The sequence below is a fragment of the Stieleria maiorica genome, from assembly GCF_008035925.1.
Taxonomy (GTDB): Bacteria; Planctomycetota; Planctomycetia; order Pirellulales; family Pirellulaceae; genus Stieleria; species Stieleria maiorica.
This window is the reverse complement of sequence record NZ_CP036264.1, coordinates 5,266,875-5,324,545: the sequence shown is the minus strand read 5'-3', so window position 1 is coordinate 5,324,545 and position 57,671 is coordinate 5,266,875. Positions and strand designations below refer to the sequence as shown.

Annotated in this window: 31 protein-coding genes; 12 read left to right on the top strand and 19 right to left on the bottom strand. The window is 57.3% G+C overall.

Features of this window, described 5'->3' with window-relative positions; all coding sequences use genetic code 11:
• Positions 1–182 precede the first annotated feature (182 nt).
• Complete coding sequence (locus Mal15_RS18030) at positions 183–3,332, top strand: serine/threonine-protein kinase (protein ID WP_147869046.1); 3,150 nt, start codon at positions 183–185, stop codon at positions 3,330–3,332.
• A gap of 146 nt (positions 3,333–3,478) precedes the next feature.
• On the opposite strand, the gene Mal15_RS18025 is transcribed toward Mal15_RS18030, so the two are convergent.
• The 5 genes from Mal15_RS18025 to Mal15_RS18005 form a co-directional block, all read right to left on the bottom strand.
• Complete coding sequence (locus Mal15_RS18025; RefSeq protein WP_147869045.1) at positions 3,479–4,510, bottom strand: HlyD family secretion protein; 1,032 nt, start codon at positions 4,508–4,510, stop codon at positions 3,479–3,481.
• Entirely contained in the window at positions 4,507–5,283 is a 777-nt protein-coding gene (locus Mal15_RS18020) for an ABC transporter ATP-binding protein (RefSeq protein WP_147869044.1), read from the bottom strand. Before Mal15_RS18020 ends, Mal15_RS18025 begins: the two co-directional genes overlap by 4 nt.
• Positions 5,280–6,407 carry an ABC transporter permease gene (locus Mal15_RS18015; RefSeq protein WP_147869043.1) on the bottom strand — a complete coding sequence of 376 codons (1,128 nt, stop codon included), beginning with the start codon at positions 6,405–6,407 and terminating at the stop codon, positions 5,280–5,282. Before Mal15_RS18015 ends, Mal15_RS18020 begins: the two co-directional genes overlap by 4 nt.
• Before the next feature lie 117 nt (positions 6,408–6,524).
• Positions 6,525–8,957, bottom strand: coding sequence for a prolyl oligopeptidase family serine peptidase (locus Mal15_RS18010; protein WP_147869042.1), 2,433 nt, complete (start codon positions 8,955–8,957; stop codon positions 6,525–6,527).
• Between the two features lie 324 nt (positions 8,958–9,281).
• Positions 9,282–9,845: a hypothetical protein gene (locus Mal15_RS18005; RefSeq protein ID WP_147869041.1), complete on the bottom strand. Its 564-nt coding sequence runs from the start codon at positions 9,843–9,845 to the stop codon at positions 9,282–9,284.
• A gap of 370 nt (positions 9,846–10,215) precedes the next feature.
• Here Mal15_RS18005 and Mal15_RS18000 point away from each other — a divergent pair, with 370 nt between their 5' ends.
• Positions 10,216–10,974 carry an N-acyl amino acid synthase FeeM domain-containing protein gene (locus tag Mal15_RS18000; protein WP_147869040.1) on the top strand — a complete coding sequence of 253 codons (759 nt, stop codon included), beginning with the start codon at positions 10,216–10,218 and terminating at the stop codon, positions 10,972–10,974.
• Here the strand turns inward: Mal15_RS18000 and Mal15_RS17995 are convergent.
• The 4 genes from Mal15_RS17995 to Mal15_RS17980 all read right to left on the bottom strand — a co-directional run bounded on the left by Mal15_RS17995 (position 10,971) and on the right by Mal15_RS17980 (position 19,905).
• The gene (locus Mal15_RS17995; RefSeq protein WP_147869039.1) at positions 10,971–14,012 is read right to left on the bottom strand and encodes an efflux RND transporter permease subunit; all 3,042 of its coding nucleotides are present in this window, start codon (positions 14,010–14,012) and stop codon (positions 10,971–10,973) included. The two genes, Mal15_RS18000 and Mal15_RS17995, sit on opposite strands and share 4 nt — an antisense overlap.
• Positions 14,009–15,286 (bottom strand): efflux RND transporter periplasmic adaptor subunit, encoded by a 1,278-nt coding sequence (locus Mal15_RS17990; RefSeq protein WP_147869038.1) that lies wholly within the window; start codon positions 15,284–15,286, stop codon positions 14,009–14,011. Before Mal15_RS17990 ends, Mal15_RS17995 begins: the two co-directional genes overlap by 4 nt.
• A gap of 297 nt (positions 15,287–15,583) precedes the next feature.
• Entirely contained in the window at positions 15,584–18,652 is a 3,069-nt protein-coding gene (locus Mal15_RS17985; protein WP_147869037.1) for an efflux RND transporter permease subunit, read from the bottom strand.
• The gene (locus tag Mal15_RS17980; RefSeq protein WP_147869036.1) at positions 18,649–19,905 is read right to left on the bottom strand and encodes an efflux RND transporter periplasmic adaptor subunit; all 1,257 of its coding nucleotides are present in this window, start codon (positions 19,903–19,905) and stop codon (positions 18,649–18,651) included. The genes Mal15_RS17985 and Mal15_RS17980 overlap by 4 nt, the downstream gene beginning before the upstream one ends.
• A gap of 501 nt (positions 19,906–20,406) precedes the next feature.
• Between Mal15_RS17980 and Mal15_RS17975 the strand changes: the two genes are divergently transcribed.
• The 8 genes from Mal15_RS17975 to Mal15_RS17940 all read left to right on the top strand — a co-directional run bounded on the left by Mal15_RS17975 (position 20,407) and on the right by Mal15_RS17940 (position 28,119).
• Complete coding sequence (locus Mal15_RS17975; RefSeq protein ID WP_147869035.1) at positions 20,407–21,198, top strand: N-acyl amino acid synthase FeeM domain-containing protein; 792 nt, start codon at positions 20,407–20,409, stop codon at positions 21,196–21,198.
• 337 nt (positions 21,199–21,535) lie between these two features.
• Positions 21,536–22,324 carry an N-acyl amino acid synthase FeeM domain-containing protein gene (locus Mal15_RS17970; RefSeq protein WP_147869034.1) on the top strand — a complete coding sequence of 263 codons (789 nt, stop codon included), beginning with the start codon at positions 21,536–21,538 and terminating at the stop codon, positions 22,322–22,324.
• A 336-nt stretch (positions 22,325–22,660) separates the two neighbouring features.
• Positions 22,661–23,344 carry a LuxR C-terminal-related transcriptional regulator gene (locus tag Mal15_RS17965; protein WP_167546896.1) on the top strand — a complete coding sequence of 228 codons (684 nt, stop codon included), beginning with the start codon at positions 22,661–22,663 and terminating at the stop codon, positions 23,342–23,344.
• A 437-nt stretch (positions 23,345–23,781) separates the two neighbouring features.
• Positions 23,782–24,129 (top strand): helix-turn-helix domain-containing protein, encoded by a 348-nt coding sequence (locus tag Mal15_RS17960; protein ID WP_147869032.1) that lies wholly within the window; start codon positions 23,782–23,784, stop codon positions 24,127–24,129.
• A gap of 198 nt (positions 24,130–24,327) precedes the next feature.
• Positions 24,328–25,008, top strand: a complete 681-nt coding sequence (locus Mal15_RS17955) for an N-acyl amino acid synthase FeeM domain-containing protein (RefSeq protein ID WP_147869031.1) — start codon at positions 24,328–24,330, stop codon at positions 25,006–25,008.
• 161 nt (positions 25,009–25,169) lie between these two features.
• On the top strand, positions 25,170–26,402 hold the full coding sequence (gene fabF, locus Mal15_RS17950; protein ID WP_167546895.1) for a beta-ketoacyl-ACP synthase II: 1,233 nt from the start codon (positions 25,170–25,172) through the stop codon (positions 26,400–26,402).
• Between the two features lie 42 nt (positions 26,403–26,444).
• Positions 26,445–26,810: a hypothetical protein gene (locus tag Mal15_RS17945; RefSeq protein WP_147869029.1), complete on the top strand. Its 366-nt coding sequence runs from the start codon at positions 26,445–26,447 to the stop codon at positions 26,808–26,810.
• Between the two features lie 205 nt (positions 26,811–27,015).
• Positions 27,016–28,119, top strand: coding sequence for a hypothetical protein (locus tag Mal15_RS17940; protein ID WP_147869028.1), 1,104 nt, complete (start codon positions 27,016–27,018; stop codon positions 28,117–28,119).
• 152 nt (positions 28,120–28,271) lie between these two features.
• Here the strand turns inward: Mal15_RS17940 and Mal15_RS17935 are convergent, their stop codons facing one another.
• Positions 28,272–29,327, bottom strand: a complete 1,056-nt coding sequence (locus tag Mal15_RS17935; protein ID WP_147869027.1) for a PEP-CTERM sorting domain-containing protein — start codon at positions 29,325–29,327, stop codon at positions 28,272–28,274.
• Between the two features lie 640 nt (positions 29,328–29,967).
• Positions 29,968–31,074 carry a M14 family metallopeptidase gene (locus Mal15_RS17930; protein WP_147869026.1) on the bottom strand — a complete coding sequence of 369 codons (1,107 nt, stop codon included), beginning with the start codon at positions 31,072–31,074 and terminating at the stop codon, positions 29,968–29,970.
• A gap of 818 nt (positions 31,075–31,892) precedes the next feature.
• Between Mal15_RS17930 and Mal15_RS17925 the strand changes: the two genes are divergently transcribed.
• Complete coding sequence (locus Mal15_RS17925; protein ID WP_167546894.1) at positions 31,893–37,826, top strand: DUF7467 domain-containing protein; 5,934 nt, start codon at positions 31,893–31,895, stop codon at positions 37,824–37,826.
• Between the two features lie 824 nt (positions 37,827–38,650).
• Complete coding sequence (locus Mal15_RS17920; protein WP_167546893.1) at positions 38,651–46,000, top strand: SdrD B-like domain-containing protein; 7,350 nt, start codon at positions 38,651–38,653, stop codon at positions 45,998–46,000.
• Between the two features lie 241 nt (positions 46,001–46,241).
• Here the strand turns inward: Mal15_RS17920 and Mal15_RS17915 are convergent, their stop codons facing one another.
• From Mal15_RS17915 to Mal15_RS17880, 8 genes are all read right to left on the bottom strand, one after another.
• Complete coding sequence (locus Mal15_RS17915; RefSeq protein WP_167546892.1) at positions 46,242–47,165, bottom strand: ThiF family adenylyltransferase; 924 nt, start codon at positions 47,163–47,165, stop codon at positions 46,242–46,244.
• A 113-nt stretch (positions 47,166–47,278) separates the two neighbouring features.
• Positions 47,279–48,319, bottom strand: a complete 1,041-nt coding sequence (locus Mal15_RS17910) for a methyltransferase (protein ID WP_167546891.1) — start codon at positions 48,317–48,319, stop codon at positions 47,279–47,281.
• 403 nt (positions 48,320–48,722) lie between these two features.
• A complete protein-coding gene (locus Mal15_RS17905) occupies positions 48,723–49,691 on the bottom strand; it encodes a fatty acid desaturase family protein (RefSeq protein ID WP_147869021.1) in 969 nt (322 codons plus the stop codon).
• 195 nt (positions 49,692–49,886) lie between these two features.
• On the bottom strand, positions 49,887–52,361 hold the full coding sequence (locus Mal15_RS17900) for an acyltransferase family protein (RefSeq protein ID WP_261344639.1): 2,475 nt from the start codon (positions 52,359–52,361) through the stop codon (positions 49,887–49,889).
• A gap of 55 nt (positions 52,362–52,416) precedes the next feature.
• Positions 52,417–53,796: an O-antigen ligase family protein gene (locus Mal15_RS17895; RefSeq protein WP_147869019.1), complete on the bottom strand. Its 1,380-nt coding sequence runs from the start codon at positions 53,794–53,796 to the stop codon at positions 52,417–52,419.
• A gap of 16 nt (positions 53,797–53,812) precedes the next feature.
• Entirely contained in the window at positions 53,813–54,805 is a 993-nt protein-coding gene (locus Mal15_RS17890; RefSeq protein WP_147869018.1) for a polysaccharide deacetylase family protein, read from the bottom strand.
• A 3-nt stretch (positions 54,806–54,808) separates the two neighbouring features.
• Complete coding sequence (locus Mal15_RS17885) at positions 54,809–56,005, bottom strand: glycosyltransferase family 2 protein (RefSeq protein ID WP_147869017.1); 1,197 nt, start codon at positions 56,003–56,005, stop codon at positions 54,809–54,811.
• 52 nt (positions 56,006–56,057) lie between these two features.
• On the bottom strand, positions 56,058–57,218 hold the full coding sequence (locus Mal15_RS17880) for a glycosyltransferase family 2 protein (RefSeq protein ID WP_147869016.1): 1,161 nt from the start codon (positions 57,216–57,218) through the stop codon (positions 56,058–56,060).
• Positions 57,219–57,671: the final 453 nt, after the last annotated feature.

Sequence of the window (57,671 nt, the reverse complement as noted above, 5' to 3'; positions counted from 1 at the left end):
TTAAATCAACGGGCCGTGACGCGGCGTGCTGGCATCGCGGGGCGGGTGCGCGCCGCAATCGGCCCCGATCGACCGGATCATCCGGTACAGGCCCCATCGCCCGGCCGGGCGAAAGCACCGATTTCGTTGACCGATTCCGGGTCCACGAGTAGGATTCAGCCTAGGCCGGTGCGAGCAGAACGATGGATTTCCTTGGGTGCGGGTTTCCTTGGGTGCGGGTTTCCTTGGGTGCGGGCCAGTTACGCGTCAACTTGATGGGCGTGCTCTTCAAATGTCTGGCGATGGAAAACCAAGAACCAACGGCTAGCGATTCAACCGTCCACCGAACGCCCGAGCAGTCGGTCGATGGTGGCCGCGACCCCCTGGAGATGGAGCGCACGACCGACGAAGTGTTTGCGGTGCGGCAGTCTCCCAAAGGCCGATCGGCCAGACTCGCGGACGAAGTGGCATCTGAGGGAGACTTCGCGCCGGGGCTGGAAGAAGCCAAAACCGTGATCCGCCAGGTCGCCGCGGCAGGCGAAAGAAAAAATACCGGCAGCGGGCGCACCCCGGCCGACATCGCCAAGGTGCTGGTCGGTGAGCAGCTGAACCAATACTTTCTCGAAGCCCTGATCGGCGGGGGCGGCATGGGCGCCGTCTTTCGCGCCCACGATCAACAGCTCGACCGCATCGTCGCGCTCAAAGTGATCCCTTTCGTCGGGAACGATCCCGAGTTGCAGCGCCGATTTCGCAACGAAGCACAGAACGCTGCGAAGTTGGATCACCCCCGGATCGCGCGCGTGTTCGACGCCGGCAACTACGACGATTGGCATTACATCGTCTTTGAGTACATCAATGGAACGAACGTCCGCGACTTGGTCGACCACCACGGTGCGCTGTCGCTCGACGACGCCGTTGTATTCACGTCACAAGTCGCCGAAGCGCTTGATCACGCGTCCCAGCGCGGGATCGTCCACCGCGACATCAAACCGTCCAACGTCCTGGTGTCCGATGACGGTTCGGTCAAGTTGGTCGACATGGGGTTGGCTCGCAGCGACAACTTGGAACTCAGTGAAGACATGACCGCCAGCGGTGTCACGCTGGGAACGTTTGACTATATCTCGCCCGAGCAAGCGTTCGATCCACGCGATGCCGACATCCGCAGTGATCTTTATTCACTCGGGTGCACGTTCTATTTCATGGTCACCGGTGAAGCGCCCTATACCGGTGGCACCATGCTTCAAAAGCTGATCAGCCACGGCAATGCACCGTTGCCCAACCCCAAAGTGCTACGTCCGGATCTGCCCGACGAAGCGATCGCGGTGATGCACCGGATGATGGCCAAAGATCCACAATCCAGGTACCAGAACGCGCGGGACTTGCTGGCCGATCTCAGCGAATTGGCGTATCGATTCCAATTAAAGCGTGCGCAGTCCAATGCGGTGGTGACGCTTCCGTCGGGCAACGAAGGCCTACAGCGACTGCAATTGCATCTGCCATGGATGATCGTGGCACTGTTGATCTTGATGATCGGTGGCTACTTGGAGCTTCAATCGACCGCGACGCGGGATGCGTTCGTCATCAATCGCCCCGCGTCGATGAATCGAACGGGTTCGACGCGGCCTTCGTCGCTTTCCTCGTCTGGCGAGCCGGCGGTGAGCGAGCGAGCGACGACGGGCGCCGCCTCGAATTCGGACAACACGCCGGGATTGGCGACCGGAACGTTTTCCGAAAGCAATCCACCGGCGGGCAGATCCGAGACGCCGGGGCTCGGCAATTCGACCAGCCCGGCCGAACGGGGCGGTCGGGACACGATCGAACCATCGACGTCAGACCCCGACATGAATCTTGACGATGTTTCCGAAGCAGCAGCTCGGCCGCCAAGTTTCACCGCCCGGTTGCCGATTCCCGAAACACTCGGAAGCGGTGACGAGCCGCCGTTGACCTCGATTGACGACAGTTCCGCTGTAGCGGCCGATGCGGCGGCGGACATGGAGCCCGATTCAACAGCGTCCGGATTGTCCGCTTCCGCAGCGGGCGGTCTGGCGGCAGCCGGATCGGTGATCGGTGCGGGAAGTCCAGAGATGAACCGGATCAGCGAACAGGCGGGAACGGCATCGGAGGTGTCGCCGACTCGCCCCGTCATGCCAGCCGAACTGCCGCCCCCCCAATCCGTGCGTGTGGTGTCGCCAAGTCTGTTGGCACTCTCGATGCGCGTCGACCAAATCGATCGCGATACCGATGGTGCGATCCTGGTTTCCACCCTGGCTGAAGCGGTTGATCTGGCCATGCGGTTCGGCGTCGGACGTGTGGAATTGGCCACCGCCGAATTGGTCACCGGCCCGCTGGCGATCCCCCAAGACAACATGGTGTTCGAATCGACGGTGGGGCGAACGACCATCCGAATGGTCTCCACCGACACACTCGCGATCGGTCGTAGCGAGATGTTGAACATCGGAAATCACCGCACCCAGTTTCGCAATCTGGACTTTCATTGGGAGCTCGCCCAAGAACAAGTCGACGGTGGTTCCATGTTTGTGGTCAACGACAATCGATTGACACGCTTTCAGAATTGCACATTCACGTTGGTCAACAAAGCGATCCATGATGGGGTGTCGTTCTTCCAAGTTATTACCGACCCCAAGGCACTGCCGGATTCGGAAACCCTGCCTGGCCGTGTCCTCAATCCCAACGAAAATGCATTGCCATTGGTTGCAATCCAGTTGGACAATGCGGTGGTGCGCGGTGAAGCGACGCTGATTCAAATGGACTACGCCGCTGCATTGCAATTGGTCTGGAAAAACGGCCTGCTCGCCATCAGTGGCCGGATGATCGACACGTCGGGGGCGCTTCGACGTCCGACGGTGGTCGCCAGCCCGATTCAGCTGTCGCTACGGGACGTCACGGCCGAAATCCCGCGCGGAATGCTCCGCATGCGACTCGGCCCGGACGGGATCTTTCCGGTTCCGATCGAACGTGAAGCCAATCAGTGTGTGTTCTTGGTCGAAGAGGGCCAGCCACACGTGGAAATCATCGGCGTGGAAACACTCGCCACCGAGCGGCCTTATTTGAAGCTTCGCGGAGAGGACAACGCCTACGTCGGTGCGCCGACGTTGAGCGATCCGGTGTTGTATGTTTCCGATCTCGCCGGAAACTCGTCGGTGTACATGATGGAGGAACTCGCCGCCCAGTCGCTGCCATGGATCGACGAGCGGCGACCGCGCTGGTCGGTCCGCTGGTCGTCGGCACGCTCCCGATCGCAGACCTACCATCGTCTGACGCCGACCAACTATCGCCAAGACGGAGCGATCTACTTCGGATTCCAAGAACCCGATCTGCCGGAGTTGCCCTAGCGCCGATGCCAGCGGGAAGCGTGAGCGAGCGGCCAATGCCAGCGGGAAGCGTGAGCGAGCGGCCCTTGGGGCCTACTCCGCCGCGGACGTTTGCCACTCGCTGACGCGTCGTGCTGGCAGCGCGTGGGATCTGTCGGGGGCGCGTCTTAGTGAATCATCACCTCAACCGGCAAACCGACCGGCAACGTCACGTCCGTCCGCAGATCGATCCAAACCCGCCGCGTGTGCGTTTCGTTGCGCTCCCCGGCCCAACCGCCGTAAATCTTCTTCGGTTCCATTCTCGGTTCAATCTCAACGACGACACCCGAGAAATGCTGTCCCGGCAGCGCATCGGCCGTGACCTCACACGTCTGCCCCAGCGTCACCGTCAACGCGTCGCGTTCGTCCACATCGGCGACGACTCGCAAGCGTTCGGTATTGGAAAGTTCGAGCGCCGCGTCGGGCATCTCGGGGCTGATCCATTCGCCCGGGTTGATCTCCACCGCCAAGACAACGGCAGGGCACGGCGAAACGACCGAGCATCGCTGTAGATCGATCTCAGCCATGTCCAGTTGCGCCTGGGCCGAAGCGATTTCGGCATCGGCCGCCATCAAATCGGCAAGTCGCGGATCGGCTTTGATGGTTTCGTAGCGCTGGTGTGCGGCCTGCAGCAAGGCCAGATTCGCGTCGTGGTCGGCGCGGTAATCTTCGAGCCCTTGCGAGCTAAGCGCATTCCTGGAGAACAACTTGCTCGCCCGTTCGAACCGAGTTTTGGAGCTGTCGTAGCGTGCTTGTGCGGCGATCATCTCTTGTTTAGCCGCTTCAATTTCGCTGTCTCGTGCACCGGCGACGAGCCGCATTCGTTTTGCGCGCGCCGCCGACAGAGTTGCCGACGCGAGATCCCGCTGTGCTTCATAGCGACGCGTTTCAAGTTGAAACAGCACTTGGCCTTTTTCTACTCGTGATCCGCGGGCCACGAAGACCGATTCGATTCGGCCTGGAAACTGAGGCCGGATCAAGACGTTTTCGGTCGTCCCTTCGATTCGACCGGCCGCATGAACCGACGATTGGGCGATCACGGTTTCCGCCTTCTCGGGCAGTGCCGCTGGTCGGGAGTTCGCCCGTTGGTGCTGGTCGGCGATGATCAGGATTCCGGTCCCCAACGCCGCGAATGCTCCAGCAAGAAACAGCTGTCTCATTTGAATCTCCCGTTTTCCATTTCGCAGATCCGATCGGCGTACTCGTAGATCCGAGGATCATGGGTCACGACAACGGTTGAACTGGCGAATTCTTTCGTCAATTGGTGGAGCAGCTCCATCACGGCCTTTCCCGATTTACCATCCAGCGCCGCCGTCGGCTCATCGGCCAGGATCAGCTCCGGTTCATCGATCACGGCGCGAGCCAACGCGACTCGCTGGCATTGCCCGGGACTCATCGACGTCGGCAACGCCTTGCAGTGATCCTGCAGTCCCATTCGGCACAACAGTTCGCCGGCACGATTGCGAGCCTCCCGCATCGCCATCCCTTCCATCGTCAGCGGGATGGCGACGTTGTCTTCCGCCGTCAGCCCGTTGATCAGCTGGAAGCGTTGAAACACGAATCCGATTCGCTGGCGTCGCACCAACGTGCGCTCGACTTCGTCCAATCCGTCGACGCGTCGATCTTTCAGATACAGTTCCCCGGAGTCCGACGTCAAAAGCAGCCCCAGGATCGACAGCAATGTCGTTTTCCCGCTTCCCGACGGACCGGCCAAAAAAACACATTCACCCGGATCGACGTGAAAGTCGATGCCGTCGAGCACCGGCCGAGCTTGTCCGCCGATGACATAGGATTTCGCGATCGCTTTCGCTTCCAGTACAGGTTGCGTTCGCGACGCTGACTTCTGCCCGGCCGCATGCCCCGATCGGCTCGGTCCAAGGACCGGAATGTCAAATGGGGGAGTCGCGCCGGCGTTCGCGTTTGTAAGGCTCATGACTGCAATGCGGTGTGGGGGTCAATGCGTCGAACACGCAAGTAAGGCAATCCGGCCGCGAATAAGCAGATCGCGAAGATCAACACCCCGCATCCGACATACAACATCAAGGGGATTTCGATCGTCGCTCGAGGGGTGCTGAGCAGGGTTTTGAGAATGACGGTGATCACCATGCCGATCGCAATGCCGATCGTTGCAACCAGAGCAGATTGAAGGCCGAGGATGCACAACAGTTCACGTTCGCTGAGTCCGATTGCCCGCAGCGTCGCGTATTCGCTGATTCGATCCAGCACCATCGCGTACAACGTTTGCCCGACCATCACCAAGCCGACCAGCAGTCCCAGCATTGCTGCGGCGCCGAAACTCAATCCGATGCCTGTGCGTGTCATCCAAAAATTGATACTCACGCCCGCATATTCATCGGTTGGCATCGCCTCGACATCCGGCAGCAAGCGTTTGATCTCTTCGCAGGTCCGTTGGCAATCCGCTCCAGGGGCGATCCGAGCGAGCAAATACGACGTCTCCGATGGATCTGAATCTGCCAAGTCGACCGCGTTGTCATAGTCAGTAAAAACGTAGGGAGTCACCAGAAAGCTAAGAATCCCGCTACTCTTTCCGGTCACCCGGACCCGACGACCATTGATCTCCCTCAGTTCACCCACCACTGGTTCAGACAATTTGTCGCTATCACAGCGATCGACAATGACCGCATCGAGTAGATCGAGCGCGTTTTCCGGTCCATCGACAATCCGAAATGCATGTCCCAGATCGGTCGCGTCAGAAACGCCCACTAGGACGATGTTCTCGAATGCTCCGTTGGGAAGCGACATCTCGCCGAACTCAACTCGCAGTGGCTGAACCTCTTCGACGCCTTCGACGCTTGCGACGACATGCCGCCAACGTTCCGGAATCGGGTGTGCGAAGTCGACGTTGTGCATGCCCCGATGGCCGATCCAGATGTCCGCGTTGCTGCGATCGACCAGCACGCTGGCCTTGTTGATCAGTCCAAAGAACAGACCGCCCTGGATATTCACCAACACGACCGAAAAGATCACTCCGACCAACCCGGCAATTAACTTGCCGCGGTCATGAAGAAGAGTGCGATAGGCAAGGTTCCAACGCATCGCACCATATTGGAGAGGAAGCCTGGGGGATTGAGGGTTTCCCCGTTAGTATCGGCTACCCAACCGTCAAACTTTAATTTTCTCGATTCAGCACGCGATTAGCTCACGTCGACACCGTCACCTTGCCCCGGGCCGTAACTTCTCCACAAAAAACGCCCGCATCCGCCGACGCCCATACGTTCCTCCATCGCTGTGCCCCATCCCGGGAATCATCAAGAACTCGAAATCCTTGTCCGCCTTGACCAGCGCGTCGACCAACCGATAGGTCGATTCCGGAGGCACATTGCTGTCCAATTCCCCGACCACCAAGAACAGATCGCCTTGCAAACGTTCCGCGTTCTCAAGATTACTGTTGAGGGCATAATGCTCGCCGACCGGATAGCCCATCCATTGTTCGTTCCAAGACGCCTTGTCCATGCGGTTGTCATGGCAGCCACACGAGGCATACGCGGCCTTGTAAAACTGCCCGTGAAACAGCAATGCTCCGCATGCGTTTTGGCCGCCGGCAGACGTCCCGAAAATTCCGACGCGCGACAAGTCGATCGCCGGATATTCCTCTTTCGCGGCCTTCATCCAAGCAATCCGATCGGGGAACCCTGCGTCTTTCAGATTATGCCAGCACACATCGTGAAACGCCTTGGATCGATTGGCCGTCCCCATCCCATCGATCTGCACCACCACGAACCCCAGGTCCGTCAGCTCCTTGTAGCGGGCCGCATGCGAGTAGCGTTTGGGAACATGTGAATCGTGCGGGCCCGCGTAAATTGCCTCGATCACGGGATAGTGGTTTGTCAGGCTCGCGTCATAATCCGCGGGGAAATACAGATTCCCCCAAATCTGTGTCTCGCCGTCTCGCCCCGCTGCGTGAAAGACCTTCGGTGCTGACCAGTTGGAGGCGTCGTTGCCAACCCGCTCGGCACGCAGCAACTCCGTAATCAATGCACCGTCGTCTGCCCGTCGCAATTCGTGGACCGGCGGCGAGTCGACGCGACTGTGCGTTGCGACGACGAATCGCCCATCGGGCGAGAACTGAACCGAGTGGTCACCGTCGGATTCTGTGATCGCCACCAAACCATCGTCATCCAACCCGACGCGGACAAGGTGCCGATGGTACGGATCCTGGCCGTCATAGAACTCACCAACCAGTAAATCCAGCGTCCGAGCGTCCTCGTCGATCCGCACGATCTCCCGTACCAACCAATTCCCTGACGTGACTGCACTGAGGGCTTCCTCGTTCCTTGAGTCATTTTCCCCCTGGGAAGGGTGAGCGGAGCGAGGAGACGGCTCGCCTTGGTCTGTATTCTTCTGCTCCGTATCTTCTTCAACCTTGTCTTCCAAACCCACCAGATACAAATGCCGGTACCCGCTGCGCTCGCTCGCATAGATCACTTCATTGGTCGTTTCCAGGTAAGTGAACATCGGCACGTGCGGCCCATGCGTCGACCAGACGAATGTCTGTGACGTTTCATCCACGACGGTTCGCGTCGTTTGGTTGATGGGGTTGATCACAAACAGCCGCACACGTTGATGTCCCCGATCCACCTTTTCGATCGCGAGTTTGTGAGCTCCGAACCAATGAACATGAGGGCGTCCGAAATCGATTTCCGGCAAGTCGGTCTGAAGACGTTCTCCGGATGCGGCATCGAACACGAACAGTTCATAGACGTCGTATTTGTCGCCCGGCAATCGATACGGCCGGGATTGAACCTTGGCGCGCCCGCCGCTGGACGGAGACGACTCGATGGTCACCGTTTCCGGCGGCTCGTTGCGTTGGACTTTCCAAGCGGCGACGAGCATTCCATCGGGCGACCAGGACGGCGAAACAATCTCATGGCCGTCGACGGCTCCGAAGTCCAATTCGACCCAGCGCGTTTCATCTGCGTCTGCGACTTTCAATCGCAGCCCCGCCGGCGATCGCCGGAACGCGGATTCACCATCGGGCGAAGGCACCGGTCCCATCGCTCGGTCGGTTCGCCCACGACGGCGGCGCGGCATTGAAATCGGTTTTGGGGATTCGAATTCGGTCTTGATCCGGGCAACGGTGGGCGGTGACTGGGCGATCGTGCTGCCGAAGAAGCGGTCATCGGACGATTTGACCGCCCAGGCATGGCCGGCGAACGTGTGTTGGGAACGCGTCTGGCCCGGTGCGAGCTGGCCGTATTGCCGAAGGTCTCCGTTGGGTTCAATCCAGTACAACGCCACCGTCGTGTCCGAATCGTTCACGAACTCGACGCTCGTCTCCATTGCCGACGGTTCCGAACGCGGCAACGGGCCTCCGCGAAGCACCTTGCCGTCGCCGGCGATGGAATTCTGGTCTACCGCGCTGATCGCACCGGTCGCCGCATCCACCGTGCGAACGGTGACCCCGCCCCCGGCAAGCTGTTCGGTGAAGGTGAAATGGGTCGCGTCGGTCCAGTGAACGTCGATGCGTTGGTTGATGGTCCGGCTCCGCCCCGTTTCGATTGGTTCAGCCGCCGAAAGCGATTGAAATGTTACGTGGCCACACACACCCAAAAAACACAAGCCGAAAATGTAGACTGAAAGACGCAACGCAAAGCCCTCGAAAGCCTAGGGGACGAATCGACCGAGCCCGCATTGTAGCCCCGTGGTCCAAAGCCGCACGCCCCACCGCCATGCCGCCCCCCACCCCTGCCAGCACGACGCGTGAGCGAGTGGCCCACGCCGGGAGCGGGGTGGGCCCACGGGCCGCTCGCTGACCGGCCTGTTGATTTAATCAGCCGTTTGGCGCGAGCCTACGGGCGCCTGAGCGTTTTCTTGGTGCAGGAAGCCCGTACGCTCGCGCGAAACGGCTGATCCCACGTGTGACCGGACTAAATCAACAGGCCGTGACGCTTCCCGCTGGCATTGGCAACTCTAGCCGGCGCGTTTCATTGGTGGTTGTGTCGCAAGGTTCAAATAAGGTCGATCGCAATGGACCATCACAAACGGGATCACACGTCGGAACTTGTGCAAGTTCCTTCGCCTCGGCCCGAACGTCCCCATTCCTAAGAACACCGATTCGCTGACGCGTCGCACTTCCCCCCGCAGCCAGCAGATCGGCCCCCAGTTTCTGTGGCGGTAATCGAGAATGAATGAATCGCCCGGGACGACCAATGAATGATCAATCGACGTGTCCATTGGCAGCAGCGCCCTGCGATCTTCGACGGTTCCGAAAGCGTTGTAGCCTTCGCCGCAAGTGTCCGAGATCGGTCGAAACGCCTTGCCCAACCAAGGGCCCTTGGACCCGAACAGCGTTCTCGTCAGAAAGGTTCCTAGCGGATCGCCCTGGTCGAGCAGTTGAGCGTCGTATTCCCCAGCCAAGTCAGCGATCGAGGGCGTTGGCAAATCCCAATAGAGCATCTTCAAGCGAAACCGATCCAACCGCATCAATTCAGCGAGCTGTTCTTTTTCTGGCGGCGACAGAGTTTCACCAAGCATTTCCACGATTCCAGAACGCGTTTCGGAGGCCAATCACAACCGGCCCCCCGGAATTACCAAACATTCCCCCCGAAAATCAACGCCGAGAATTTCGACGCCGTCGGGAGCGTGGTGGACTCCACGAGCCGCTCGCTGACGCTTCCCGCTGGCATTGATTCCCACGCGCTGCCCGACGCGTCAGCGAGTGACCGCTATCGCAAACGCCTCGCATGATTTTGACAGCGCCCGAAATGCGACGTAGGGTCCTGAGGGAGATGTGTTCTCATCGCAGCATTTGCGCTGACGCGCCCCCCAAACGGTCGGGTCTCGCCCGCTTGATCCGGTTTTCAAACCGGAATGACCTTCAACTCCCTCGTGCTGTTGTCCAACCATGTCCCCCAGTCATCCGAAACCATCACTTGCCCAGGCGATGAGCGAGCGGATGTCGATCGATGGTGTGACGTACAAGATTGCGAGTTGCCGCGAAGAACGCGAGGACGCGTTTCGGCTGATTCATGACGCCTATGTCAAATCGGGCTTGATGACGCCAAACAAAGCGCGGATGCGGGTCACACCGTATCATCTGTTGCCGACCACCGATGTCTTCATCGCCTATCACCAGGGGAAAGTGATCTACACATTGACCTTGATCAGCGACGATCAAATGGGAATGCCCATGGAAGAGGTTTATGGGCGTGAAGTGGAACAGCGGCGTTGTGCAACCGGTGCCTATTTTGCCGAAGTCTCGTGTCTAGCTAGTCGTACCGGCTATTTCAATCGCAACCGCATGTTCAATGTGTTTGTGCAACTGGCCGCATTGATGGTGCAATCGGCTCGAGAAAACGGCGTCGAAAGGCTGCTGGTGGCGTGCAGTCCTCGGCATGCCCGGTTTTACCAGTGCTATCTGGCATTCTCGCAGATCGGAGATCAGAGGGTTTACGGACAGGTTCGCAACAAACCGGCCGTCGCGCTCGAGCATGATTTCGCAAAACTCGATCAAGAATCTTATCCGCTCCGTGATCGCATCTACGCCGCTCCGCTTCGGCATTGGGAACTGTACCACCAACCGATGTTGCGGGAAGAAGCATTCTACTTCAGTGAAGTCGCCGGTCTGTGCGCCGAGCACTTCCCGCTGGAAGCTGTCAGCTAAACGGTCGTCGACCTGTCGCCGCCGAGCAACAGATAACATGCCGGGGTGAAACCGAGCGCGACCACCGTCGCTCCCACGATCCCTCCGGCGATCACGATCATCATCGGCGGCCAAAAATCACCTCCGCGAAGGATCAGTGGCAGCACGCCCGCGACGGTCGTCACTGACGTCGTCAACACGTGTCGCGTCGCAGAGAACACGCTTTGCGGAATCGTCCGATAGTGCGCCGCCCCCGCTTTGCATTCGCTCAAGATCACGATCGAATCATTGACGGCCAATCCCAACAATCCCGCGACCCCGATGATCGCAACGATTCCGATCGGATAGCGAAACGCCCACAAACAGAACATCCCCAGCCCGACCGCAAGGGTTGCGACCAACAGGATGATGAACGCCAGGCGAAAGGAACCGAACGTCAACACCAAAACGGATGCCATCAGCACGAGTACGATCGCCGAGTACGCCAACAGGTGTCCGACCGCGGAGTCTCGTTCATAGCTGATCCCGCCGAAGTCGAATCGATAGCCCGCGGGCACCGAGAACCCCGATTGTCGCATCTCCTCCTTGAACGCGTTTTCGATCTGGATCGGCAGCGTACCGGCTTGCGTGTAAGCATAGACGATGTTGCATCGCCGAGCGTTGCGGCGGTAAATGCTGAACGTCTGCTCGTCGATGGTCCATGTCGCCAAACTGTCGACCGTTGTGGCGCGTCGAGGTGTTGTTTCGGTGACGATCGGCAGCGTCAAAACCCGCTCCGGCCGCAACTGCTCCGCACCGCTCAGCCGAACGCGAATGGGAATGCTCTCCATTTGCTCGGTCATTTCCGCGACCACAATTCCATCCAGGTAGTCACGGATTTGGCCGGAGATCCTCTCGTCGTCGAGTCCGAGCGGTTCCGCTTCGGTCTGGCTGATCGCCAAGGCCAAGTGCGGGCCGCCCGCATCGAGCGACATTCGCGTATGGATGATCCCGGGGACTTCCATCAGCAGCGTCTGTGCTTGCCGTCCCAAGTCGGACAGTTCTTGTAGTGACGAACCATACAGCCTCAGCTCAATCGGAGCCGGCGCGGGCGGTCCTTGCTCGATCAACGTCACCACGCACTGCGCCTCTGGGAGTTCCTGGTCCAAATCCCGTTGAATGTCGTGGACCAAATCCAAGGGAACCGACTCGGACGTCAACTGAACAAGTCCCTGTGCAAAGTTGCTGCGGTTGTCTTCCAATCCGACCATGCTGTAGTGCAACTTTGGGGCACTGCGGCCGACAAAGAGTGCGACCTCTTCAACCGTCGAATGCCGCATCACGATGTCGCGAGCCCGTTTGGCAATCCGTTCGGTTTCAGCAATCGAGACGTGTGTTGGTAGCCGAACGGAAAAGTGGAATTGGTCTCGCTCCGCGGCCGGAAAGAATTGTTCGGGGATGGAGCGGGCGGCCAGGAGCCCGAACCCGGGGACGATGACGGTCAATAGGATCACTGCCAGCGGTCGATGCATGCCAAAACGAAGCAGCGCCATGTAGAGTTGACTCGGATGGCGCCGGGAAACATCGCGGACATCGCCGGCGGGGACGAGACACCACGCCGCCAAGACCGGAACGATGGTCAGTGACAGGGTTAGCGATGCGATCAAGCTGGCGATCACGCTCCAACCGAGCTGTTCCATGAACTCACCCGTCGGGCCGCCGATCAATAGAATCGGTGTGAATCCGAGTATGGTCGTGATGTTGGACCCCAGCAACGGAGTCGTCAGATGTCGAACACTTCCCCGGCAGGCGTCGCGGGCCACGTCGCCATGATTGAGACGCCGCTGAAGATCATCGACCACGATGATCGGGTTGTCGATCAACATGCCGATCGCCAAGATCAAACCCGCGATCGACATTTGATGTAGCGAGATACCGAACGGAATCATCAACAGAAAGACGACTCCCAAGGTCATCGGCAAAGCCGCACAGATCGGAATCGCCGCACGCCATCCCATCATCAAACAGACGACCACCACGACCAGGGCCAGCCCAATTCCGAGACTTTGATAAAGGTCCGCAGCTCGCTGATCGGTGTAGGACTGCTGGTCAAAGATGGCCGTGATCTCCAGCCCCTGTGGTAGGATCGCCTGGAAGTCGGAGAGCGCCTCCTGTTGTGAGAACGTCCAGCCCGAGATCCCGTAGGCCTCGTCCATGCGGGTCGCGACAACGACCGCACGCCGTCCTTTGACAAACGCCGATTCGCTCCGCGGGAATCGTTCGCTGCGTGAAACGTCGGCCAGATCACCGAGCGTCAGCTGACGCCCCGCTCCGTCGCTGCTGACAACGATCTGGCGGACCGAATCCAGGTCGATCAGGTCACCGCTTGAGCTGACGGGCAGGGTGTAGCGGTCCGATTGCGACATCGCGTCGAACCCTTCGGAGTCCCTGGCGCGAATCCGATTGGCGATTTCGGCCGCCGGCAGTTTAGCGGCTGCGATTTCGGATTCGTCGATTTCGACCAACACCTCCTCGACCGGCACCCCAAACACTTCGGTGAATCGTGTTCCGGGAACAAAACTCAATCGATTGTTCAGTTCTTTGCCCCAACGGGCCAGGATTCCCGGTGGCACGGGGCGGTCGGAGTCTCCGTGCAACGCCACAATCCGGGTGTGGGCTCCCCATCGGGCCTCGTCGACCAAGAGGGGGACGCTCGCGCGGCGCGGAAGTTTGTCGGCGGCCTGAGCCACTTTGTCTTGGATTCTCAGCCAGGCTTGCTCGACGTCTTTGACCTCGTCGGTCAGTCGAATGAAGACCAACGAGACGCCTTGCAACGAAGCCGATTCGATCGAGCGAATCGCGCCGGCTTCGCGCAAGATGCGTTCCAGCGGCTCGCTAACCAGAGACTCCACTTCCACCGGTTCGGCGCCGGGCAGTCGGGTGGAAACATATCCCCAACGCACCTTCGAAACGGGATCTTCGCGAGTCATCCGCGTACTGAAACCCGCCATGCCGCTGACCGCAATCATGGTCAACACCAGAATCACCAACCGCGGATCGTCATACAGGCGACGTATCATCGGTGCATCTTGGCGAGACGCACTCGCATTCCCGGAGAAAGTTTGTGGACGCCGTCGTTGACGACCAACGACTGATCCGGCAATGCCGACACGACATAGACGCGGTCACCGTCGGTGTGAATCGGCGTGACGTCAAACTTCTCGACGTCATAGATTTCAGGATCCGAATCGCTTTCATGCAGACGGTAACAGGACCAAAGCCCGCGGATGCTGGCCACCAATGCCGACAGCGGCAGTTCGACGCAGTCCGCCTCAACGCGTTTCTCCAAATCCAAGGTGCAGACCATCCCCGGAAGAACTCGCTCCTGTGGCGCCGTTTTGAGTGGGATCACCACGTCCACGGTCCGCGACCTGCCATCAACCCGCGGAACCTGAACGATGTCACCGGTCGCATAGCGTTGATTGCCGACATGTACGCAACTGGCCTGACTTGCCGTGGGCAGTTGCGGTGCGGGAACCGCAAAACGTGCCTGCAACGCGTCGGACTCGTTCAGTTCCAACACGACTTCTCCCGGCAGCAGCGCGTCGCCTTCGTCATGAAACCGGCCCACACAAATCGCGTCGAATGGAGACACCAAGGTCGATTTGGACAGTCGAACGTCTAGCAGCTTCAGCTCTGCATCCGTGCTCGCGACCCGGCTGACCTGTGCCGAGATGTCTTCCTCGCGACTTCCCGCTTTCAGCTCGTCGAGCCTCTGGCGGGCTTCTTCAAGCGCGAAACCCGCGGATTCGTGCAACGCGACGGCTTGATCGTAGGCCGAACGCGAAATCGAACCGCCCGCGACGACTTTCTCCGCCCGCTTTCGATCCGAGGCAGCGAGTTTGACCTCGCTTTCCAGCCGACGCACCTTCGCCAACGCGGCGGCAATGATCTCCTTACGTTCCCCTTTTCTCAGGCGGTCCAAAACCGCTGACTCGGCCGCGCGACGCGACAACAGGACCGCCTTTTCAGCTTCCAGAATCGAGGTGTCCAGCCGGGCGACGACGCTCCCCGACTGAACCACGCTGCCCTCGTCGATCGCTACCGATTCCAACCGGCCGCCGAATTCAAACGACAAGGCGGTCATGCGGACCGGCTCCAAGCGTCCGTAGTAGGTGGCGGATCGAACAAATGATGTTCGCCGGCAAACCACACTCGCCGAAACAGGCAAAAGGGCGGGCCGAGAATCGACAGCCGACCTGGCGACGTCGCGGCCACATCCCGCGGTCAGAACGAGAATCGCAGCCAAGGCGACCTGCAGGATGACGGTGTGCGAAACAGAAATAACAGCCACTTCAGGATGGATCGGAACCGATTGCCGGTAAATAGCGACGCGAACGCAACGGTCGCATCATCATTCATACCTATTTCCTGGGCAATCCATCAACCACGATCGAACCGATGAATGCTTTGTTCGCCTTGCGTTCTTTCGGGTGGTTGCAGGTTGGCCCGCAGGGTGGTCGGCTGATTCAGGGTCTTCAGCAGCGGCCAGCCTTGCCAAAACGCTGTCATTCGCCCCGTTAAGCATCCGACTCAATCCCGCCGGGGGGCCGGAGGTGGAACGACGACGGTGTGACTCCGGGCACGGACATCATTGCGTTGCGCGACTCTTCCGGGTCAGCCAGACGTAGCATGCCGGCGTGAAACCGAGGGCGATCAACGTCGCTCCGACGATTCCCCCGGCAATCACGATCATCATGGGAGGCCAGAAGTCGCCCCCCGCAAGGATCAGTGGCAAGACGCCGGCGACCGTGGTCACAGATGTTGTGAAAACATGGCGAGATGCGCCCATGATACTGTGCGTCACATCCAGTTGTTTCGACGCATCGGATTGGCATTCACTTAAAACGACGATCGAATCGTTCACGGCCAAGCCGACTAATCCCGCGATCCCAATGATTGCCACGATTCCGATCGGATACTGAAAAACCCACAAACTCGTCAGTCCCAAACCGACCGACAGGCTGGCAACGCAGACGATGATGATCGCCAGTCGAAAGGACCTAAACGTCACGACGAGCGTTGCAAACATGAGCATTCCAATGACCAGAGAATAGGCCATGAGGTTGCTTACCGCGGAATTGCGTTCGTGGCTGATGCCGCCGAAATCGTATCGATACCCCGGAGGAAGTTCTTTGGCAAGCGTCTCCCATTTGTCCTTGAACTTCTCTTCGATAGAAACGGGAAGACTGCCTGCTCTGGTGTACGCGTAGACGATGTTGCAGCGACTGGAGTTGCGTCGGTAGATGCAAAACTTCTGATGCTCCACAGTCGGCTCAGCCAACGCGTTGATCGGCACCAGCTTTCGCAAACTCTGGGTGGCCACCAAAGGCAACGACACGATCCTGGCAGGATGACTGGTGGCGCTATCGGTGAGTCGGACGCGAATCGGGATCTCTTCAATCCCTTCGCTCATCGATGCCATGACCAATCCGTCAAAGGAATCGCGAACCTGCTGCGAGATGGATTCGCTATCCAGGCCGGCTTGTTCCGAGTCGGTTTGACTGACCCGGATTCCAAGGACCGGGCCACCCGGTTCATGGGCCATGCGAGTATGGATGATACCCGACTCCTGCATCAGCAATGACTGGGCTTCGCGGCCCAAGTCGTGCAACTGGTCAAGCGAGCGACCGTAGATCCGTAGTTCGATCGGAGCAGGGGCTGGCGGTCCTTGCTCAATCAGCCGCACGATACATTGAGCTTCGGGGATTTGTCTGTCAAATTCCGCTTGCAGTTTGTGGATCAAATCCACGGGGACGCGATCCGTTTTTAGTTGGACCAAACCTTGTGCGAAATTGGGACGGTTGTCCTCCAGCCCCACCATGCTGTAGTGCAACTTGGGAGCGCTTCGCCCCACAAAAATCGCGACTTCTTCGACTTCAATGTGCCGAAGAGTGATCTCGCGGGCACGCATGGCAACTTGCTCTGTTTTCGAAATCGATGCGTGTGTCGGAAGACGTACCGAGAAATGGAAGTGGTTCCGTTCCGCCGCCGGAAAGAATTGCTCCTGCAGAGCTGGGGAAATGACAAATCCGAAGCTGCAGATCAGCAGCGTCGGGGCAATCAGCAACATTGGAGTCCGCAGCGTTGATCTCAAAACGCGGCGAAGAACGCGGCTCCAAAGTCCTCCTGATTGACCGTCGCTTCTTTTGGCTTCAGCAATGGACACCGGTGTCGCATTCGGTTTCAAGCAATACGACGAAAGAATCGGTATCAGAGTCAGGGAAAGGACCAGGGACCCTAATAAACACGAGATCACCGACCATCCCAGCTGTTGCATGAATTCTCCGGTGGGACCGCCCAACAATAGAATCGGCGTGAATCCGAGTACGGTTGTGACGTTCGATCCTATCAGCGGGCCTTTCAGGTGACGAACGCTTTCGCGATAGGCGGAGACATGGTCGAGTCCTCGATCGAGGCGTCGTTGCATGTCGTCAACCACGATGATCGGATTGTCGACCAACATTCCCAACGCAAGGATCAATCCAGCGATCGACATCTGATGCAATGCCGCGTCAACGGGGATCATCAGCGTGAACGTGATCGCCAAGGTGAGCGGCAGCGCCGCGCAAATCGGAATGGCGGCACGCCACCCCATCATCCAACAAATCGTGACGACAACCAGAATTATGCCGATCCCCAAACTCTTATAGAGCGACGCGGCGCGGTCGTCGGTGTATTTCTGTTGGTTGAACACGATCGCCAATCCCAGCTGTTCTGGGAGCGACGCGGCGAACTCCTCTAGCACCGCGTTTTGCGCACGCGTCCACGAATCAATTCCGTAGGAATCGTCCATCCGAGTCGCAACGACGACAGCGCGGCGGCCGTGGATAAATGCGGACTCACGTCTCGGCTGACGCTCGCACCGACGGATGGTGGCTAGATCGCCGAGCCGAACGTGCCGATTTCCGTCTCCGTTGAGTATCAAGAGGTCGCCGATGTCCTCCAAAGCCCGCAAGTCTCCCGAGAGGTCGACCGGCATGGTGTTCGGACCCGACTGAGACGTCGAATCAAGCCTGCCGGAGTCACGGGCGCGAAGGCGATCGACGATGTCACGCGTCGTCAGCCGGGTCGACGCAATGGTTGCCTCATCGATTTCGACCAAGACTTCTTCTTCCGGCAATCCGAACAACTCGGTGAATCGGGTCCCAGGAACAAAGCTCAGGCGATTGTTGAGTTCCTTCGACCAACGCGCCAACACTCCGATCGGCATCGGCTCCGGCGAGCGCTCGTACAATCCGACGACTCGCGTATGGGACCCCCATTGGCGTTCATCGACCAGAATAGGAGCGCTCGCGCGGTCGGGAAGCTTGCCGGCAACTTGTGACAGTTTGTCCTGGATTTTCAGCCACGATTGGTCAACGTCGGTGGCTTCATCGGTCAGGCGAATGAATACCAGCGATACGCCGCGCAAGGAGGACGACTCGATCGACCGAACCGTTCCTGCTTCGCGGAGTGCCTTTTCAATCGGTTCGGACACCAGCGATTCGACTTCATGGGGTTGAGCACCTGGGAATTCTGTGGTGACGTATCCCCAGCGAACACGCGATTTCGGGTCCTCCCTTGATTTCCGCGTGCTGAACCCGACGAAGCCCGAAACCGAGATCAGAGCAATCGCCAAGACGACGAGTCGTCGGTCGACGTCCGGCCGACGATTCATGGATCAACACCCACGACACGGACCAACATTGAAGGGGTCACTTTGTGTCCCCCCTCGTTGACGACGAGCGAGCGCTCTGGGAGCGTCGCGGCAACGATGACGTGTCTGCCATCGGTGTAGATGATTTGAACGTCGTATTTCTTGACCGAATAGACGTCGGGTTCGCTTGCATGTTGCTGAAGTACGTAGCACGACCAAAGCCCGCGAGCGCTGGAAATCAAAGCGGAAAACGGAAGCTCAATACATTCAGAATCAACGTGTCGTTGAATCGACAGTGTGCAGACCTGCCCGGGCAAAATGCCGTCCTCGGCACCGACCTGGATGGGGAAAATGACGTCAACGGTTCGCGTTGCTTCATCGACTTGCATCACTCGACGGGCACCTGAGATCGAATACTCTTGTCCATTGATCTGCAATGATTCGGTGTCGTCGATGCTTTTTATATTCCGTCTGGCAACGGCAAACCTCGCTTCCAACCGGTGCGATTCGTTGATTCGTAAGACCGGCTGGCCGGGAGCGAGTGCCGCACCCTCATCGACAATACGTCCCACGCAGACGCCATCATAGGGTGCGGTCAGCGTCGACTTTGCAAGCCGGATTTCCATCAGTTCAATGCGCGCATCGGTGGCCGCAAGACGTCCTTCTTGGGCCTGGATGTCTTCGATTCTTGTCCCGGCGGAGAGTTCTTCGAGTTGCTTTCGGGCTTGTTCAAGTGAGTGGGCTGCGGCTTGGTACGAGAACAAAGCGGCATCGAATTCCGCTTGTGAGATCGAACGCCCCGCATGTGCCTTTTCTGCGCGAGCCTTTTCGGAGGCGAATCGCTCCAATTCGACTTCCAAACGATTCACTTCCGCTCGCGCCGCAGCAATCACTTCATCCCGCTCTCCGCGCTTGAGACGTTCCAGGACAGCGGCCTCGGATCGACGCTGTGCCACCAGCTCGCTCTTCTCGGCTTCGAGCAGTTTGGTGTCCAGTCTGGCAACGACGTCTCCGGCGGAAACCCCATGCCCCTCGTCCACTGACACTTCATTCAGCAGTCCGGCGAACTCGAACGAGAGTTCGGTACGCCGTGCCGGCTCGATCCGCCCATAGTAGTTGATGGTACGAGTGAACGACGGCTGATGCCCCACAACCACGGCCGTGACCGTGACAAGCTCTGGCTCAGTGTGGCTGTTCGACGCATTCTTCAGACAGCCAACAGACATGCACACGACGCCGATCAGCAACATGCGGAGGGAAAGGGGGACGAGCATGCCGGCGGAGATCTGAGCGTGTCAGGTGAACTTAAAAAAAACAACCAAGCATCTTGCTCCAAAACCACGAAGCTGGCAACGACTTTCACAGGTGCCCGCTGAAAATGGGCGAATCTCACTAGCCTGGAAGACGGGCGGATTCGCACGCATTTCGCGTTCCGGCCCCTAGAGGGATCGTGTTGATTTCGCACTCAATCTCGCGGGGTCCCACTCGCCCTGCAACGGTGCGAAGCCCCCCCGAAATGCCGTTCGCATCGCCACAAATTGACGATGACATCTTGCCGCTGAATTTGATATCCGGCTTAAAGCGGATCGCTAAGCCAAAGCGGCCTTTGCAATCGCAGCCGGAGGAGAGGTTGCAACGACGTGGTGATTCGCTAGTGAGTACGAGATCGCACCGTACAAATGTATACATTGCGATGTCGACTCCAAAGTGTGCGATGATTCAGCACGACAAATCCTGGATCACTCCGGCCGGTCCTGAATACTCATCGATTCCCCATGAACAATAGAAACGTCATTCCGCTCTCCGATCGAATCGCGTCCCCCCGATCCCGCAGCCGCCAAGTCGATGCCGATCAGGAAAACGTGATCTCGATTGATCGAATCTCGTATCGGATTGCGCGCAGTCGAATGGATTACGCCGGAGCATTCAGCCTACTACAGCGCCGTTATGTTGAGACAGGATTGGCGACTGACGTCACTGCAACGCTGCGCGTGATGCCGTATCACTTGTGGCATGAAACGCAGGTCTTTATCGCCGAGCAACGTGGCGAAGTGATCGCGACAGTCAGCCTGACCCGCGATGGCGATCGCAAAGGAATTCCGATGGACTCCAATTTCGCGGGAATCACCTCGCGGCTTCGAGCCGAACAACAGACGTTTGGCGAGGTCTGTGCGTTGACGGTCACGCCTGAACGCAGTCGATCCTCCGGTGAAATCTTCGGCCAACTGACGCGTCTGATGACGTTCTTTTCGCGGCGTATCGGGTTGGACGTGCTGGTGGCGATTGTCCATCCGCGGCACGCCAAGTTCTACCGGCGAGCGATGGGGTTTGAACCGATTGGTGACATTGAGGAGATTCAGCAGGTATGCGGGCAGCCCGGACTTCCGATCCTTTGCAGAATCAACGAACGAAGTCGATTCCATCCCCGGTGGAGAAACTTCTACTTTGAAGGAAACTTCAGCGATTCCGAGTTGGATCCGCACCGGCTCAGTCACTCCGATAGCTCCTATTTTCAAGAGTTCTTGCCGTCTGTCGAAAAAACTTTGATTCATCGACGGACTGCTTAGCAGCCCCTCTCGAAGAGCGTTTTTGCCACCGATTCTGTCGAATGGCCGCACAATCTTGTTTGCCCCCCGAATCTGTAGGTCCAGGATAGCCTGGCGATTCTAGGCCTCCCGTCGCATCATTGCGAAGGGTGGAAATCGTCATGATCGGCAGATTCACCTTCTCGGACCCCAGGTTCTAGCGATTGTTGGGTCGAGATGATTTGCCGATCGCAAGTCGGGGACAGGCTCGACCTAGAGTTCTTGTGGATCGGCAGTGACTGAGCTGCCACTTGCCCAATCAGATTTTCGCAAACGGATCGCTCTTCTCCAACTTTTCCGCATTGATCTCGGTTCAAATATGTTCATCTCGGTTGCCAGCGAACGTACTAGCACCAGTGAAGACGGCCAACTGCACCTTTCCATCGCGCGATCACGTTCTCATCTGGAACAGGCCTTCAAGCTGGTTCACCACTCGTATGTCCAAGCCGGACTTCAGAAACCGAACCCATTGGGGATGCGTCTCCTGCGACAGCATTTTCTACGCGAGACGGACGTCGTTGTCGCCACGATGAGTGATGTGGTGGTTTCCACGGCAAGCATGATCGCCGACAGCGATCTTGGGCTACCGGCAGAAACGATGTATCGAAAGGAAATCGATGAGGTTCGTAACCGTGGTTTGCGGCTGGCCGAGATCGGTTGTTTGGCCGATCGTCGTGATGCGAAACTGCGGTTCATTGAGGTCTTCCGCTTCCTTTCTTGTCTGATCGCTCAAGCCGCCGTAAGTCGAGCATACGACGGTTTGATCGTTGCGACTCACCCGCGTCACGCCCGATTTTACATGCGGCAACTCGGGTTCCGGCGAATCGGCGAGATCCGTGAATGTCCATATGTACAGGGAAGTCCGGCCGTGCCACTCCTTTTTGATTTTGAAGAGCGACGCGGAAGCGCCGTCCATGACTTCCTGTTCCAGCAACCGTATTCGCCTGAGGAATTGGCCCCCTACGTTTGGGACGAGGAAACGCGAGCACACTTCTATGCGGCGTTGACTCAGCTTGACGAAGGAGGCGAGAAAAAACTCGAGAGGTCGGGTGTGGGACCAGTGTTCAGCCTTCCAGTACAGTCGCCAACAGTTCAGCATTTTAGCTGACGACACCCCTCTGCAGGGCCGCGATGGGTCTCCTCTTCGTCGCATTCTGCGCATGCGCCCAATTTGCCCCAGTAGGCGCAACCGCTATACTCACCGAGTCTTTTGCAAGTACATCCTTTGGGTGAGCATGGTTGGTTTGCTGGTAATTCTCCCCACATGGGACCGCACTTCAACGCCCTGGATTCGGGCGGGTGGCTGTCTCTGTGTCGGCATCTCTATCTCAATACGGGGCTGAAGGCCAAGGTACGCGTACTCATGTGGCGGCCTCGTTTCTTTCCGAGACGGGCCTCGAACTGGAGTGAAGCCCTTTGGTCAATCTCATTCATCGTGAGGCAAATGGAAAAGCGAAAACGTCTAGCAGTCTTTCACCGCAATCGATTGTTACGTGATTGTCTGAAGACCTATTTGGTCGGGACTGATCAACTTGACGTGGTTCCAGTGGATCATGGTGAATTGTCGTCTGTCGATGAGTTGCAGCATCTTGCCGCCGATGTCGTGTTGCTCGATCTGAACCTGCCCGACGGACTGTCCATCGCCATTTCGCGATTCCTCAAAGCCAACTCTCTCTCAACAAAGATCATCTTGTTGGTGCCCGAGCAGCACGATCAGCTTTTCGAATGCATCGGTGTGGGGGCGCATGGATGTGTGCTGGAGCAATCGTCGCTCCAAGACTTGTCGACGGCCATCACCCGAGTGCTCGCGGGGGAAGCGTTTTGCTCGCAAGAAATCGTTTCGAAGATGCTGTCTGAAATCGCACGGTTTAACCAAGGGACTGATTGGCAACCGCGTCCGCTATCGAAAGAAAAACGGTTGACCCCGCGTGAACATGAAGTGCTTGAATTGCTCAATGAACGAAAGAGCAACAAAGAAATTGCTGCCCAGCTCTCGGTGTCTCTCTTCACGGTGAAGAATCATGTGCGGAGTATTCTGGAAAAGTTCGATGCGGAGAATCGGGTCGAAGTCGTTGATCTGGCAAGGCAGCAAAACCAAGTGAAGTCGGCCCGCAATCTACCCCGCTGATAAACTCTGCTCGGGGGGCCGCGTCTACCTTGCCTCCGCGGCGAGGCCGGACGGGGGAAATCAGCCTGACGGTGAAGTCGAGGTGATTCAACGTCCGCTTCCCGTTGGTTCATTCCGATGACGTGGACGCGGTGCGGCAGTGAGTCGCAGTGGTCTGGTCGGTGAGCGATCTTGCTCGTGCGGATTGGCTTGTGCAGACGCTTGGTGGAACCGTGTTTCGTGCCGGTTTTTGCGGATCATTTGCTCGGTCGATCGGCGGAGGCGCTGTTCCTTGGTGCTAGGAGTTGGTGCCAAAGAGCTAGTTCTTTTATGCCCCGATTTCGTGTCAATTTTGATCCCTTTTTGGTTCTGGTGATCCATAGCAAAGACGTGCGTCTCCAACCACACTTTTGCCCGTCGTAGGGAATACGGCGATCAACCTGGAATCGGAACCATCTATGAAATCGACGCGCATCTTGCTCACGATCGAGCATCAACTCCACGCTCAATTGCTAAAGCGATTTTTGAATTCAGAACCCGAATTTGAATTGGTCGGAGAGGCACAGAGTGTTCTCGAGATTCTCGTGCTAATCAATCGCGAGAAACCCGATTTGTGGATTCACTCCTGGGAACAAAGTGCTGCCTTGGAAGGTGTCTTGTCCCACGTCTATGGCTGTCATCCCAATCTGAGTGTCGTGCGGTTTTGCCCGAACGAACAGGGCGGCTGCGCGCAGATCCAGTTGGATTCGTTAGCCACGTTCTTTGGCTTCGCCAAGTCGCTTCGTCAGATGGAAGAATCCGCCTGATCGTCGATGGCGAATTTCAATCTCATTTCTTTGTTCTCTTGTCTGCACCTTTGGGGGGATCCAATTGTGAGCATTTCGTACAGCAGTCACGAAGTTCGGGTTTCGGATCGGGTTAATCGTCGACACCACCCACTTGTCGTCGAGTCGGAGCCGCTCCAATACCGCGGCCGACGTGGCGGTGGGCTTGACCGCGATGGGATGACCGTCTGTCAGTCGACGGACGATCGGAGCGAAGCATTCTCGCTGGTCCATCGGATGTACCTTCGGACGGGGCTTACAGGCGACAACGTTCAAGGGATGCGAGTGATCCCGCACCACCTGCTCGATACGACCGATGTGATGGTGTCCAGGCGGGATGGGGTGGTCGACTTTACGGTCACATTGGTCCGCGACGGTGAACTCGGACTTCCGGCTGAATCTCTGTTTCCGGCGGAGATTGATTCGATGCGGTCTTGCGGAGTTAAGCTTGCCGAGGTGTCATGCATGGCCAGTCAATGCGATCGACTCACTCAACGGGAGCGTCTGGATATGCTGGTCAAGATGATGAGCTTGACAGTCCGGGTCGCCCGTCGCCGTGGTGTCGATCGACTGTTGTTGGCCGTGCACCCTCGCCACGCCAAAGCCTACCAAAAGATGTTCGGCTGCATCCCGTGCACCGACGTGAAACGCTACGACGCTGTCGAAGGCAATCCCGCGGTCCTTTGTTTGCACGACTTCGCCCGACTGGATCGCGAGCGCTATTTGTTCTACGACAGAATCTATGGAACCGAGCACGAACCGTGGAAGCTTGATGGACCGCGAATGACGTCGGCTGAAAAGGAGTATTTCAAGAAGAGAGTGCTGAAATCGGTGGACAGTTTCGTACCGATGGCTGCTTAACGCGGCGAGGTCACATCACGAATCATCGTTACGACCCTCCGAGTCCTACCACCGAACACCTCCATCTGGTATTGGATCGCAGCATTCGCACGACGTGGTGCGTCGTGCACGCGTGTGTGTCCTAATTTTCCCTAAGTCTTAATCGTACATGGGGAAAATTGATGCGTAGGGTAGTAGTCACAGGACTAGGGATCGTTGCACCAACAGGCGTTAACGTATCTGCTGCCTGGGAAACAGCGATCTCCGGGCGGTCCGCCGTAAAGGCAATTAGTCATTTTGACACGGCAGGCTTGCCCGTCACGTTTGCCGGCGAGATTACGGACTTCGATGCATCCGGTCTCTTGGGAGCTAAAACCGCTCGACAGACATCTCGATTCGTTCAAATGGCCAGCGTGGCTTCGAGCGAGGCGATTGCCGACGCGCAGATAGATGAGTCGGCACATGGACCTCGATGCGGATGCCTGATCGGTGTCGGAATCGGTGGATTTGGGGATATCGCCGAGAGTGCGCTGACCCTTGATCGCCGCGGTGTAAGCAAGATTTCGCCGCTCACGTTGCCGTATGCGATCCCCAATATGGCTTCAGGATTTGTCGCCATTCGGCATCAGCTCAAAGGGCCAAATTTCTCAATCGCTTCTGCGTGTGCAAGTGGTGCGCATGCCCTCGGTGAAGCGGCACGCCTGATTCGCGATGGCGAGGCGGACATGATGGTCGCCGGAGGTGCCGAAGCGGCGATCTGTCCACTTTCGATCGCGTGCTTCGATCGGATGCGCGCACTGAGTCGACGAAATGACTCACCAGAGTCAGCGTCCCGCCCCTTTGATGCCGACCGTGACGGGTTTGTCATGGGAGAGGGAAGTGGTGTGCTTGTGCTCGAAGAACTTGAGCAAGCTAAATCAAGAGGGGCGAAAATCTACGCGGAATTGGCCGGGTACGGAGCGTCCGCCGATGCCTTCCACATCACGACTCCAGGACCGAAAGCCGAGGGGTTGGCGCGTTCCATTCGAATGGCACTTGAGTCCGGACAGATCAACGCGGATCAAGTCGACTACGTCAATGCGCACGGCACATCAACCAAAACAAACGATTCGATGGAAAGTGAGGCCATTGAAACGGTGTTTGGGACGCACGCCGATTCTATCTCTGTTTCTTCTACGAAGGGCGTTACGGGGCACTGTCTTGGAGGCGCGGGCGGAATCGAAGCGGTCTATAGCGTTCTGGCTTTACACGAGAACGTCGTTCCGCCCACAGCGAATCTAAACAATCCGGATCCAGAATGCCCACTCGACTACACACCGCTCGTGGCGCGTGAACGACGGATTAACATCGCGATCTCCAACTCGTGCGGGTTTGGTGGTCAGAACGCATGCCTCGCATTTCGCAAGTTCAACTAGCCGTATTCCCTGGACGATTTGCCCCCCCTCGAGAACACAGTCATGACATCCAACAAACAGATCCAAAGAGGTGATCATCTTCAAGACCTTGTCGGTGATCGTCAGATGTCCACACGCTCCATTCGCTTGACAAAGGAGCGTGCAGTGTGTTGGTGCAAGCAGTTGAGTGAAATCCTGGCTGATGACAGTGATGCCTTTCCCGGCATCGCGGAATTTCGCGGCCTGCTTGAAGATGCCAGCTGGTTAGCCAACTGGAAACGCGAGCACGCAACGATCGAGATCTGCCGATCAAGCATTCCCGACCTCCTGAACGAGTTGCTACAGGTCAGTGAAACTGATCTAGCGACGGAGCGACCCTCGGTCTGTGAAGAAATCGTCCACACTTTGGGCAGCGATAGCGACGGATAGTGCCATGCTGACCGAGACTGGAGACGAGGGGCAGATTCGGTGAAACAGGTGTGAACCGCACAAACTTAGGTTCTGGATTGCCTCCTGCATGAAGTTGTCGTTGGAGGTGCAAATCCGTGTTCCCAGCGGTTCGCCCCATGGATTACCTCGAATCGGCGGCAAGCTGCTTTAACCGCTATTCTTCAATTCAAATGGCCAACATAAAATGAGTTCTGCAACTGTACTTTCCGAGGAGCTCGTGATGGATTCATGCGACGTGGTCGACGTGCTGCTGGAGGCTGCAAGTCTCGCCCCATCGGGTGACAATACACAGCCTTGGAAGTTTTCGGTTGATAGGGAGCGGCGGTCAATCGTGTTGGATATCGTCCCGGCTCGAGACCCTTCACCAATGAATGCCGGGCAAGGGATGTCAAGGATGGCCTTGGGGGCGGCGTTAGAGAACATGAGTCGCACAGCCGCATTCAACCGGTGGGATTATCGAGTCGAACCGCTGGAATTCGAAGGGCTGGTTCGCTTCACCGTGGAACGAGCCACATCAGAGCCAGGAACGATCGAAGATGTTGTCCGCCGCCGTGTGACCAATCGACGCGCCTATCAACAAATGACGTTGCCTCCCGATTGCTTGCAGCGTCTTTGCGAGGTGGGGCAGAGTGTTCAAAACGCGAAGGTTTGCTTGCTTACCGATCCGAGCTTATTGGGCGAGCTTGTAGACTTAATCTCGCGTGCTGACGCCATCATGCTCGGTACCAAATCGGTCAGGAATGGTTTTCTGTCCAAGGTGCGGTTTGATCGACCGATTCACGAGCCGGTTGAGGAGGGCCTGTCGCTCGGCTCATTGGAAGTTGCTCTTGCTGATCGCATTGCCCTGCGAGTTCTTAAATCACTTTCCCCTTCTGACAGTTTGGTGAAGCTGTTCGGGGGCCGCAGAGCTTTTTCTCGCGTCGCCAAGCGTTTAGCCGGCAGTGCGTCGGGATTCTTGTTGGTCTGCTCCACCGGCGACGGTGGAGAGCAGAGCGATGTAGACGTTGGACGCGCTTGGCAAAAAATGTGGCTTGGTTTCACCGAAGAAGGGCTTGCTGCTCAGCCCATGATGTCATTGCTGGTTCTGCAGAACATGCTCCGAAACGCGCCTGGCGAGTTCTCCCAGCCTGATCGCCAGACCGCCGAAAAACTGGTCAATCAGTTTAATGCGGTCGTCGCTTCATCGGGGGCATCTGAGGAGACCGTGGCTGCGATGATGCGATTCGGTAAAGCTTCGCCGCCAACGTCCCGGGTTGGGCGACTTCCGTCCGGGCAGCGTGCGGAATAAGCGTGACGGCGGCAGGCTGAAACGAGATGTGTTTCATAAAGTGGGCTTTTAGCCGACCGCAAAAACAAAAAAAGCTGGGCGGCTCGTGCAGCCACCCAGCTTTCAGGTTACTTCATTCAGCGTTGAATCTTACAACGCCCGGCAGTCTGCTTCTAACTTCGCTTTCTGCGGCGACCGCAAGCGACAGCGAATCCGACTGCGAAGATTGCCATGGAGGTCGGTTCTGGAACCGGAGCGGCGATCACGTAGTTCTCGCTGCTCAAGTCGGCGCTGAAGTCACCCGTCTGACCCGGCTGGCCAAATCCGACCGGCGAGTAGGTATCCCCTTCACCGGAGCCGTCCCACAAACCTGAGAAACCAGCCGCAGCTCCGATCGTGTTCAACACTGCAATTTGAGCAGGGGTGAGCGGGGTAACGGTGGTGTCTTGCGTCTGGTCAGTGAATGCGGCAATACCTTCGGCTGCATTCGGTTGCCCGACGATTGCCTCGACATTGCGGACAAAATCCGGGCCATCGAACGGTGCGATCCCCGGATCGACACCGGTGGGAACGAAGGCTTCGTCTTCGAGGAAGACGAAGACGCCAGCACCCGAGTTACCGGGGCCTGTCAGACCGCTGACGTTCACCTCACCCGCGGTCGCTGAAACCGGGCCGGCAACCGAGATGCCGACCGTGTTTCCGTCGATAATTCCCATTGTGGGGGCAAGGTCCCACTTCGCAACGACATCGTCGAAGTTGTAAGTCAGCGGATCTGCTTGGTCAAACGTGACGCCAACAGGTTGCCCGTTACGCGACGGAACCAGGAACAGAGATCCGGTCGAGAACGACGCAAATGCACCGCCTGGCAGAATTGTTCCCTCGATCGCAAAGATGAAGTGAGCGTCGCTGAACACCAAGCCATCGGGGAAGTCAACCGGAATAACGCTACCATTGATCAACTGGCTCAACGGAAGCGATCCCACCGTGCGGACGGTGCTGCCCGGAGCGAACGCAGCACCCCCGATTTGATTGGTCCACAACTGACCAGCAGCTGTACCAAACTCGGTGATGTGGTCAAGCGGAGGGTTTCCGCCGGTATTTCCACCTGCTCCGAAGGGACCTTCCATTTGGACCGTACCGTTGCTGGTGATGTAAGCAGCCTGGAGGCTGTTACAGCACATCGCCATTGCGGCGCATACCGCAAATGCGACAAAACGTGAGATTTTCATTTTTAAACCTAATCAAGATGTTAACTAGCTACACAAAACACAAAAGTCCGAAACGACTTGGTGCTGTGGCGGCTTGATCAAACCATCAAGATCAGGGGGAGGCGGGAGAAGTGCATTTTCAACGGCAAGTCGACCGGTCAGGAGAGGCGCGAATCTTGAGACGGACGTCTCGATGACTGCGGAAGCAGAGCTTCCCGAGCCGGCGAGCCCATCGACGCTCCCAGCTAGCGTGCTATCATCGCTCGCCGGAGCAACTCTGACGTGCTCCGAACCCTCCTCAGAAGCGTCCATTGCAACAGAAATGGCGTCGACAATGTCTGGCTCACTGCTCTGAAGCGGCAGGTAGACGAGTCCCCCGAACGAGCTTTCGCCCAGGAGTAATGTCAAACCGGCAATGGCGAGTAGTAAACGCATAAATCGCAGTCTAATGCCCGATTTTTCGAAAATCAAGAGTTTTTAGGGGAAATATTCACGAGGTACCGCCGGCAAGTCGGGCCTCGAAACCGCATCCACCACTGCAGATTTTTTCGCGGGATGGCCGTAGACCAGGCTGGAGGGAAGAAGACGCGACGATCAAACATCCGTTCAGAACACAAGTTGTTGGCGAGCTGCAGCCCGGATCGCTTTCTTGGCCAATGGACTACGGAGAAGTTCCCAACGAGTCGCTCGCCAAAGCCTGTTCCGCTTGACCGACGATCTTCAAACCTGAGGAGACGACGCCGTCGCGCCAGCGCAGGTCACTCGGGCAGAAGCATTCGGCAAGCTCCTTTTTCGCCATCCGGTAGATGTCGGAATCCTCGTGCGCGTAATGGTGCGCGCGATTTTCTGCGCGAATCGCACCGAGCACGCGAACGATGCTGTACGTCCCAAATTCTGCCGCGACGAATCGGAAGGTGCGGTCGCTAAATCGTTTCATCATCCAATCTCCAAACATTCCAGAAACCCGGTATGCAGTTCCGTTGGCGGTGGAGAGCGGTTCCACCGATTCCAACCCAAAGGTGTCGCGGTACCACGGGTAGGCGTCTGAGTGAAGCCCTTCGGCAAGCAGTAGTTTGTACCGCCCGAATTTGCCAAGTCCGCTATGGAAATCGATGTGGATGATTTCTCGAAAGGGACGAAGCCAGCTTTCGCAGTGATCGCGAATGCATTCAAAGGATTGTGAAGGCCCGTGTCCGCCAAAGAATATCCCCTCGGGGTAATCGTATTGTCCCCCCGCAACTGATTCCTTAAACGACGGGACCCCTCTGCGAAGAATGTTCCACAGCACCTTCAGCTTGTACGGTTCCATGCGCGAGGGCGGTGACTGCGGATTGAGAAAATGATTCATGGATCGGTATCCCGCTGGGGCGCCCGTGTAGTCGGAAGCAGCATTGTGAAAATTGCGATTCAGATCAATGTTTTGCTGGTCGAATCGACGACCTCGGGCGAAGCCGTAAGGGTTTACCGCATGAATCAAAACGTATCCGACGCGCGGCCGGTGTGGGCTGTTGGCGATACGTTCTAGGATCGCGAGTTGTACGGCCGACCCAAAAAAACCTTCGGCCCCGTGCAAGGCGGATGAGAGTAAAATCGCGCGGCTTTGGGAGGGGGCGATGGTTGCGACGTCGATCGTTAGATCATCCGTCCCGTCAGCATGAATCGGATAAGACAAAAGTGTGGCGCCCAACGACTCCGCCGACTTCCTAAACCGATCTCTCGCTTCCCAGTAGGATGCTGAAAAATATGGATTGGTTGTGTGAGCGTCCATGGTCGGAAAATCCAATCAGTGAAAAAACGTAGATTGAGCATCAGTTCCTGCGCCACTCGTGATCTAGTTCGGGTCGGGACGACATCGACATCAAAGGATTCGTCAAGGCCACATGGATTAAGCCAACCTTTCCGATTTACGCGAATCCCCAATGAGCATTGACATCGCTCGTTTGGTGGCAAACACGGTCACCGACGATGTTCGACGTACGACACGTCAGGTGGCGCTCGCTGCCCTCACGCGAGTGGTTGCTTTCCAATAACGCCTTTAACGCGGTTTCTTGATCATGCGGAGCTCTTCCGCCATCCGCCATTGATTCGGTCGGCATTGGCTACGGCGTAACGGCCAATACGAAGTTTCCCCGGTCGAACCGGCTTGCGTCTCCCGCATAGCAGCTTGTTCCACGAAGTCCATTAAATTCAGATGAATTTTTTCCTTCGTGCAGCAATGATTTTGTTTGACGGGGGGGTCGCCCCCCCAATATGATCGCGAACAATACGGCAGCTTTTGTGAAGCGTTGGGCAGTTTGAGCAAGATGTGCCGGAATTACAGCACCTTTCTTTGTGGCGGATCGGCAAACTCAATTTACGGGAGCTGGTGTAATGTTTGGAATCGCTCGAAACCGTTCAAGCAAGACCAAGGCCAACAGACGCGAGAAACTGGGACGACGTTTGCGGGCAGCCTTCGAGCCCCTTGAGCAGAGACGGTTGCTTGCCGGTGACTACTTCACCTCGAACGCAACGGTCCAAATGGAAGGGCAATTTGGAACCAACAATCCTGGACCTAACCCTCCCCTCGAACAAATCACTGAATTTGGCATGACCGCCGGTCAAGCTTGGACCAACCAAGAGAACGGCGATGCCTTCGAAGTCGGCAGCACCGTTCGAACGGTGGGCACACTTCCACTCTCGCAGCTGATCAACGGCGCAGTCATCCCCGCCGATTTTCCTGATGAACTTGCATTCAGCCCTGGCCACTTTGTGGTTGCGCTAGAAGGCAACGTCACCGGTCCGACTTCTGCTGAATATACCGCCGGATCGTTGTACCTGATTCCTTCGACCAACGGCAATTCGGTTTCCTACGATATTGAAAACCCGGCAAGTTGGAATTTTGAAAACGCCATCGCGAAGTGGGACTTGGGACCAGCTGCCGACATCGCTGATGGCGTTCCGCTGGGGGTTTCCCATGCCGGCCCGGTCACCGCGACCGCCGCGGAAGTGAACCTGAGCGAGTTGGGTTTACCCGGTTCGAGCGGAAACGGACTGTTCGTCTTTCTCGAAGACACGTCGTTCGTACCATCGGGAGTTGATCCCGGCATCGCTCCATTCAACGGTTCGGAGTTTGTTCGCGATGTGGAAGCGGTTCCCGGACTCGTTAACACTGCGGAAGGTTTGGCCGCCTTCACCGACCAAACGCTTGATACAACAATCATTCCACTTACTGCCGACCAGATTTCGATCCTGGACCAAATCACATTGGCATCTGCCGGTGTGACGGGAGCGTTTTCTGCAGGAGGTTACACTCCGGTCGCGTTAGGCACGGACACCGGCGATTTCAGCGCGGACTTCAGTAGTGAAGCCTATGTGATCGGTTTGTCCGGCGATGTGGAATTGGCGTCACTGGGTGACTTCGTCTGGGAAGACCTTAACGCCGACGGGATTCAAGACGCCGGTGAACCGGGGATCAATGGGGTCACCGTGAAGTTATTGGATTCCGGTGGCAACGTGTTGCAAACGACCACGACCGGTGCGGGACCGGACGATCCGACGACGCCCGGTGATGAGTCCAACGGGTACTACGAATTCACCGGACTGACGCCGGGTGTTGAATACACGGTGATGTTCGTCAATCCGGATGACGTCGGTCCCGATGCGTACATGTTCAGCGCGCCGCTTGTCGGCGGCGATTCGACGGTCGACAGCAACGTGACCGATCCGGTCAACGGCACGACGCCGGGCGTCATCCTCAGCTCTGGTGAATTCAACCGCACGATCGACGCGGGCCTGTTCCGCAAGGGATCGATCCACGCTTACGGGTTCCTGGACATCAACGGTGACGGCATTGAAAACGGCGGCGATGATGCGTTCCCGGACGATCCCGGCAAGACGTTTGTACTGAACGGTCCGGGTGGCACACAGACGCGAGTGACGGTCAGCGGCGAAGCCGACTGGGTCAGTCTGACGCCGGGGACCTACACGATCAGCGAAGACCCGATCCCACCGGGATTCTCGCTGACGACGACACCGAACCTGCGAACCTTCGTCGTACAAAGTGGAGAGGAATTGGTTTATGAACCCGGCGCGGCCGATCTGCCGGCCGGTGACACGCGCACCGAAGTTGTCCTGGGCGACCTGCTGAAATGGGGCAACACGGAACTCGCTTCCTTGGGTGACTTCGTCTGGGAAGACCTCAACGCCGACGGAATCCAGGACGCCGGTGAACCGGGGATCAATGGGGTCACCGTGAAGTTATTGGATTCCGGTGGCAACGTGTTGCAAACGACCACGACCGGTGCGGGACCGGACGATCCGACGACGCCCGGTGATGAGTCCAATGGGTACTACGAATTCACCGGACTGACGCCGGGTGTTGAATACACGGTGATGTTCGTCAATCCGGATGACGTCGGTCCCGATGCGTACATGTTCAGCGCGCCGCTTGTCGGCGGCGATTCGACGGTCGACAGCAACGTGACCGATCCGGTCAACGGCACGACGCCGGGCGTCATCCTCAGCTCTGGTGAATTCAACCGCACGATCGACGCGGGCCTGTTCCGCAAGGGATCGATCCACGCTTATGGGTTCCTGGACATCAACGGTGACGGCATTGAAAACGGCGGCGATGATGCGTTCCCGGATGACCCCGGCAAGACGTTTGTACTGAACGGTCCGGGTGGCACGCAGACGCGAGTGACGGTCAGCGGCGAAGCCGACTGGGTCAGTCTGACGCCGGGGACCTACACGATCAGCGAAGACCCGATCCCACCGGGATTCGCGCTGACGACGACACCGAACCTGCGAACCTTCGTCGTACAAAGTGGAGAGGAATTGGTTTATGAACCCGGCGCGGCCGACCTGCCGGCCGGTGACACGCGCACCGAAGTTGTCCTGGGCGACCTGCTGAAATGGGGCAACACCGAGGTTGCTCCAGCGGTGGGCATTGAAAAATTCACCCGTATCGACGTGAATCCCATCGATATCGAAAAACTGGTGCGCGTCGAGTCGCCGGCAATTCAAGGGGACGTGTGTGATGTGCTCGGCAAGCCGGTGGGATTGACTTTCCAGTACATTCCCAGCCTAGCATTCAACCCGCTCCAGCCCGATGGTAAAGCAGGTGTGCTGGTGAACAACAGTCTTGACGACGACGGAACATCCTATGTGGTTGTTTCCAAAAACGGTGACCCGACTAACTTTGGCGACATCTTTTTCCAAGGAAACGTCACTGAAGGGGAATTGTTTACCGCAGCGGGAGCGTTCGGATCCAACACCTACTTCTTTTTCTTCGACGAGCAGGGTGGCCCACTTCTACAGTCATTCAAATACCACACTTCCTGTTCAGCGCCGATCATTCTCGGAGCCCAGCCGCTGAGCGCGACTCTAGTGGGATACAATGATGGGACACCGGATGGCGATGTGCAAGCTCCGAACTTTGGGCCAGGAATCAACGATGCTGACGCCGATGCTGCCACAGGTCCGGAAGCAACCGTGGGTGACACAGTGGTCTTCACATACGTCGTCACCAATCCGATTGCCGATACGGAGTTGTCGAACATCCTGGTGACCGATTTGGTATTGGCACCTTTGCAGGGCATCGAGTTCGCTCCGGATCCCGTTTTGGAGGGAGGGTTAAATGTCGGCGACACCGACGGAGACGGAAAACTCGATTTTGGTGAGCAGTGGTTGTACACGTCGACGACCTCAATCTCCGCCACCACACCTGTCGGGCAGCACGTTGACAAAGCAACGGTCACCGGAACAAGTTCCGCTGGCGGCCAGGTGATGGACATGGATCCGGCTCATTTCATTATCAATCCAGCAACAACGGGAGAGGACCTTTGTGATGTTGATGGCAAAGTCGTCGGGTTGACGTTCGAGTACATCCCTGGCATCAGCGTCAATACGGATCAGGATTCGGGCAAGGCGAGTGTCATTTTTGATAGCGGGATGGTCGACGGTGATGGAGCGTCTTGGGTGATCGTGACCGATGAGAATGATGCGTCAAAAGCTCTCGCTGGTGAGGGGCGACGACACTTTGTCGGGATGGTCGCCTTCAATGAACAATTTGAAGCCAATGAAAACATCGATGATTTCGGCTCCAACACCTACATCCATTTCTTCGACAGCGCCTACGGGGGTCTGCTGCAAACTGTCAACTATCACACGTCCTGCTCGCAACCCATTGTTCTTGGCGACGTGATCGGAAACGCGACGTTAGTCGGCTACGAAGGTGAAAGTGGATCGTCTGTGTTGCCTCCAACCGTTGATCCGCCGGTGATCGATTTCGGCGGCGTGATGTTGACCACGGACGCCCCGTTTGATCCGGGCAACCTCGGATTCGATGCCGATGAGCCCTCCGGTCCCGTCGCACAACTTGGTGACAAGGTCACGTGGACCTATGTGGTGACCAACCCCGGCGGTGTTCCACTGACGATCAATAGTGTCTTTGACGACAACGAAACCGACAACGAAATTCCTGGACTCGGCGACGATGATTTCGAACCCGCCCCTGTGCTGACGTCTGGCGGTTTCAATTTCGGCGACGTCAACGAGAACGGCTTGCTGGACCCGGGAGAGGAGTGGTACTTCCAGGCGATGGAAATTGTCGCCGAAACAGGGCAGCACAAGAACACTGCCAAAGTGCGGGCCGAAGATGCTTCGGGAACGATGGTGATGGATTCCGACATGAGTAATCACATCGTCAATCCGTTGGTCTTCGAAAAATACGTTTCTGTCCCCACGCCGCCGTCGGGAGAAGATCAATGCGACATCAACGGCAAACCGGTCAATTTGAGCTTTGAGTACGTTCCCGGAACGACAGTAGTGACCAGTCAGGGAGACAAGGCAACTGCGTCGGGAACGCCAGATGATGATGGTGAATCCTACATCTTGGTCGATGGCGGCGATCTGTTTGCCGGCGTCGTCGCGGAGGGGGCGGTCTTCACCATTGGCGGTGACTTTGGCTCGAATACCGTCTTTGAGATTTACGACGATTTGGCCGCCTTCCAATCGGGGCAGTCGCCGTTGCAAGTTTTGGAGTACCACACATCTTGCTCTCAAGTGATCCAACTCGGCGACCTGATCGGAAGTGTGATTCTGGTCACGTATGAAGGAGAAGACGGAACAGAAAGCAGGGCGACAGGATTAGGCGATCCGGCGGATTCCCCCTCCGGGCCACGCGTCATCGTCGGAGACGAAGTGGTGTTCAATTACGAAATCACGAATAGCAGTTCCGGTCCCAACGCGATAGGGTTGACCGATGTGTCCGTCTTTGATTCAGTGCTCGGGACGATCACCGAAATTGTCGACAACGGCAACGGTGACAACGTTCTGGATCCTGGTGAAACATGGGTGCTAACGGCGTCCACCGAAGCGACCGTCCCAGGTTTGCAATTTAATCTCGGTACTGTGACGGCATTGGGAACGACCAACGGCCCGCTCGAGACACCTTTGACCGTTGAAGACGGTGCCTACCACTATGTCGAAACCTTGAAATTCTTCGTCGTGGACAATGACGCCGACGCAACGTTCGCCTACAGCGAAGGCGGTTTGCTGATCGGCAGTACCAACCTTGTCAATGACAACAGTGATCCGCGCGGGGCGACGTCCAACGCCGCCGGTGACAAGGTCTGGGTCATCGACAAGGACAAGTACGTCTATGTCTACAATAGTGACGGTTCTCTTGCCGGATCGTGGAAAGGGGACAACACCAGTGATAAAGTCCAGGGGATTGCCACTGACGGAACGAATATCTGGATCGTCGAAGAAGACAGAGACGTGTTCTTCTATGCGGGAGGTGCAGGCTTCCTGGGTGGGACGCGTGACGAAACGACGAAGTTTAAACTCGAGAATTCCAATATCGACAAACCGACGGGCTTGACGACCGACGGTACGCACCTATGGGTCGTCGACGAGAAGAAGAAGGCAGTCTTCAAGTACACGACCACCGGAACCTTCGTCGCCAGTTGGGCACTGGCGGGCGATAACTCGAAACCCAAAGGCGTTACACTCAATCCCGCCGATCCGGGCGATGGAACCTTGTGGGTGGTCGATCAAGACGATGACATGATTTACGCCTATGCCGATGGCAAATCAGACACCGGCGGCACGCTGATCGGGACTTTCGCTCTCGCTTCAGCCAACTCCAAGGCAGAAGGAATTGCGGATCCCATCTGGAACTCCAGTGCTCCGATCGATTCAGGGCTCGCTTATGACGTGAACGGTGACGGTGCCGTCACTGCGCTGGACGCGTTGCAGATCATCAATCACATTGCGAAGGACGCGGCAAGTGGGGAACGAACGCTTTCAACATCGAACCTCCGTTACGATGTTTCGGGGGACTTGAAGGTCACCGTGTTGGACGCGTTGAGAATTATTAACCAACTAGCGCGGAACGAAGCAACGGGACCGGAAATCCCGACGTCGGAGTCTAAGTTAGATTATGCCGATGCCGTTGATGTTGTATTTGGATCGGACTCACTGGAGCATGACAGGGAGGCTGAGCTAACCGGATACGGTTTCGCAGGTCTGTTCTAGCCCAGTGCTTGTCCATCTGCCACGAAACGCCGCTTTTCTGAGCGGCGTACCGACGTATTGGGTCTTTGTCGCAGGTCTCTAAATTCTTCCGAGCCCCGTCACATAGGGTGATAGGGGCGGTGTATCGCTGATTCCATAGGCATTGTCGCCGCATGCATTGTTGCCAGGGGCAAAGCACTCGCATGCTGGAACGGTAGAAGAAGCTGAATTTCTAGTCAGTATCCGCCTTCTGAAATCGCAAAACGTTGGAAGTCGCGTCTGGCACCCGTTGGCCTACCGCAATTGTCAAGCAATCTTGCGAATTGCCGTCAACCGATTTCACACCCGAATCGGGTTACTCATCAGTGCAATCTCTCATTGATCGGGACCTTTCTGAAGGTGGTGTTCGGCTCGGCATGTCACCCCGCCGCAGGAGGGTCGTGGTCAGGTGCACATTTGGCGACATTTGTTTACTTAAAACTCTGTTTTCTGCTGGAGATACCGGGGGGTTAGTTTTAAGATTGGCGAATTGCGCAAATTGAGCGACCGGCATCCCCCCAAGCACGGCGGGTCAATGCTCGACATTTATTCACCCTCCCGAAGCGACTCAGTGAGATTGAGACATGTTTAGAAGTACACGAAAGAGCATCGGAAAGAAGCAGCGCGTTCGGTCAGGGAGAACGAGGCGAGTACGAACCAGGCGAAACCTGTTGGAATCATTGGAGCAACGACAACTCCTTGCCGGTGATTACTTCACATCAAACGCAACGGTCCAGATGGAAGGTCAGTTTGGGACCAGCAACCCTGGTGCTAACCCTCCCCTCGAGCAAATCACTGAATTTGGCATGACCGCCGGTCAAGCTTGGACCAACCAAGAGAACGGCGATGCCTTCGAAGTCGGCAGCACCATTCGAACGGTGGGGACCCTTCCGCTCTGGCAACTGATCAACGGCGCAGTCATCCCCGCCGATTTTCCTGATGAACTTGCATTCAGCCCTGGCCACTTTGTGGTTGCGCTAGAAGGCAACGTCACCGGTCCGACTTCTGCTGAATATACCGCCGGATCGTTGTACCTGATTCCTTCGACCAACGGCAATTCGACCTTCTACGACATTGATGACCCGGCAAGTTGGAATTTTGAAAACGCCATCGCGAAGTGGGACTTGGGACCAGCCGCCGACATCGCTGATGGCGTTTCGCTGGGGGTTTCCCATGCAGGCCCGGTCACCGCGACCGCGGCGGAAGTGAACGTGAGCGAGTTGGGTTTACCCGGTTCGAGCGGAAACGGACTGTTCGTCTTTCTCGAAGACACGTCGTTCGTACCATCGGGAGTTGATCCCGGTATCGCTCCATTCAACGGTTCGGAGTTTGTTCGCGATGTGGAAGCGGTTCCCGGACTCGTTAACACTGCAGAAGGTTTGGCCGCCTTCACCGACCAAACGCTTGATACAACACTCATTCCACTTACCGCCGACCAGATTTCGATCCTGGACCAAATCACATTGGCATCTGCCGGTGTGACGGGAGCGTTTTCTGCAGGAGGTTACACTCCGGTCGCGTTAGGCACGGGCACGGGTGATTTCAGCGCGGACTTCAGCAGTGAAGCCTATGTGATCGGTTTGTCCGGCGATGTGGAGTTAGCCTCACTCGGTGACTTTGTCTGGCACGATCTTGACGCCGACGGAATTCAAGACGCCGGCGAACCGGGTATCCCGGGCGTCCAGGTGAACCTGAAGGACGCCGGCGGAGTGGTGATCGACACAACCGTAACCGCGGCCGACGGCAGCTACGCGTTCACCGGTCTGCAGCCGGGCACGTACTCGGTTCAGTTCATCCAGCCCGCGGGCTTCACGGAAGTCAGTCCGTTGAACGCCGGTGGTGATGACACCGTCGACAGTGACGCCGATCCCAACATGGCGTTGATGACCGCAACCACCACGCTGGGGCCTGGTGACAACGACCCGACGTTGGACGCCGGTTTCTATAACTTGGCCTCACTGGGTGACTTCGTCTGGCACGACCTCGACGCGGACGGAATCCAAGACGCCGGCGAACCGGGTATCCCGGGCGTCCAAGTGAACTTGAAGGATTCCGGTGGTGTGGTGATCGACACGACGGTGACCGCGGCCGACGGAAGCTACGCGTTCACGGGTCTGCAACCGGGCACGTACTCGGTTCAGTTCGTCCAGCCCGCCGGCTTCACCGAAGTCAGCCCGCTGGATGCCGGTGGTGATGACACCGTCGACAGTGACGCCGATCCCAACATGGCGCTGATGACCGCCACGACGACGTTGGCTTCGGGTGAAGACGACCCGACGTTGGACGCGGGTTTCTATAACTTGGCCTCACTGGGTGATTTCGTCTGGCACGACCTGGATGCCGACGGAATTCAAGACGCGGGCGAACCTGGTATCCCGGGCGTCCAAGTGAACCTGAAGGATTCCGGTGGCGTGGTGATCGACACGACGGTGACCGCCGCCGACGGCAGCTACGCGTTCACGGGTCTGCAGCCGGGCACGTATTCGGTTCAGTTCATCCAGCCAGCGGGCTTCACCGAAGTCAGCCCGTTGAACGCCGGTGGTGATGACACGGTCGACAGCGACGCCGATCCCAACATGGCGTTGATGACCGCAACGACGACATTGGCTTCGGGCGAAGACGATCCGACGTTGGACGCCGGTTTCTATAACCTGGCCTCACTGGGTGACTTCGTCTGGCACGACCTCGACGCGGACGGAATCCAAGACGCCGGCGAACCGGGTATCCCGGGCGTCCAAGTGAACCTGAAGGATTCCGGTGGTGTGGTGATCGACACGACGGTGACCGCCGCCGACGGCAGCTACGCGTTCACCGGCCTGCAGCCTGGGACGTATTCGGTGCAGTTCGTCCAGCCCGCCGGCTTCACTGAAGTCAGCCCGTTGGATGCCGGTGGTGATGACACCGTCGACAGTGACGCTGATCCCAACATGGCGCTGATGACCGCCACGACGACGTTGGCATCGGGCGAAGACGACCCGACGTTGGACGCGGGTTTCTATAACTTGGCCTCACTGGGTGATTTCGTCTGGCACGACCTGGATGCCGACGGAATTCAAGACGCGGGCGAACCTGGTATCCCGGGCGTCCAAGTGAACCTGAAGGATTCCGGTGGCGTGGTGATCGACACGACGGTGACCGCCGCCGACGGCAGCTACGCGTTCACGGGTCTGCAGCCGGGCACGTATTCGGTTCAGTTCATCCAGCCAGCGGGCTTCACCGAAGTCAGCCCGCTGGATGCCGGTGGTGATGACACCGTGGACAGTGACGCTGATCCCAACATGGCGCTGATGACCGCCACGACGACGTTGGCATCGGGCGAAGACGACCCGACGTTGGACGCGGGTTTCTATAACTTGGCCTCACTGGGTGACTTCGTCTGGCACGACCTGGATGCCGACGGAATTCAAGACGCGGGCGAACCTGGTATCCCGGGCGTCCAAGTGAACCTGAAGGACTCCGGTGGTGTGGTGATCGACACGACGGTGACCGCCGCCGACGGCAGCTACGCGTTCACGGGTCTGCAGCCGGGCACGTATTCGGTTCAGTTCATCCAGCCAGCGGGCTTCACCGAAGTCAGCCCGCTGGATGCCGGTGGTGATGACACCGTGGACAGTGACGCTGATCCCAACATGGCGCTGATGACCGCGACGACGACATTGGCCTCGGGTGAAGACGATCCGACGTTGGACGCGGGTTTCTACAACCTGGCCTCACTGGGTGACTTCGTCTGGCACGACCTGGATGCCGTCGGAATTCAAGACGCCGGTGAACCGGGCGTCTCGGGCGTAACCGTGACGCTGACGGGTACGGATGGGCAAGGCAATGCCGTAAGTGACACGCTGATTACCGGTCCCAATGGCGAGTACCTGTTCGACAATCTTGTGCCCGGCGACTACAAGGTGACGTTTAGTGACCTGCCGGCCAATTTTGTGTTTACCGGGCAAGATCAAGGGATCGATGACACCTTGGATTCTGACGCCGACCCGAACACCGGAATGACGATCGTTACGACGCTCGTTTCAGGGGAGAACGATCTTACATGGGACGCGGGAATCTACCTGCCACCGCCTCCTGTGAATCCTGACATAGACATTGAAAAGTTCGTCAAGGTGGTTGACGATCAAACGGGAGGAGGTGAAGGGCTGACTCCCGGGTTTTGGAAAACGCATTCTGAATTTGGCCCCGCGCCTTTAAAGGGATGGCCCGACACCGGATTCTCGCCGCTTGACTCTTACAACTCGGTTTTTGGTGTCAGCGATGATTCCGGGCTGACCTTGTTGAGCGCGCTTGGACGCGGTGGCGGTGGACTCAATGCACTCGGGCGCCACGCAACCGCCGCGCTTCTCAACGCGGCAAATCCCAATGTAGATTACGCCTACACCGAGGCAGAGGTGATCTCGTTGACGCAGGCGGCTTATGCTTCCGGCGATGCGTCGGTGATTGAAGGAACGAAGAATCTGTTCGCGATTCAAAATGAACTCGGCGCCGACTTGAATACACCCGCAGATGAACCCGACACCGGTCTGGATGGCTTCGGTGTCGATGCCGATACTCCCCCGGGGCCATCTGCCCAGTTGGGTGACACCATTGTCTTTACGTACTTCGTCACCAACCCTGGCGATGTCGAGCTCAGCCCCGTGGTCGTCAGTGATGACAACGCTACGCCGGGCGACCCGGGGGATGATTTCAACCCAGACCCCGTTGAAGAAGACGATGGAAACGGCAATTTTTTCAACGTCGGAGACGACGATCAAGACGGACGTCTTGATCCGGGTGAGTCATGGCTGTACCAGGCGCAGATCACTGCCTTGGAGGTTGGGCAGTTTACGAATCTCGGTACTGTCATTGGGACTCCCGTGGATGAAAACGGCGATCCGATTGCACCAGACGTCACCGACGAAGATCCCGCCAACTACAACGTGGCCGGAACCCCCGACATCGACATCGAGAAACTCACCAACGGTGTCGATGCCGATCAACCGGCCGATGCGCCGGAGATCGTGGTCGGCGGTGAGGTGACTTGGACCTACCTCGTCACCAACACGGGCAACGTTCCCTTCAGTCAAAGCGAAGTGGAAGTCGTTGACGATAACGGGACGCCGAGTGACACCAGCGATGACTTCAGCACCGCGACCGGCGACATCGTGTTGGATTCAAATTCCGACGAGAACTCGGACGGCATTCTTTCGCCAGGTGAACAATGGGTCTTCACCGCGGTGGGAGTGGCACAAGACCTTGGCGGCGGCGGTGGTGAGTATCGTACATTTGTGACCACCGGTAACAGCGGACTGGATGGCAGCAACGGAAATATTCGCAGCTTCTCCGCCGGCGACATTTCGGTCCACGCCAGTGCCTTCAGTAGCAGCGGCAATACGTTTCAAACGGCCTTCCTGGGCGCTTTCTCAAGCGGGCTGGGAGTGACCGATCGAAGCGAAGGTGACGGCGGCAACGGTTTGCACCGCGTCGACAACATTGATCAGATCAATTACGTGCTGTTTGAGTTCTCGGAATCGGTCGTTGTTGACCAAGCCCTCTTAGATTCGGTGGTTAGCGATTCGGACATTTCCTACTGGATCGGTACGATCGAAAATGCGTACAACGATCACGTCAGCCTGGACCAATCGGTGCTCGACGGGCTCGCGCAGCGAGTCAACAACACCAGCCACAGCAGCACACGTTGGGCAGATCTCAACTCCGATGAGTTGACCGGTAACGTGCTCGTGATCGCGGCTTCGGTCGAGGATTCAACGCCGGAAGATCGATTCAAGATCAAGAAGGTCAAGGTCCGCGAAAGCGTTGGGGGCGTCTACAAGAACATTGGAGTGGTGACCACCGGACCCGATGGGCCGACCGACAGCGACCCCAGCCACTACATCAACATCGACGCAAATCCCGGCATCGATATCGAAAAATCGACGAACGGTGTCGATGCGGATCACCAATCGGAAGCGCCCGAGATTCTGGTGGGGGCCCCCGTGAACTGGACGTACGTCGTCACCAACACCGGCAACGTCCCGTATAGCTCAACGGAAGTGCAGATCGTTGATGACAACGGGACGCCGGGAGACAGTGGTGACGACTTCAGCACCGGTTCGGGTGACATCACGCTCGATTCGAATTCCGATGTCGGCTCGGATGGAATTCTTTCGCCCGGTGAACAGTGGGTGTTCAACGCGTCTGGAATTGCTCAACAACTTTCGGGAGGGGCTGGAGAAACTCGCACCTTTGTGACAACGGGTACCAGCGGGCTCGATGGCGAAAACGGCAACGTTCGCACCTATTCCGACGGCGGCGTGAACGTCAAAGCCAGTGCGTTCAGCAGCGATAGTGGCGTCTTCGAAACCGCGTTTTTGGGCGCGTTTTCCAGCGGCCTGGGTGTGACCGACCGGGGTGAGGGAAATGGAAGCAACGGGCTGCATCGCGTCGACAATGTCGGGCGGATCAATTACGTCGTCTTCGAATTCTCCGAGTCCGTCATCGTTGACCAGGTCCTGTTGGATTCGGTGGTGAATGATTCCGACATGTCCTACTGGATCGGCACGATCGAAGACGCCTACCATGATCACGTCAGCCTTGATGCCTCTGTCCTGAATAGCCTGACACAGCGGGTCAACAACACGCGTCATTCCAGTGCTCGATGGGCCGATATCAATCCCGAAACGATGGCCGGAAACGTGCTGGTGATTGCCGCCTCGGTCGAGGATTCGACTCCGGAAGATCGCTTCAAGATCAGGAAGGTCAAAGTGCGTGAAACGGTTGGCGGTGTTTACAAGAACATCGGCGTGGTGACCACAGGCCCCGATGGGCCGACCGACAGTGATCCGAGTCACTACAAGAACGCCGTCGTCGCTCCCGGTATCGACATCGAAAAGTACACCAACGGCTTCGACGCGGATGACGCTTCCCAGGCTCCCGGAATCGAAGTCGGGGACACCGTCACTTGGACGTATGTCGTGACCAACACAGGCAACGTCGCCTACAGTGTCGGTGACGTGCAAATCGTTGATGACAACGGAACGCCCGGTCACACCGGTGATGACTTCAGTACCGCCTCGGGGGACATCGTCCTGAACCCGAACTCAGATGTCGGATCCGACGGGATGCTCTCACCTGGGGAATTGTGGGTGTACAACGCCACCGGTATCGCTCAGGACCTGTCTGGCGGGGCGGGCGACACGCATACGTTTGTGACCACGGGCAGCAGCGGACTCGATGGCAGCGATGGCAACATCCGCACCTTCTCCAGCGGTGGAGTATCCGTCAAGGCAAGTGCCTTCAGCAGCGACAACGGCGTCTTTGAAACCGCCTTCTTGGGCGCTTACTCCGGTGGACTGGGAGTCACCGACCGTGGCGAGGGTAACGGCAACTACGACCGGCATAAAGTCGACAACGTCGGTCGCATCAACTACGTCCTGTTCGAATTCTCCGAGCCGGTCATTGTTGACAAAACGCTGCTCGCTTCGGTGACCAATGACAGCGATATGTCCTACTGGATCGGCACGATCGATGACGCCTTCAATCAGCATGTCAGCCTTGATGCGTCGGTGCTCGACGGGCTCGTGCAACGAGTCAACAACACCGGGCACGGTAGCTCGCGTTGGGCCGACATCAACCCTGACGACCTCGCGGGCAACGTCCTGGTGATTGCCGCGTCGGTCGAGGATGCGACCCCGGAAGATCGTTTCAAGATCAAGAAGGTCAATGTCAGGGAGACCGCCGCCGGCGTCTATAAGAATATCGGCGTCGTTTCCACCGGACACGGCGGACCGACCGACAGCGACGCGAGCCACTACAAGAACGCGCCGGCGGGAACCGGGTCGATGACAACCATGGTCAACAGCTATGACGTCAATCTCGATGGCGGTGTTTCCGCACTCGACGCGCTCAACGTCATCAACTCGCTGTCTTCGATCTCGGCCGAAGGCGAGATGGTCGAGGGTTCCGGCGATCCTGCCGCAGACGTCAATGGTGACGGGATCTTGTCACCCAGCGACGCCTTGGCGATCATCAATCACCTGTCCAACGACGGCGGATCGGAGATTGACTCGGAGGCCAGTTCGATGGACATGCTGATCAACTCGCTCGCAGATGACGACGACGAAGAAGAAGATCGCGTCGCCGCGGTGGACTACTTGCTCGGTAACGCGTTGGTCTAACGCTCAGGGGGCGATTGCCGATGGAGCAAATGGCCCCACGAGACCGGGATTCGCTAATGGTGATGAAGCGGGGACTGCGTTGCGGCGTCCCTCGTAGATCTCAAGGCCCCTCCTAAAGTCGGCGGGGGCGGGGGAAATCTCTTCAACACGCAGAGGATTTCGACCTCGCGACGGTGAATCGCAAGACGACATCAATGGCGAAGCCATCGATGAACTCCACGTCCGAGGTCAACATGCTTTCCTAAGTCGTGCTTCCGTAGCCGGCATTGATCATTCGTTGCCGTAAGATGCGACGTTTGATCCTTTGGATCGGGTTGCGATTCCCCATCGGGATCCATCCCTTTCGATGGATGTATCGATAGGCGTCGAATTGGTTATAGCACGGAGCTGCTCTGACCTTTCCTCTGCCGAGTAGAATCTTGACCGCCTCCACTCCCACGACGCCACTCGCTAGTCGGCAAGCTGCAGAAACCGATGGCGCGGAACCTGAGTTGTAATCGATATAGGAGTAATCAAAGTAAGGAAGGTGGGTCGGACGCGGAGCCAGGCCAACCGCCATCGCGGCGAATTGGTCGGCCGGAGTCATTCCGTCCTTGAGATCAAAGTAGGAATCAAAACTCATCCCATTCGGATCAAACGCCAACCAGATGGTACTAAATCCGACGGGGCCGGCCGTGATCGCCCAAATTCCCCTGGCATGCGCCTCTCGAAACAACATCCGACGAGCGTCAAAGGCGAAAAAGTCGAGAGAGTCCACGACTAAATCCACGCCTTCCAGGAAGGTGCCGATGTTCTCCTCGCTGACAAAACCGTTCAACGCATCGATTTCGGCTTCCGGATTGACTGCCTGGGCCGAGGCCGCGAGAACCTCGACTTTGGGGCGACCGATGTTTTCACGCAACGCGCCGAATTGACGATTGAAGTTGCCGACGTTGAAACTGTCGGCATCGGCGACACGAAACTTGCCGACCCCCATCCTCGCAAGCGTCATGAGATTCAGCCCGCCGACACCGCCCATTCCCGGGATTGCGACACGACATTGGCGAATCCGCTGCTGTTCTTCGGGGGATATCAGCCCGCGGTTTCTGCAAAACGCGTCGTCGTAGTCCCAAACCAAATCGTTACTGGCCTCATTTGAGGAGGATTGCTGATTAGATTCGGTCACGATCGTTGGCTCCGTGTCGGAAACAAACTGCGGACGTGCAGGCGAAGTCGTACCAGGGCTCGAAATTTGCATTTGCGGACAATTCATGTCGTAGCGGTGTGTGAGCTTCCGTCCTATTTCTTGGCGATGAACACGCCGTGATCGACCGGCAATCCGTCAATTCGCGACAACCCCGTGAATCCAGCCTCCCGAAACCACGCTTCGTAATCTGACCACGCGTACAGCATGCCCTCGCCGGTTGCGATAGCCAAAAAGTAGGGTGATCCGAGTGCCGTACTCATTGGACCGCTCTCGTCGTCATGCCCCATCATGTTGAAAATGATCGCCTTTCCGCCGGCTGGAAGCGCATCGTACGTCTTTTTCAGAATCTCGATGTTCTTCTCCGGCGTGTAAATCGTAAACATGTGGCAATAGATGATTGCGTCAATCCCGTCGGGATAGGGCGTCGAAAACATGTTTCCTTCGACCGTGTCAATCCGCTCGGTCAAACCGGCGCTCTCGATATTTTTGCGGGCGATGGCGCAGATCGTGTCGGAATCAAAGACGGTCACATTGAGATGCGGAAACTTTTTCGCAAACGCAATCGCGTTTGTTCCGTCGCCGCCGCCGACGTCCATCAAGTGCTTAGAATCGGTAAGGTCGACCACATCGACGAGTTTTCGATTCGCCTGGCGAGAAAGGCTAGACATTGCGTCTTGGAAGACCTTCTCGATTTCAGGATGGTTCTGGAGACGTTGGTAAAGCGTGTTGCCGTCACCCGGAAAATGACGCAGCCCGACGTTTTTTCCTTCCTTCAACGATGGCAGGAAGTCTGCGAGGCCTGGGTAGCAAATGTGATTCTGCCAACCGAGTACGCCGAGGATGTTGTCCTCCTTGTCACGCACCAGGTGCTCTTCGCTGACATCAGCGTTTGAATATCCGTCGCCCTGCTTTTTCAAAAGTCCTAGCGCGGTGAGGCCGACCAGAAGTATCCGCGCCGGCTGGGCTTTCAAATCCAACTCGCTGGCGATTTGATCGACGGTTAGCCCAGGAGTTTTCGATAGTTTCGAAAACAGGTCCAGCTCGGCTCCAGCCCAAAGTAGCTGAAACGCCGCATGGCCTTGGCCGATCAACATCAATCTATCGAAATCGCTGAGAATCGAAGTGGCATGCATGAATTTGGTCCCGTGTGAGTGTTGACTTAAACGCCGCTCGACCGATCTGTATTGAGGGCGAAAAGGCATGCGTATCGATGAAATATAGGCGATTGTTAAGAAAAAAAATGGATTTCTGGAAAACACGTAGAGAATCGAAAGTGAATCTTCCACTTTGAAAACGGTCGTCGGGTTCGGCAGGAAACTCCCTTCGTATCGCGGCTCAGCCGCCCGCGGCATCATTGGGGGCGACGCGAAACCGACGAAGTACGAGGGTATCGGCCTGACCGCCGTCGCCCGACATTTTGTCGGGCGTTCCAGATAGAATGGCAAGGAAGAATGAGGCGAGTGCGGAAGATGGGCCGATTGTGGTGGATGGGTGGATCCGGAGGTTGTCCAGCCTCGCCCCTTGGTCCCGGCTTCGCTACTCGGTCAGCGTGCCCAGCGAGGGTGGAGCCGAGCGCAGCGATTTGACCATGCTCTCCAAGCTCCGAACCGGAGGGAATCCGTCTCCGCTCAAGATCTCACGTGCATGCGCCAGATTCCAACTCGGAACGCGCTGACGCAAGACGTCCCAAGTAAAGTGATGTTCCCAGTGGCACCACGTCTGGTGCGGAAGAAACAAGAAGCGTTGCCACCACTTTGCGCTGATTCGTTGAGTCGGGTCGTCTGCCCCTTGTTCAACAACATGCTCGGTCCAAATCCGAATTCGAAATGACATCCAAAAGGTTGTTCCCAATGCCAAGAACCAGACCAACGCGACCCACCATAAGCCCATAAAGTACAGCCCGATGACCCAAGCCACTTGATAAAGCTTCGGGATCACGAAATCAATCAATCGCCTGGGTGCCATCAGGACGCCAATCGCGTACGCCGAGTGTGGCACCCCTCCGCCAAACAAGTCAAGGACGCAAATGACCGCATCTTTGACCGGTTGAAGCGGCAATTTCCAATGACGAAGAAACGGCGAAGGGTGAAGCTTGTGCTTCAATTCTGGATCGTCTTTCGTTCCGACGTGGCGATGGTGTGAAAAGTGGAACCTTCGGTAGGGACGCAAAGCAATCCCGAGAAACCAAAACGAGAACAGTCCGGTGATCAGATCGTTCCTGCGGCGGTTCGAAGAAACCGCCAGATGTGCACCTTCGTGCGCCATCAATCCGATCCCGTGCTGCCGCGCACCAATGACAATCAGGCACGCGAGCCATCCGGGGATCGAAACGATCAGAGGCGCATCGATCAACAGCCACATCGCAACGAACGCGGCAACGATCCAAAACCAGTCGAACGCGATGCACAGAAACCACCGCATGGCGTTCGGTTTTGCCAGAGGTTCAATCTCGGCTTTCAGCTGCTGTAGTTCGACTGAAGACTGTTTCTGAAGGTTGACAATCACGTGCTGGAATCCCCCAATTTGCGTGGTTTGACACCGCCAGTCTCAATCTAGCTTACCGTTTGCGGATGTGCAAAGTCGAATCCTGTTGGTCCTCGTCTGGGGCGCGGGCGTCTGGTTTCTCTGGAAAACGGGAAGCCGTCACTCAGCGAGTTGAACCGCGTGTCGTTGAGCGATCGACCGCGGGGGTACCAACGGTTATTGACGCATGCTGCTCAATAGACGTTTTCGAGTCGGCAGCTCGATCCAGTGATAGGCAAGTTCGCTCGCGACGTACGCCACCAAAATTGCCAGCATTGCAAACGCAAGTGGAAACTCAACGACATTGACCGATGTTCGATGAAACCCCAAGATGATTCCCTTCATGATCGGAAGATGCATCAAGTAGAAACCGTAGGAAACCCTTCCCAATCTTCGTAGCGGAAATGCTTCGAGCACTCGTGCGGCCCAGACCCCACGTGGAACGGCAACAACGAGTATTGCCAACGCCGCCGGAATCCAGGGAAACCCATAACGTCCACCCGGCAGGTACAGTGGTTTTAACCACTGCGTGGCGCTAAACAGCAGCACGCAAAGTCCGCAACAAACCACCAGCACGTCCGCGATGTAGGAAGCCGTGGCAGTTTTCCGCACGTGAATCCAAGCCGCGACGACACCAAGAGTGAAGATCATCAAGTGGGCAGGAAGGCTGTGCTGCAAACACTTGGCATTTGCCCCCAGCCAATCAGCGCTCCATTGGTCCGAAGGTTCGACGAACGTGCATGCGGTCACAATAGCCTGAGACACAACGCCGAGAACGACAAAGGTCGCGACCAAAACAATCCCCGTCGGGCGATTGATCGCACGCAAGAAAGCGATGATCAGCACAAATAGAAAGTAAAACTGAATGATCGGGGCAAGAGCCCAAAAGGGGGCACTGATGCTGTATAGCGTTTGAGAGAAAAAATTGTGCATGAATCCCGCATGGAGCATGACATCGGCAACATGCTTGGGGTGGGTGTAGTAGCCACCGAGAACGGCGATTCCCACAAGGCAGCACCAATAAATTGGCAGGATCCTGCCCACCCGTTTCCAAAAAAACTGTTTCAACGAAAGATCTGACCAACCGCGTCGGGCACTCCGCAAGACCGGGACCGAAAGCAGCATCCCGCTCAGGATCATGAACACCGCAACACCCGTATTGCCGTTGGTTAACAGAAGCCCCACGTCAAACGGTCCGACATTCCCATCGACACCAGTGAGTTGCTGCCAGTGGACGCCAAACACGGCCAGACACGCGATCGCCCGAAGACCATCCATGCCAGGTAGATATTCCGCTTTGGCGGCCGGATCGACGCCGCGGGGCGACAATTCGCGACGTTGGCTCGCTGTGTCTTGCAATCTCCGTGACGAACCGAGGACCGATCGGGCAACCAGGTAACCTGCCACTCCGCCCAGCAAACGGGCGCAGAATCCGAATCCGGCTCCGACATGATTGGCTTCAAAGGCTTGTCCAAGCTCGATCACACCCGCGGCAACAACGACCACAAGGATTGCAACAATGCTCGCTAGCCGTTGCACCGTGCGATGTCTGATGGTTTTTGCACCCACCCCCACCAATCCGCCAAGGATCGATGACAAGACTGCTGTTCGCGCGATGTTGAAGATCGCTCGCAGATTGGATCCGCGGTAGTCTGCGAACGGATTGGACTTGAGATCGGAGACGATGGTGCGGATTTCGTCCGAATCATGCGTGAATTGATACGGGTACCAAGAGATCGCGGCGATCACAACGAAGTAGCACGTTGCCAAAAACCACCACAACGCCGGGTCGCTAATCCATTTCTTCTCCCAAGCCAAAGCCGACGTTTGATTCTCGTGACGTTCGTAAACAACGGCCAGCTGCAACCCGATCACGACTCCTGCCGCCACAAACAATGCATCAGTCGCCGTCGCGACGCGACCGTGGATGAAGACCTGCAACAGTTCAATCCCGAATCCGATTGCGAGCGCTGTGAGCGCGCGTGTGGCCAGGCTGAGGGGGCGTTCGAACCGAGAAATCAGCCACCCTCCGGCCCACATTCCGAGTGGGACTCCCAAACCGATACTCACGACACCCTGATAGATCAACGCCGGAATCGATGCGTTTTCGGAAATCAGCGGCACGAACCGAATGCCTCCCTTGGCCCATTTTCGGGCAAGATCCACTGGCGACGTGATGACGGCGAACGGCATCAGTGACCAGACCACAACACCGGCCGACACCAGCGCAACAAGTGATTGGAATCGTGCATGACGCGACGGCGCCGTTTGCAGTCTGCCCAGGATTTGCGACAGCCGAGGTCCAGTCCCAAACCACAACGCAATCGCGCCGATCGTCCCGATCAGTTGTGCAATCAAGTCCCGACGGGACGGAACACGTTGGCCGAACCAGAATTGACCGAGTTCGCAAACAACGCTCATGGCGATCGAGATCGCAAGTACGAACGCTACTCTAGCCACCGCGGTTTCCCACCGTACCTTCCGTCGGTGAGTTGCTCCGAGCAGACAAAACCCAAGCGGCATTCCCAATAACACGTTCGCCACAAAGTCGGATCTTGAGAGCCGGCCCGATTGCGGTGCCAAAAGCTGCTGCCATGCGACATCAAAATCCGCGGCATGAAACTCGAACGGCGCCCAAGAACCAATCACCATTCCGGCCGCGGAGATCGCCGCCAAGACTGCAAAGACTCGGTACGCCGCTCGATACTCAGCCATTGGATACGTGCGCCGACGGGTTTCGTTTTGGTTCTATCTCATCGCCCTTGCGGCGAAGTGCACCCAAAGCCAATGCGAGTCCGAGCAACCAAAACATTCGTATGTCGTCGTGCCGCGAAACTGCGAGCGCGCCGACGAACATCGCAAGCAAGCTGGCCAACACCGCCAAAGAAACGCCACTGACCCATGGTGCATCGCTGCGGAAGCCGCCAAAGCAGGCCAGCAACGCGAGCCCCCAAACCAACAACCACAAGACCGCGCCGATGATTCCCTGTTCGTCCAATATCTCCAAAACGCTATTGTGGGTTGCTCTCCATCGAGACAACTCGAGTTCCTGGGACATGTTCTGACCACCACGCCCCGGGCCGGATCCGAAAACAAGATGACCGGCCGGTGCCTGCAGCGTGGTTTCCCAAAATTCCAGACGCGATTTCAGGGTCGGCGTCTCCCATCCGGCATCAATCCACTGCTGAATCCTTGGCCGAAGCGGTGAAGAAAATGCAAACAGACCTGCGACAGCCAACATCAAAATGACAACCGCAGCTCGTTTGGCAGTACGCATACTCGCGATCAGCAAACAGGCTAAACCGACCAGCAGACCGACATTCGCTCCTCGGTTTGCCGTCGCGATCGACACCAGGCTGCAGCAAGCCGCCAGGGCGGACACCAGAATCATCGCCGGCCAGCGCTGGCAGATTGCCAGGCCGGCAAACAAACAGGCCATCGGTGCCATCACAAACGCAACATCGGAAGCATTTTCAAATTGCGGAACTTGCAACAACAGCAACGCAAGTCCTGCGACGGCAGCGGAAGCCATCCATCGCAACGATCGGACGTTGGTGAAAAATGCATAGCCTGCCAGTAACACGACCAGCGATTCAATCATTCGCAGGACGTGATGTTTCGGACCCGGTACCGAGTCGCTGGTCAAACGGGCGATCCCCTCACAAAGCAAACTCCACAGGAACATTGCCGCCACCACTCGCGGCCAGACGTGCCTGCCATTCCACGCGTTTTGCAATCGCTGGCGAACCGGCGGTGAGATCAACATGCCCGCGCCGCACAAGATGACCACCGCGGTTTGAAATCCGCTGGTCCACGCCCATTCCAGTTCCGCACTGTAGCGGCGAATTCCGAACGTAACGAGCGTGATGGCGACCATGCCACTGGCCGGATACCAACACGACAGCGACGCCAGTCCAAACGCGACCGCACCAAACAGGATGGCCTCCCACGGCGGCTGATAACCTTCCTCAACCCATCCCACACTGCCTTCATGCGCCGCAGGGATCGACGCCTGGTAAAGCAGCATGACGACACACAACGCCAAGATCGCCAGGTGAATACCACGTGCCATCGCAATGCGTTTCATGCCGTCTCCCACTCCCTCATTGTCCAGGACCGCACTCAACTAACGTCGAGTTTCGCGCGCCCAGGTCGTTAAGACAATAGTGAAAGACCGTGTTCAGCCGGTTGTAGAAATCGTCCAGATCGCGTTCGTTCCGCACGTAAGGTGAGAACCCCGGAACCAACGACGAACTGTGAAACATCAACATCAGAATCGGGTAGCCACGCTGCTGATAGGATCGGGCCAATCGCATCATCTGCCTCGCATTGCTCTGCTCGGGGCTCATTTTCACGCGGGTCGCAAGGCCCAGCCGATCCAGAATTCCAACCATTCGCAATCGACGAAGCAAGGGGCGGTGGGCCTGCGAACGCAACCAACCGGCCAATTCGAACCACCGATGAGTGAACCCGACGGTGACGGGGACTTCGTACAACTGGCCGGATCGATGCGGCTCGATCAAGTCGTCACCGCCGACGTGATAGGGAGCCATCGGTGCACGGCGAAAATCAGGGCCGCCCGCCGGCGTGTAGTCGGTCAGTGGAATCACGCTAGAATCCACCAGGTAACCCAACTCTTGCAAGATCCGTGCGCCATGAATGTCCAGGCCGTATCGGCCGGCACGAAACGAGCGCGGACGTCGCCCAAAACGTGATTCGATCATGTCGGTCAGCCAAGCAATTTTCTCTCGCTGCAGTTGCTCGGGCAAATTGCAAAGGTAAGAGTTTCTTGGCGAACGCTCTTCCGACGTCGGAGGATTATTCCAGGGGTGAACGTGCGTCCCGATCTCCGCTCGATCGTCATCTTGAATCGGTCTCAAGATACCCACCGCCTCGTCGGATTGGACGACCGGTGCGTCGATCAAATAGGTTGGACGCACGCCATGTCGATCGCAGAGTTCCTGGAATCGCGGTACGCCTCGGATATTGGTGACTTCACCGGTTAACGGATAGTCGCCCGACCACAGACCCTCCTCCTCGGTATCAATCGTGACGACCAATCGCAACTCGTTGTGCTCGGCGGAGGGCGGGTTCACGATTCACTCCGGACTAACATTGTTGACTTCGCGAGCCGTCCGTTGCCACCGGGCGTTGGGATGACCGAACACTCCTTTGCATGTCCCGTATGCCATCGCGATCTGGCTCATCGAAAAATAGAACGGCACCGCAAACAACGTCAGACGTCGCAGCGTGACCGAAACGGCGCCGATGATCGACAAGATGCCTATCACGAACAAGAGCGATGCGATCGCCCGATAATAGCCATCGGAGATCGCCAAAACCGACAGTGCCGCAATGGCAATCAGGATGATGAATGGTGAAAGCCAACGGAGCAGTTTGTGCGAAATAAAGGTGAGCAGTTCGACGGGTTGTGAAATCGACGGGAACTGACGTCGCAACACGATTTGGGCCGCGCCGGTGCTCAGTCGAACACGTCGATTGAATTCGGTCGTCGCAGCCTCGGTCGCGCTCTCGGTCGCGATCGCGGCCGGTTCGTACACGATTCGTTTTCCGCTGCGAATCACTCCCATGGAAACCGTAAAATCATCCAGGATCGTATTCTCGTCCAGCGACTCAAACAACTCTCGACGGATGACATACATGCCTCCGTCAACACCCATCATCGATCCGATTCGCGATTCGCCGCGATGAATGCTGCGCTCGATGCGATAATAGAGTGATTCTGCCGCACCGAAACTCGATTTTTCGCTGTCCAGCCGGACATCGCCGCTGACCGCCCCGACGTCTTTCTGGATGAAGTGCTTCACCATTCTAAGCAGCGCATCGGGAGCGAACATCACGTTGGCGTCGCACAAACAAACCAGCTCGGTGTTGGCATCGGCAACCGCATCGCTGATCACGCTGGCCTTACCGCGGCGGACGGGAAAGGCCAACACCCGAATCCGTTCCGATTCGTAGGCTTTCGCAAGATCAGCGGTCGCGTCATCCACTCCGTCACAAGCGACGATGATTCTCAAAAGCTGGTCCGGGTATTCCAGCTTCAACGAATTGTCCAGCTTGGATTCGATGACCGATTGCTCGTTGTGTGCCGGGATCACCAGCGTGACACTCGGTAGCTCGGAACTCGACTCGCTGCCGTTGCCGCTCGGTTGACGTTCGCGCTTGCCGGCCCGATTTCCGATCACACTCATCGCGATCGGAAACAGTGCGTACACGTACACCAGCGCCAACGCACAGCAGGCCAAGACAAGTTGCAGAACTTGGTGATACGTCATTCAATCGGCGTCCGTTTGCCGTGTCTTCATCGGATAGGCCCCTTCGCTCCCGCTACGATTTCGATATCTCGGTCCGCTGTGGCGTCCAAGTCGAGAACTTTCGGCCCAGAAAAATATTGATGATGCCCAACCCGGCCGCCACGTTCGACAAACAGAAAAAGTAACACAGATAGATGAGCTTGAACTCGCCGACCTTGGGGATCAGCCGCGCCACCGCAAGCAGGTAAAAGGCGATCTGCACGACCAGTGTCAACTGAAAGAACGTCGATCCGCTTGCCGCCAGCGCTGTGCTGGTCGCCAAGCAACCGATCAGGAAAACCGGTGCCAGCCAGCGAACAACTTTGTGACAGATCAACTGCCAGGCAAACACCCCTACTTTCAGCGGATTCATCGCACCGGGGGCACGCGTCAAGGCACGGAAGCTGCGATTGACGATCCGCACCTTGCGTTTGAACTCTCCACCGAAGCTGGGTGCCGCCTCTTCATAACAGACGGCTTCGGGATCAAACAGGCCCCGGTACCCGGCGACCACGATGCGAAGCGGAATCAGGAAATCATTGATGTCATCTTTCTGAAGCGGAGAGAACAGCTCTCGCCGCATCGCCATGATCGCTCCATCACCTCCGACCACACTGCTCAGACGACTTTCCCAGCACTTCAGCCGGATTTCAAAGTCCCAGTACGCGCTCTCCGACTTCGAAGCCGCGCCGTCGCCTTGGTGATATCGCTGGTGGCCGACGACGTAACCGACCTTGGGGTCGGAAAAGTGTCTGACCAGTTTGGCGACGGCATCGGGCTGGTACACCGAATTAGCGTCGCTGAAAACAATCACATCGCCGTTGCACCGGGGGACAAACTTCGTCAGTGCCGCCGACTTGCCCTCACGCGGAACTTGGCGGAACAACTTGACCGATCGCCCGGCGAACTCCCTGACGATCTCGTCCGTTCCGTCGTCCGATTCGTCCGAAATCACGATCACTTCCAGCAGTTCGGACGGGTAGTCAAGGGCACACGCGTTTTCCAGTTTTTCGCGAATGACCGCCGCCTCGTTGTAGGCGCTGATCACCACACTGGCGCGCGGCGTCGCGGAGCCCGGTTCATGTGGCTGACGCAAACGCGAAAGCAGAAAGAGCGACGCCGGGTAAACCACGTACGGCGTGATCACCCCCAAAACGCACACCCAAAATACGACGCTCAAGAAGACAGTCATCATCGAGCTGTTAGCCAAGAACCGGACATGCGGCACAAGAGGGGGAATCGCCAATCAGCGGAATAGACGGCTCGTTGGAGAATTCGACCCGCATACCATAATCCAAACCCGGATCAATGTATACCGCCGCCCGCCCCCCCGTTGGCTGGTGGTTGCAGCGATCGCCGAAGCGACATTCGAGCGAGGCTTCCTGTCGGAACGAGCGTTTTGCTGAGAAGCCTATGCTGCGTATTCAGGGGGCGATCAAGATCGGCCTGCCCCCATCCCTAGTATTGCGCCGCAGCTTAATTTGCGGGTAGCCGAAGCGTTCGGAGAGTCGCCGTGTTCTCCGAACTCGGCGCCCACAAAGCGAAGCTTTGTCATGTGCCGACCTCGGAGAGGACGGCGACTGTCCGGCCCAACCGAAAACCAAGCTGCGGCGGATTACTTGCCCATCCGTTGCCTACGGTTCGTCGC

Bases quoted from the DNA above. Each gene is read 5' to 3' on its own strand.
- Mal15_RS17945 (WP_147869029.1), top strand. From the start codon at position 26,445: ATGACATCCAACAAACAGATCCAAAGAGGTGATCATCTTCAAGACCTT.
- Mal15_RS17970 (WP_147869034.1), top strand. From the start codon at position 21,536: ATGTTCATCTCGGTTGCCAGCGAACGTACTAGCACCAGTGAAGACGGC.
- Mal15_RS18020 (WP_147869044.1), bottom strand. From the start codon at position 5,283: ATGAGCCTTACAAACGCGAACGCCGGCGCGACTCCCCCATTTGACATT.
- Mal15_RS17955 (WP_147869031.1), top strand. From the start codon at position 24,328: ATGACCGTCTGTCAGTCGACGGACGATCGGAGCGAAGCATTCTCGCTG.
- Mal15_RS17965 (WP_167546896.1), top strand. From the start codon at position 22,661: ATGGAAAAGCGAAAACGTCTAGCAGTCTTTCACCGCAATCGATTGTTA.
- Mal15_RS17910 (WP_167546891.1), bottom strand. From the start codon at position 48,319: ATGCATGCCACTTCGATTCTCAGCGATTTCGATAGATTGATGTTGATC.
- Mal15_RS17895 (WP_147869019.1), bottom strand. From the start codon at position 53,796: ATGAAACGCATTGCGATGGCACGTGGTATTCACCTGGCGATCTTGGCG.
- Mal15_RS18030 (WP_147869046.1), top strand. From the start codon at position 183: ATGGATTTCCTTGGGTGCGGGTTTCCTTGGGTGCGGGTTTCCTTGGGT.
- Mal15_RS17900 (WP_261344639.1), bottom strand. From the start codon at position 52,361: ATGGTGATTGGTTCTTGGGCGCCGTTCGAGTTTCATGCCGCGGATTTT.
- Mal15_RS17975 (WP_147869035.1), top strand. From the start codon at position 20,407: ATGAACAATAGAAACGTCATTCCGCTCTCCGATCGAATCGCGTCCCCC.
- Mal15_RS17885 (WP_147869017.1), bottom strand. From the start codon at position 56,005: ATGACGTATCACCAAGTTCTGCAACTTGTCTTGGCCTGCTGTGCGTTG.
- Mal15_RS17920 (WP_167546893.1), top strand. From the start codon at position 38,651: ATGACCGCCGGTCAAGCTTGGACCAACCAAGAGAACGGCGATGCCTTC.
- Mal15_RS17960 (WP_147869032.1), top strand. From the start codon at position 23,782: ATGAAATCGACGCGCATCTTGCTCACGATCGAGCATCAACTCCACGCT.
- Mal15_RS17935 (WP_147869027.1), bottom strand. From the start codon at position 29,327: ATGAAAATCTCACGTTTTGTCGCATTTGCGGTATGCGCCGCAATGGCG.
- fabF (WP_167546895.1), top strand. From the start codon at position 25,170: ATGCGTAGGGTAGTAGTCACAGGACTAGGGATCGTTGCACCAACAGGC.
- Mal15_RS17980 (WP_147869036.1), bottom strand. From the start codon at position 19,905: ATGCTCGTCCCCCTTTCCCTCCGCATGTTGCTGATCGGCGTCGTGTGC.
- Mal15_RS18015 (WP_147869043.1), bottom strand. From the start codon at position 6,407: ATGCGTTGGAACCTTGCCTATCGCACTCTTCTTCATGACCGCGGCAAG.
- Mal15_RS17925 (WP_167546894.1), top strand. From the start codon at position 31,893: ATGACCGCCGGTCAAGCTTGGACCAACCAAGAGAACGGCGATGCCTTC.
- Mal15_RS17880 (WP_147869016.1), bottom strand. From the start codon at position 57,218: ATGATGACTGTCTTCTTGAGCGTCGTATTTTGGGTGTGCGTTTTGGGG.
- Mal15_RS18005 (WP_147869041.1), bottom strand. From the start codon at position 9,845: ATGCTTGGTGAAACTCTGTCGCCGCCAGAAAAAGAACAGCTCGCTGAA.
- Mal15_RS17940 (WP_147869028.1), top strand. From the start codon at position 27,016: ATGAGTTCTGCAACTGTACTTTCCGAGGAGCTCGTGATGGATTCATGC.
- Mal15_RS17985 (WP_147869037.1), bottom strand. From the start codon at position 18,652: ATGAATCGTCGGCCGGACGTCGACCGACGACTCGTCGTCTTGGCGATT.
- Mal15_RS17995 (WP_147869039.1), bottom strand. From the start codon at position 14,012: ATGATACGTCGCCTGTATGACGATCCGCGGTTGGTGATTCTGGTGTTG.
- Mal15_RS18025 (WP_147869045.1), bottom strand. From the start codon at position 4,510: ATGAGACAGCTGTTTCTTGCTGGAGCATTCGCGGCGTTGGGGACCGGA.
- Mal15_RS18000 (WP_147869040.1), top strand. From the start codon at position 10,216: ATGTCCCCCAGTCATCCGAAACCATCACTTGCCCAGGCGATGAGCGAG.
- Mal15_RS17930 (WP_147869026.1), bottom strand. From the start codon at position 31,074: ATGGACGCTCACACAACCAATCCATATTTTTCAGCATCCTACTGGGAA.